Annotated in this window: 59 protein-coding genes, 1 tRNA gene and 1 pseudogene (1 of these 61 only partly in view); 21 read left to right on the plus strand and 40 right to left on the minus strand. The window is 61.6% G+C overall.

Annotated features, from left to right (window positions below; genetic code table 11):
* Window positions 1–513: 513 nt before the first annotated feature.
* The 4 genes from NKH98_RS23630 to NKH98_RS23645 all read right to left on the minus strand — a co-directional run bounded on the left by NKH98_RS23630 (window position 514) and on the right by NKH98_RS23645 (window position 2040).
* On the minus strand, window positions 514–759 hold the full coding sequence (locus NKH98_RS23630; RefSeq protein WP_352508454.1) for a hypothetical protein: 246 nt from the start codon (window positions 757–759) through the stop codon (window positions 514–516).
* 118 nt (window positions 760–877) lie between these two features.
* The gene (locus tag NKH98_RS23635; protein ID WP_352508453.1) at window positions 878–1189 is read right to left on the minus strand and encodes a hypothetical protein; all 312 of its coding nucleotides are present in this window, start codon (window positions 1187–1189) and stop codon (window positions 878–880) included.
* Between the two features lie 162 nt (window positions 1190–1351).
* Window positions 1352–1891, minus strand: coding sequence for a hypothetical protein (locus NKH98_RS23640; protein WP_352821601.1), 540 nt, complete (start codon window positions 1889–1891; stop codon window positions 1352–1354).
* Between the two features lie 73 nt (window positions 1892–1964).
* A tRNA-Lys gene (locus NKH98_RS23645) sits at window positions 1965–2040 on the minus strand.
* A gap of 308 nt (window positions 2041–2348) precedes the next feature.
* Between NKH98_RS23645 and NKH98_RS23650 the strand changes: the two genes are divergently transcribed.
* On the plus strand, window positions 2349–2828 hold the full coding sequence (locus tag NKH98_RS23650) for a BA14K family protein (protein WP_254817344.1): 480 nt from the start codon (window positions 2349–2351) through the stop codon (window positions 2826–2828).
* 75 nt (window positions 2829–2903) lie between these two features.
* Here the strand turns inward: NKH98_RS23650 and glpK are convergent, their stop codons facing one another.
* The 15 genes from glpK to NKH98_RS23725 form a co-directional block, all read right to left on the minus strand.
* Window positions 2904–4397 (minus strand): glycerol kinase GlpK, encoded by a 1494-nt coding sequence (gene glpK / locus NKH98_RS23655; protein ID WP_352902160.1) that lies wholly within the window; start codon window positions 4395–4397, stop codon window positions 2904–2906.
* 145 nt (window positions 4398–4542) lie between these two features.
* A complete protein-coding gene (locus NKH98_RS23660) occupies window positions 4543–6270 on the minus strand; it encodes an ABC transporter substrate-binding protein (RefSeq protein WP_352902163.1) in 1728 nt (575 codons plus the stop codon).
* Window positions 6271–6348: 78 nt separating this feature from the next.
* The gene (locus NKH98_RS23665; RefSeq protein ID WP_352508493.1) at window positions 6349–6615 is read right to left on the minus strand and encodes a DUF2160 domain-containing protein; all 267 of its coding nucleotides are present in this window, start codon (window positions 6613–6615) and stop codon (window positions 6349–6351) included.
* Between the two features lie 173 nt (window positions 6616–6788).
* On the minus strand, window positions 6789–7703 hold the full coding sequence (locus NKH98_RS23670; RefSeq protein ID WP_352478954.1) for a carbohydrate ABC transporter permease: 915 nt from the start codon (window positions 7701–7703) through the stop codon (window positions 6789–6791).
* A 1-nt stretch (window position 7704) separates the two neighbouring features.
* Entirely contained in the window at window positions 7705–8571 is an 867-nt protein-coding gene (locus NKH98_RS23675) for a carbohydrate ABC transporter permease (RefSeq protein WP_023674893.1), read from the minus strand.
* A gap of 1 nt (window position 8572) precedes the next feature.
* Entirely contained in the window at window positions 8573–9640 is a 1068-nt protein-coding gene (locus NKH98_RS23680) for an ABC transporter ATP-binding protein (protein WP_352902166.1), read from the minus strand.
* A 9-nt stretch (window positions 9641–9649) separates the two neighbouring features.
* Entirely contained in the window at window positions 9650–10729 is a 1080-nt protein-coding gene (locus tag NKH98_RS23685; RefSeq protein WP_352902169.1) for an ABC transporter ATP-binding protein, read from the minus strand.
* A gap of 39 nt (window positions 10730–10768) precedes the next feature.
* Window positions 10769–12295, minus strand: a complete 1527-nt coding sequence (gene glpD, locus NKH98_RS23690) for a glycerol-3-phosphate dehydrogenase (RefSeq protein ID WP_352902172.1) — start codon at window positions 12293–12295, stop codon at window positions 10769–10771.
* Window positions 12296–12420: 125 nt separating this feature from the next.
* Complete coding sequence (locus NKH98_RS23695; protein ID WP_352478957.1) at window positions 12421–13188, minus strand: DeoR/GlpR family DNA-binding transcription regulator; 768 nt, start codon at window positions 13186–13188, stop codon at window positions 12421–12423.
* Between the two features lie 110 nt (window positions 13189–13298).
* A complete protein-coding gene (locus NKH98_RS23700) occupies window positions 13299–14711 on the minus strand; it encodes a pyridoxal phosphate-dependent decarboxylase family protein (RefSeq protein WP_352902175.1) in 1413 nt (470 codons plus the stop codon).
* A 58-nt stretch (window positions 14712–14769) separates the two neighbouring features.
* Window positions 14770–15501, minus strand: coding sequence for a proteasome-type protease (locus tag NKH98_RS23705; protein WP_254817354.1), 732 nt, complete (start codon window positions 15499–15501; stop codon window positions 14770–14772).
* 31 nt (window positions 15502–15532) lie between these two features.
* Window positions 15533–16327, minus strand: coding sequence for a transglutaminase family protein (locus NKH98_RS23710; protein ID WP_352902178.1), 795 nt, complete (start codon window positions 16325–16327; stop codon window positions 15533–15535).
* Between the two features lie 61 nt (window positions 16328–16388).
* Entirely contained in the window at window positions 16389–17330 is a 942-nt protein-coding gene (locus NKH98_RS23715; protein WP_352902181.1) for an alpha-E domain-containing protein, read from the minus strand.
* A gap of 157 nt (window positions 17331–17487) precedes the next feature.
* The gene (locus NKH98_RS23720; RefSeq protein WP_352902183.1) at window positions 17488–18900 is read right to left on the minus strand and encodes a circularly permuted type 2 ATP-grasp protein; all 1413 of its coding nucleotides are present in this window, start codon (window positions 18898–18900) and stop codon (window positions 17488–17490) included.
* Window positions 18901–19072: 172 nt separating this feature from the next.
* Window positions 19073–19309, minus strand: a complete 237-nt coding sequence (locus tag NKH98_RS23725; protein WP_023674883.1) for an Lrp/AsnC ligand binding domain-containing protein — start codon at window positions 19307–19309, stop codon at window positions 19073–19075.
* A gap of 236 nt (window positions 19310–19545) precedes the next feature.
* On the opposite strand from NKH98_RS23725, the gene NKH98_RS23730 reads away from it, so the two are divergent.
* Window positions 19546–19965, plus strand: coding sequence for a DUF4864 domain-containing protein (locus tag NKH98_RS23730; protein WP_352736588.1), 420 nt, complete (start codon window positions 19546–19548; stop codon window positions 19963–19965).
* Between the two features lie 8 nt (window positions 19966–19973).
* Here the strand turns inward: NKH98_RS23730 and tgt are convergent, their stop codons facing one another.
* From tgt to coaD, 7 genes are all read right to left on the minus strand, one after another.
* A complete protein-coding gene (tgt, locus tag NKH98_RS23735) occupies window positions 19974–21104 on the minus strand; it encodes a tRNA guanosine(34) transglycosylase Tgt (RefSeq protein WP_352902186.1) in 1131 nt (376 codons plus the stop codon).
* Window positions 21105–21112: 8 nt separating this feature from the next.
* Window positions 21113–21382, minus strand: coding sequence for a hypothetical protein (locus tag NKH98_RS23740; RefSeq protein ID WP_352902189.1), 270 nt, complete (start codon window positions 21380–21382; stop codon window positions 21113–21115).
* The gene (queA, locus tag NKH98_RS23745) at window positions 21372–22457 is read right to left on the minus strand and encodes a tRNA preQ1(34) S-adenosylmethionine ribosyltransferase-isomerase QueA (protein WP_352902192.1); all 1086 of its coding nucleotides are present in this window, start codon (window positions 22455–22457) and stop codon (window positions 21372–21374) included. The genes NKH98_RS23740 and queA overlap by 11 nt, the downstream gene beginning before the upstream one ends.
* 12 nt (window positions 22458–22469) lie before the next feature.
* A complete protein-coding gene (locus NKH98_RS23750) occupies window positions 22470–22868 on the minus strand; it encodes a hypothetical protein (RefSeq protein WP_352876624.1) in 399 nt (132 codons plus the stop codon).
* Window positions 22865–23377, minus strand: coding sequence for a peptidylprolyl isomerase (locus NKH98_RS23755; protein WP_254817363.1), 513 nt, complete (start codon window positions 23375–23377; stop codon window positions 22865–22867). Before NKH98_RS23755 ends, NKH98_RS23750 begins: the two co-directional genes overlap by 4 nt.
* A 28-nt stretch (window positions 23378–23405) precedes the next feature.
* The gene (locus tag NKH98_RS23760) at window positions 23406–23996 is read right to left on the minus strand and encodes a peptidylprolyl isomerase (protein ID WP_352902195.1); all 591 of its coding nucleotides are present in this window, start codon (window positions 23994–23996) and stop codon (window positions 23406–23408) included.
* Window positions 23997–24071: 75 nt separating this feature from the next.
* Complete coding sequence (coaD, locus tag NKH98_RS23765; RefSeq protein ID WP_352902198.1) at window positions 24072–24572, minus strand: pantetheine-phosphate adenylyltransferase; 501 nt, start codon at window positions 24570–24572, stop codon at window positions 24072–24074.
* Between the two features lie 196 nt (window positions 24573–24768).
* On the opposite strand from coaD, the gene NKH98_RS23770 reads away from it, so the two are divergent.
* Window positions 24769–24921, plus strand: coding sequence for a hypothetical protein (locus tag NKH98_RS23770; protein ID WP_352478968.1), 153 nt, complete (start codon window positions 24769–24771; stop codon window positions 24919–24921).
* 54 nt (window positions 24922–24975) lie between these two features.
* Here the strand turns inward: NKH98_RS23770 and gyrA are convergent, their stop codons facing one another.
* Both gyrA and NKH98_RS23780 read right to left on the minus strand, forming a co-directional pair.
* Complete coding sequence (gyrA, locus tag NKH98_RS23775; protein WP_352902201.1) at window positions 24976–27783, minus strand: DNA gyrase subunit A; 2808 nt, start codon at window positions 27781–27783, stop codon at window positions 24976–24978.
* A 148-nt stretch (window positions 27784–27931) separates the two neighbouring features.
* Window positions 27932–28759, minus strand: a complete 828-nt coding sequence (locus NKH98_RS23780; RefSeq protein WP_352902269.1) for a helix-turn-helix transcriptional regulator — start codon at window positions 28757–28759, stop codon at window positions 27932–27934.
* 85 nt (window positions 28760–28844) lie between these two features.
* Between NKH98_RS23780 and NKH98_RS23785 the strand changes: the two genes are divergently transcribed.
* Window positions 28845–29375, plus strand: a complete 531-nt coding sequence (locus NKH98_RS23785; RefSeq protein WP_352902204.1) for a hypothetical protein — start codon at window positions 28845–28847, stop codon at window positions 29373–29375.
* 74 nt (window positions 29376–29449) lie between these two features.
* Window positions 29450–30079, plus strand: a complete 630-nt coding sequence (locus NKH98_RS23790) for a MarC family protein (protein WP_254817370.1) — start codon at window positions 29450–29452, stop codon at window positions 30077–30079.
* An 8-nt stretch (window positions 30080–30087) separates the two neighbouring features.
* Here NKH98_RS23790 and NKH98_RS23795 read toward each other — a convergent pair whose 3' ends face one another.
* Together NKH98_RS23795 and NKH98_RS23800 are read right to left on the minus strand one after the other, a co-directional pair.
* On the minus strand, window positions 30088–30513 hold the full coding sequence (locus NKH98_RS23795; protein ID WP_352455706.1) for an OsmC family protein: 426 nt from the start codon (window positions 30511–30513) through the stop codon (window positions 30088–30090).
* Between the two features lie 123 nt (window positions 30514–30636).
* On the minus strand, window positions 30637–31149 hold the full coding sequence (locus NKH98_RS23800; RefSeq protein ID WP_352448761.1) for a single-stranded DNA-binding protein: 513 nt from the start codon (window positions 31147–31149) through the stop codon (window positions 30637–30639).
* A gap of 273 nt (window positions 31150–31422) precedes the next feature.
* On the opposite strand from NKH98_RS23800, the gene NKH98_RS23805 reads away from it, so the two are divergent.
* The 9 genes from NKH98_RS23805 (at window position 31423) to NKH98_RS23845 (ending at window position 39030) form a co-directional block, all read left to right on the plus strand.
* On the plus strand, window positions 31423–31719 hold the full coding sequence (locus NKH98_RS23805; RefSeq protein ID WP_352902271.1) for a cupin domain-containing protein: 297 nt from the start codon (window positions 31423–31425) through the stop codon (window positions 31717–31719).
* A 107-nt stretch (window positions 31720–31826) separates the two neighbouring features.
* Window positions 31827–32141 (plus strand): ArsR/SmtB family transcription factor, encoded by a 315-nt coding sequence (locus tag NKH98_RS23810; RefSeq protein ID WP_352902207.1) that lies wholly within the window; start codon window positions 31827–31829, stop codon window positions 32139–32141.
* Window positions 32138–32662, plus strand: a complete 525-nt coding sequence (locus tag NKH98_RS23815) for an SRPBCC family protein (protein ID WP_352902210.1) — start codon at window positions 32138–32140, stop codon at window positions 32660–32662. Before NKH98_RS23810 ends, NKH98_RS23815 begins: the two co-directional genes overlap by 4 nt.
* A gap of 25 nt (window positions 32663–32687) precedes the next feature.
* Complete coding sequence (locus NKH98_RS23820; RefSeq protein ID WP_254817374.1) at window positions 32688–33293, plus strand: ATP-dependent Clp protease proteolytic subunit; 606 nt, start codon at window positions 32688–32690, stop codon at window positions 33291–33293.
* Between the two features lie 98 nt (window positions 33294–33391).
* A complete protein-coding gene (locus NKH98_RS23825; protein ID WP_352645843.1) occupies window positions 33392–33688 on the plus strand; it encodes a hypothetical protein in 297 nt (98 codons plus the stop codon).
* Between the two features lie 708 nt (window positions 33689–34396).
* Window positions 34397–37318, plus strand: a complete 2922-nt coding sequence (uvrA, locus tag NKH98_RS23830; protein WP_352645584.1) for an excinuclease ABC subunit UvrA — start codon at window positions 34397–34399, stop codon at window positions 37316–37318.
* Window positions 37318–37728 carry a DUF302 domain-containing protein gene (locus tag NKH98_RS23835; RefSeq protein WP_352645582.1) on the plus strand — a complete coding sequence of 137 codons (411 nt, stop codon included), beginning with the start codon at window positions 37318–37320 and terminating at the stop codon, window positions 37726–37728. The genes uvrA and NKH98_RS23835 overlap by 1 nt, the downstream gene beginning before the upstream one ends.
* Window positions 37725–38195 carry a GNAT family N-acetyltransferase gene (locus NKH98_RS23840; protein ID WP_352645580.1) on the plus strand — a complete coding sequence of 157 codons (471 nt, stop codon included), beginning with the start codon at window positions 37725–37727 and terminating at the stop codon, window positions 38193–38195. Before NKH98_RS23835 ends, NKH98_RS23840 begins: the two co-directional genes overlap by 4 nt.
* 28 nt (window positions 38196–38223) lie before the next feature.
* Entirely contained in the window at window positions 38224–39030 is an 807-nt protein-coding gene (locus NKH98_RS23845; RefSeq protein WP_352478977.1) for a DUF72 domain-containing protein, read from the plus strand.
* Between the two features lie 45 nt (window positions 39031–39075).
* On the opposite strand, the gene NKH98_RS23850 is transcribed toward NKH98_RS23845, so the two are convergent.
* The 6 genes and pseudogenes from NKH98_RS23850 to urtA all read right to left on the minus strand — a co-directional run bounded on the left by NKH98_RS23850 (window position 39076) and on the right by urtA (window position 45266).
* Window positions 39076–39276, minus strand: a complete 201-nt coding sequence (locus NKH98_RS23850; protein WP_352507871.1) for a hypothetical protein — start codon at window positions 39274–39276, stop codon at window positions 39076–39078.
* Window positions 39277–39492: 216 nt separating this feature from the next.
* Window positions 39493–40185 (minus strand): urea ABC transporter ATP-binding subunit UrtE, encoded by a 693-nt coding sequence (urtE, locus tag NKH98_RS23855; protein WP_352902214.1) that lies wholly within the window; start codon window positions 40183–40185, stop codon window positions 39493–39495.
* A 70-nt stretch (window positions 40186–40255) separates the two neighbouring features.
* Window positions 40256–41001, minus strand: a pseudogene (gene urtD, locus NKH98_RS23860) (urea ABC transporter ATP-binding protein UrtD).
* A gap of 7 nt (window positions 41002–41008) precedes the next feature.
* The gene (gene urtC, locus NKH98_RS23865) at window positions 41009–42241 is read right to left on the minus strand and encodes an urea ABC transporter permease subunit UrtC (protein WP_352902217.1); all 1233 of its coding nucleotides are present in this window, start codon (window positions 42239–42241) and stop codon (window positions 41009–41011) included.
* Window positions 42238–43854 (minus strand): urea ABC transporter permease subunit UrtB, encoded by a 1617-nt coding sequence (urtB, locus tag NKH98_RS23870; protein ID WP_352902220.1) that lies wholly within the window; start codon window positions 43852–43854, stop codon window positions 42238–42240. Before urtB ends, urtC begins: the two co-directional genes overlap by 4 nt.
* A 101-nt stretch (window positions 43855–43955) precedes the next feature.
* Window positions 43956–45266, minus strand: a complete 1311-nt coding sequence (gene urtA / locus NKH98_RS23875) for an urea ABC transporter substrate-binding protein (RefSeq protein WP_502894309.1) — start codon at window positions 45264–45266, stop codon at window positions 43956–43958.
* Between the two features lie 302 nt (window positions 45267–45568).
* Here urtA and NKH98_RS23880 point away from each other — a divergent pair, with 302 nt between their 5' ends.
* A complete protein-coding gene (locus tag NKH98_RS23880) occupies window positions 45569–45964 on the plus strand; it encodes a hypothetical protein (protein ID WP_023674851.1) in 396 nt (131 codons plus the stop codon).
* Window positions 45965–46014: 50 nt separating this feature from the next.
* Here NKH98_RS23880 and NKH98_RS23885 read toward each other — a convergent pair whose 3' ends face one another.
* Entirely contained in the window at window positions 46015–46725 is a 711-nt protein-coding gene (locus tag NKH98_RS23885) for a purine-nucleoside phosphorylase (RefSeq protein ID WP_254817383.1), read from the minus strand.
* A gap of 83 nt (window positions 46726–46808) precedes the next feature.
* The gene (gene cckA / locus NKH98_RS23890; protein ID WP_352902224.1) at window positions 46809–49382 is read right to left on the minus strand and encodes a cell cycle histidine kinase CckA; all 2574 of its coding nucleotides are present in this window, start codon (window positions 49380–49382) and stop codon (window positions 46809–46811) included.
* Between the two features lie 201 nt (window positions 49383–49583).
* Here cckA and NKH98_RS23895 point away from each other — a divergent pair, with 201 nt between their 5' ends.
* Window positions 49584–50342, plus strand: coding sequence for a hypothetical protein (locus NKH98_RS23895; protein ID WP_352902227.1), 759 nt, complete (start codon window positions 49584–49586; stop codon window positions 50340–50342).
* Window positions 50343–50422: 80 nt separating this feature from the next.
* On the opposite strand, the gene dksA is transcribed toward NKH98_RS23895, so the two are convergent.
* Window positions 50423–50839 carry an RNA polymerase-binding protein DksA gene (gene dksA, locus NKH98_RS23900; RefSeq protein ID WP_023674847.1) on the minus strand — a complete coding sequence of 139 codons (417 nt, stop codon included), beginning with the start codon at window positions 50837–50839 and terminating at the stop codon, window positions 50423–50425.
* Window positions 50840–51101: 262 nt separating this feature from the next.
* Here dksA and NKH98_RS23905 point away from each other — a divergent pair, with 262 nt between their 5' ends.
* From NKH98_RS23905 to NKH98_RS23920, 4 genes are all read left to right on the plus strand, one after another.
* Window positions 51102–51605 (plus strand): SixA phosphatase family protein, encoded by a 504-nt coding sequence (locus tag NKH98_RS23905; protein ID WP_352902230.1) that lies wholly within the window; start codon window positions 51102–51104, stop codon window positions 51603–51605.
* A 62-nt stretch (window positions 51606–51667) separates the two neighbouring features.
* Window positions 51668–53146, plus strand: coding sequence for a YcjX family GTP-binding protein (locus tag NKH98_RS23910; RefSeq protein WP_352899036.1), 1479 nt, complete (start codon window positions 51668–51670; stop codon window positions 53144–53146).
* On the plus strand, window positions 53143–54237 hold the full coding sequence (locus tag NKH98_RS23915; RefSeq protein ID WP_352478986.1) for a YcjF family protein: 1095 nt from the start codon (window positions 53143–53145) through the stop codon (window positions 54235–54237). Before NKH98_RS23910 ends, NKH98_RS23915 begins: the two co-directional genes overlap by 4 nt.
* Window positions 54238–54324: 87 nt before the next feature.
* On the plus strand, window positions 54325–54879 hold the full coding sequence (locus tag NKH98_RS23920) for a hypothetical protein (RefSeq protein WP_352902234.1): 555 nt from the start codon (window positions 54325–54327) through the stop codon (window positions 54877–54879).
* 62 nt (window positions 54880–54941) lie between these two features.
* Here NKH98_RS23920 and NKH98_RS23925 read toward each other — a convergent pair whose 3' ends face one another.
* Entirely contained in the window at window positions 54942–55208 is a 267-nt protein-coding gene (locus NKH98_RS23925; protein ID WP_352478988.1) for a hypothetical protein, read from the minus strand.
* 220 nt (window positions 55209–55428) lie between these two features.
* Between NKH98_RS23925 and NKH98_RS23930 the strand changes: the two genes are divergently transcribed.
* Window positions 55429–56445: the 5' portion of a monovalent cation:proton antiporter-2 (CPA2) family protein gene (locus NKH98_RS23930; protein ID WP_352902237.1), read on the plus strand. It continues 819 nt past the right edge of the window; only the first 1017 of its 1836 coding nucleotides appear in the window; the start codon lies at window positions 55429–55431; its stop codon lies beyond the right edge, outside the window.

Below are 56445 nucleotides of genomic sequence, written 5' to 3' on the forward strand. Positions count from 1 at the left end.
CCGGCCTAATACGATCGCGGCGGGAAGCCCCTGCGGCGATCTCAGAAACAGAGAACTGTTACTGATCTCTGTCTCACCCGAGGGGTGCACTACACCATGTCGTAGGTACAAACTGTTACCCATGTCTCCGGGCCGTACACAAAATCACCTATGATGACGACGTGAAGGGCTTTGGCATCCGCGTCAGCAAGGCCGGTGCCCGTGCCTTCATCCTGAACTACCGGACTCGCTCGTCGATACACGATCGGCTCTTTCCCTGACTGGAAGTGCGGCGCGGCCCGTGAGGAAGCGAAGCACCTCTAGAAGGACGCAAGGTCAGCGAGTATTCAACCCTCGCCGACGAATTTCTTCTCGGTATGTCTCTAGGACCCTATCAGCCCAAGAATTAGGGGGATCCAAAAGAACCGGGAATTTCTTCGCAAGGCCGCCGTATGTCGAAACTAATTCCGTGTCTGTCATAAGGGGGATTTTTTCCAGCACGTCGGCAAATTGGTCATCGAGTTCGGTCATTGTCTACCGCCGTTCCAGTTCACTAACTCTGGCCTCCAGCGAAGCGATTTGCTGCGCCAGTTCCCGGAGCAATTTCTGCTGATTGTTGTGGTTCTCGACCTCCCGGTCGTTGATAAAGTTGACGCAGGCCACCAAGCGCTCGCTTACGGCATTGATGTGATCGGCGAGATCGAAGCCGTACATCGTCGCGCCTCGTTTACACGTGCCTTCATCCATGAGGCCGCTTCCGGCTGGCAAAGCGGTCATCATCAGGATTATTCCCGAAAGTAGAAGCGTTAGCCGGCACATCTCAAATCTCCCCGCATTGAGCGCGCGAGCTTTGTCCCTTGTTGAGGAAAACGCAAGCTCGCCGGCCAGTGCAGTGACCTTAATCCACCATGTCACGCAACGGCTTTTTGCGCTTGGGCGGCCTGTACTTCTCGACCGGCTTGACCTTCCCGAGATCGACCGTCACCAGCGGTCCCAGGTCGATTGTCACCTTGCCGCCTTCCTCGTCTATGCGCGTGACCTCGCCCATCAGCTCGATCTGCTGACCCCGCTTGACCTTGGATTTGCTGTCCACGATCGAATGCGGGAAGTTGTAGGAGGGGATTGAGACGCTGATACGGTCGTCGGTGACCCGCCTGCGTACCGTGGCCGTGATCGCAACCACGTCACCGATGCCAATGCCCCGCGCCATGTACGGGAGTCTGGGGCGGCCGGTGCCTTAATCAAGATTTTGCTAATATAGACTCAGACTGCAAGCTTCGTGCGTTTCCTCCTCTCTACTGCCCCGATTTGGCGAATTTGGCCCGCTGCCTCACGGTGGCGGGCTTCTGACTTAGCCTGTTTGCTCACCCGTTTACACAACGGGCTCTGAACTGACTTCCGACGCTTTGAGGGCCAAGTCTGTCATTGCCCTTCCCCAGCGGATAGCGTCTTGCATTTCCTCGATCGAGGTGACTTCAACGGCCAAGCCGTCACCTTCCCTTTCGTAGCGCAGAAACACGATCCAGTTCGGTCTGCTGTTAAGGTGACCTGCACAATTCGAATGAGCGATTCGATTTCGCACCTTTGACCGCAATTCATACTGCCGCTTGTGTTTCTTCATGCTACGCGCCGCGGCCTCGCCGCCTGGTTGTGATCTTAGCTTTCGATAAATCTCATTAAACCGCTTTGGTGTAGAGAGCTGCTGAACAAAGTCGGCACCGTCCACCGGGTGCATATTGAGTATCTTCGCGACCATCAGGCCCATTGCGCCGTCTAACTTGGCCCAGACCAGGATGACATCCAACATGACCTCGCGGTGTCGAGCGGTCAGTTGATTTAGCGCTATGTCATTCAAGGCAATGTTGATGGGCGTCATAGTCTGGCCTTTCATTTGGCGCATCTGTTCGGACATAGTGCGGACACCAACTTCCGCGGACACAAAAACCCGCCCTCACCTCTCGCAACCTGTTGAAAAACTGTGGATTTGGTGAGCGCGATGGGATTCGAACCCATGACCTACTGATTAAAAGTCAGTTGCTCTACCGGCTGAGCTACGCGCTCCCGCGGGCTCAGAAAGGCCGCCCTCGAAATTGCGCGGAACATAGGGAGAGTGCCTCTGCCGGTCAACCGGAAAAAGACGGCTCCCAAACCGGACTTTCCTGTCGCGTCATCATGCCGTGCGGTGCGCTTCGGCGTTGACGGAATTGCCTCCGTCTCGCGCAAGTCCGAAGCTCGCGCTTTGCGGGACAAGCGCAAGCAGCGAATCGAGAGAACCTTTGCAGATCAGCAACTTGGGATTCTTAGCGGAACAATTTGCGCAGCCTGCCCGTTTTTCCGCGACAAGGGACACGCGTTTCAAGGAGAAGATCATGAATAGGATCATGTCGGGCCTGCTGGCGACCACCCTTTCGATCTCATTCGCTGCCGCGGAGATCGTGCCAGTCAACGCTCAGCCCAGCTATGCGCCCCCTGCCCAAGGGCTCACCTCGAATGTCCAGACCGTTCAGTACGAGCCGTGGCGGAGGCACCGGAATTTCAATCGCGATTTCTCGCGTCGCGATTTCTCCCGGCGCAGTTTTGCGCGTGACGACGGCATGTATTGGCGTGGCCATCGCGGCTATCGCGAATATCGTCGCGGCTATCGCCGCCATGGCGACTACTGGTTCCCGCTGGCCGCTTTCGCCACCGGTGCGCTGATTACCGGCGCTATCATCAACAACCAGAATCGAGTCTATCGCGGCGATGCCCATGTGCAGTGGTGCTATGACCATTACCGGAGCTATCGTGCCTCTGACAACACCTACCAGCCCAATTACGGTCCGCGCCGGCAGTGCCGGTCGCCTTACTGAGTCGTGATTAGAGACTGTAAGCCCGCGCCCGCAACGGCGCGGGTTTCATGGGTGCGAAGCCGGTGCCCTCCCTGCTTATTGCACGCTTAGCGTCCTGCGCACAGCGTGGCGCCAACCTGCCAGCTTGGCGGCACGTGTCGAAGCATCCATCTCCGGCTTGAACCGGCGCTCGAGCGCCCAACTCCTGGCGAATTCCCGCGCCTTCGGCCAGACACCGGCCTTCGAGCCGGCCAGCCATGCCGCACCAAGCGCGGTCGTCTCGAGAATTGTCGGCCGGTCGACCGGCGCATCGAGAATGTCGGCCAGCCGCTGCATGGTCCAGTCCGACGCCACCATGCCGCCATCGACCCTGAGCACAGTCTTGGCCGAAGCGCCCTTCCAGTCCTTGCGCATAGCGTCGAGCAGATCGCGCGTTTGGAACGCAACGGATTCCAGCGCCGCGCGGGCAAATTCCGCCGGCCCCGAATTGCGGGTCAGCCCGAAGATGGCGCCCCGCGCGTCGGCATCCCAGTGCGGTGCGCCGAGCCCGACGAAAGCCGGCACCAGATAGACGTTCTGCGTCGGATCGGCCTCCGCCGCCAATTTGCCGCTCTGCTCGGCCTTGCCGATCACCTTGATGCCGTCCCGCAGCCACTGCACGGCGGCGCCGGCGATAAAGATAGAGCCCTCCAAGGCATAGGTGGTGTTGCCGTTCAGCCTGTAGGCGATGGTGGTCAAAAGCCGGTTCTTCGAACGCACCAGATCGCTGCCGGTGTTGAGCAACGCGAAGCAACCGGTTCCGTAGGTGGATTTCATCATGCCCGGCTCGAAACAGGCCTGGCCGATCGCCGCCGCATGCTGGTCGCCGGCCACACCGAGGATTCTGATCTCTGCGCCGAACAGACTTTTGTCGGTCATTCCAAAATCATCGGCACAGTCTTTCACCTGCGGCAGCATTCTTGCAGGTATACCAAGAATGGCCAGCAACTCGTCATCCCAGGCGTTTTGTTCGATGTTGTAGACCAGCGTGCGCGAGGCATTGGTGGCGTCAGTGGCGTGGACCTTGCCGCCAGTCAGGCGCCAAATCAGGAAGCTGTCGATGGTGCCGGCCAGCAGTTCGCCCTTCTCGGCGCGTTTTCTGGCGCCCTTCACCTTGTCCAGCATCCAGGCGATCTTGGTGCCGGAGAAATAGGGATCGAGCAGCAGGCCGGTCTTTTTCGTGAATTTCTTCTCCAGCCCCAGCTTCTTCAGTTTCTGGCATAGCGGCGCGGTGCGGCGGTCCTGCCAGACAATCGCGTTGTGGATCGGCTCGCCGGTCTCCTTGTCCCAGATGACGACGGTTTCGCGCTGGTTGGTGATACCGATCGCGGCAACGTCCGCTGCGTTGCGGCCGGCTGTCTTCAGCGCGGCCCTCACCGTTTCCACGACGCTTGACCAGATTTCCTCGGGATCATGCTCGACCCAGCCGGAGGCCGGATAATACTGGGTGAATTCCTTTTGCCCGCTGCCGACGACCTTCATCTTGTCGTCGAACAGGATCGCCCGGCTCGATGTCGTGCCCTGGTCGATTGCGAGGATATATCCGGTCATTCTCTCTCCCGTCGAAGCGAATTCAAGGTGCTACGATGTCTCGACGCCCGATGGCGCGGAGCCGTTCACGCAAACAGGGGAGACGGCAACATGCCGCCTCCCCTGAGTATGGCGATGCGGGCGCGAACGCCCGCATCAAACAGCCCTATTGCTGCCAGCTCTTCACCAGCTCGTCATAGTTGATGGTGACCGGTTTTTCCTTCTCGCTCTCGATCTTGAGCTGAGGAGCGAGATTGCCCTTCTTGACCGCATCGGCGTTCCAGTAGGCGAGGTCATGCTCTTCGGCCATCTTCGGGCCGATATCGCCCTGGACGCCCGACTTCTCGATGCGGCTCATCACCTTTTCCTGCTCGGCGCAGAGCGAGTCCATTGCTTCTTGCGCGCTTTTGGCGCCCGACGAAGCATCGCCGATCGCCTGCCACCAGAGCTGTGCCAGCTTCGGATAATCCGGCACGTTGGTGCCGGTCGGGGACCATTGGACGCGTGCCGGCGAGCGGTAGAACTCGATCAAGCCGCCGAGCTTCGGCGCACGCTCGGTGAAGCTCTTGTCGTGGATCGTGCTCTCGCGGATGAAGGTCAGGCCGACATGGCTCTTCTTCACGTCGACCGTCTTCGAGGTGACGAACTGCGCGTAGAGCCAGGCGGCCTTGGCGCGGTCGGTCGGCGTCGACTTCATCAGCGTCCAGGAACCGACGTCCTGATAGCCAAGCTTCATGCCGTCCTTCCAGTAGACGCCATGCGGCGACGGCGCCATGCGCCACTTCGGCGTGCCGTCGTCGTTCAGCACCGCCTTGGCGCTGGCGTCGACCATGCTGGCGGTGAACGCGGTATACCAGAAGATCTGCTGGGCAACCGCGCCCTGCGCCGGCACCGGCCCTGACTCGGAGAAGGTCATGCCCTGGGCTTCCGCCGGTGCATAGGCCTTCAGCCAATCGAGGTACTTCTGGATGGCATAGACGGAAGCCGGACCATTGGTGTCGCCGCCGCGCGCCGTGCAGGAACCGACCGGTCGCGAATTCTCGTCGACCTTGATGCCCCATTCGTCGACGGGCAGACCGTTCGGAATGCCCTTGTCGCCATTGCCGGCCATCGACAGCCATGCGTCGGTGAACCGCCAGCCGAGCGACGGGTCCTTCTTGCCATAGTCCATATGGCCGTAGACCTTCTTGCCGTCGATCTCGCGGCCGGTGAAGAACTCGGCGATGTCCTCATAGGCCGACCAATTGACCGGCACGCCGAGGTCGTAGCCGTATTTGGCCTTGAAGTCCGCCTTGTTCTTCTCGTCATTGAACCAGTCGTAACGGAACCAGTAGAGGTTCGCGAACTGCTGGTCGGGAAGCTGGTAGAGCTTCTTGTCGGGCGCGGTGGTGAACGAGGTGCCGATGAAATCCTTCAGGTCGAGATTCGGGTTGGTGACATCCTTGCCGTCGCCTGCCATCCAGTCGGTCAGGTTGCGCACCTGCTGGTAGCGCCAGTGCGTGCCGATCAGATCGGAATCGTTGACCCAGCCGTCATAGAGGTTCTGGCCGGTCTGCATCTGGGTCTGGATCTTCTCGACAACGTCGCCTTCCTGGATGACGTCATGCGTGACCTTGATGCCGGTGATGGCCGTAAAGGCCGGCGCAAGCACCTGCGATTCATACTGATGCGTGGCGATGGTTTCGGAGACCACCTTGATATCCATGCCGGCGAAAGGTTTCGCGGCATCGATGAACCATTGCATTTCGGCTTCCTGGCCGGCACGGTCGAGCGTCGAGAGGTCGCCAATTTCCTTGTCCAGGAAGGCCTTGGCCTCGTCCATTCCGGCATAGGCATTGCTGGCCCCGAGCAACAGGACAAGCGCAGTTGTTGATGTCAAGAATTGCCGTCGCATGTATTTCCTCCACTGTTAAAGTTCAAAGTGCGATCTGGATCGGCGGCCGGCACGCCGCCGTTCCAACAGTTTCCCCCTCTATACGTAGCGGAACACGCCGACGGCGAAGACCACGGAGAGAGCGAGAGCCCACCACAGATTGGGTCCGACTAGACCCAGCCAAGCGAGATGGATAAAGGCGCTGCCCAGCAGCGACAGGAACAGGCGGTCGCCGCGCGTCGTTTCGAAGCGCAGTACGCCGACGCGCGGATTGCCGCCCGGCGAGACGTATTCCCACACCGCCATGCCGCAAAGCAGCAGAAAGATGGTTCCAAAGAAGGCCGCGGTCGGCCACGTCCAGGCCATCCACGAAAAATCGAGGTTGGACGAGAGGTTAAATCCCCACAGGCGGATATTGGCCGGGTCGCTGAAGCCCACCGTTATCGCCACGAAATCGATTTGAAGTGCCACCCAGGCCACGACGACCAGGGCAAGAAACAGCACGGCCCACCACCATGGGCTTCTGTCGACCTGTTCCATCATACCCTCCCCAGGGCAAAGCCCTTGGCGATGTAGTTGCGCACAAACCAGATGACGAGCGCGCCCGGAATCAGCGTCAGCACGCCGGCGGCGGCGAGCAGCCCCCAATCCATACCGGCGGCCGAAACGGTGCGGGTCATGGTCGCGGCAATCGGCTTGGCATCCGTGGTCGTCAGCGTGCGGGCGATCAAGAGCTCCACCCACGAGAACATGAAGCAGAAGAAGCACGCCACGCCGATGCCGCTCGCAATCAGCGGCATGAAGATCTTGATGAAGAAGCGCGGGAACGAATAGCCGTCGATATAGGCGGTCTCGTCGATCTCCTTGGGCACGCCCGACATGAAGCCTTCGAGGATCCACACCGCCAGCGGCACGTTGAACAGGCAATGCGCCAGAGCCACGGCGATATGGGTGTCGATAAGGCCGAAGGCCGAATAAAGCTGGAAGAATGGCAGCGCGAACACCGCCGGCGGCGCCATGCGGTTGGTCAGCAGCCAGAAGAACAGATGCTTGTCGCCGAGGAAGCGATAGCGCGAAAAAGCATAGGCAGCAGGCAGTGCCGCAGCCACCGAAATCACCATGTTCATAACCACATAGGTGATCGAGTTGATGTAGCCCGAATACCAGGACGCGTCGGTGAAGATGGTGCGGTAATTCGCCAATGTCGGCGCGTGCGGGTAGAGAGTCAGCGACGAGACGATCTCGCCATTGGTCTTGAAGCTCATATTGATGAGCCAGTAGATCGGCAAAAGCAGAACGACGATGTAGAGCGTCGGCACGATCCACCACCAGCGCGACTCCTCGCCGCGACGGCGCATCAGCCGTGCGATCTCGTCCTGTCGTAGCGTGCTGGCGAGCCCTTCCGAAGCTGTCGTCTCGCTCACCCTATCGGCTCTCTCTTCGGTGCGGCTCATCTCAACGCTCCGCGTCATAATTGGTCATCACGGTGTAGAACACCCACGACAACAGCAGGACGATAAGGAAGTAGACCAGCGACATCGCCGCCGCCGGGCCGAGGTCGAATTGGCCGAGCGCGGTCTTGACGAGGTCGATCGAAAGAAAGGTCGTCGAGTTGCCGGGGCCGCCACCGGTGACCACGAACGGCTCCGTGTAGATCATGAAGCTATCCATGAAGCGCAGCAGCACGGCGATCAGCAGCACGCGGTTCATCTTCGGCAGCTGGATGTAGCGGAACACCGCCCAGCGCGAGGCACCGTCGATCTTGGCTGCCTGATAAAAGGCATCCGGGATCGAGACCAGGCCGGCATAGCAGAGCAGGACGACGAGGCTGGTCCAATGCCAGACGTCCATGATGATGACCGTGACCCAGGCGTCATATGGGTCTTGCACATAATTATAGTCGATGCCGAGCGCGTTGACGTAATAGCCGAGCAGGCCAATGTCGTTGCGCCCGAACACCTGCCAGATGGTGCCGACGACGTTCCACGGGATCAGCAGCGGCAACGCCATCAAAACAAGGCACACAGGCACGCCCCAACCCTTCTTCGGCATATTGAGCGCAATGAAGATGCCGAGCGGCACTTCGATCGCGAGGATGATAAAGGAGAAGACAAGGTTGCGGATCATCGCCTGCCAGAAGCGGCTCGAGGAAAGCAGTTCCTCGAACCATTCCGTGCCGGCCCAGAAGAAGACGTTATTGCCGAAAGTGTCCTGCACCGAATAATTGACGACCGTCATCAGTGGTATGACCGCCGAGAACGCCACCAGCAGCAGCACCGGCAGCACCAGGAACCAGGCTCTATTGTTCCAGGTCTTTTCCACTTCAGGCCCCCATCTCGACGCGCCAGGAATCGGCATAGATGTTGATACCGGCTGGGTCGAACCGCACCTTCGGATCAGCCGGAACCGTCTCGTCCTCGCCGATGACGGCGGCGATCTCGCGCCCTTCGAGATTGGCACGGACCACCTTGTGGCGGCCGACGTCCTCGACCTTGCTGATCCGGACGGCCATGCCCTGGCTGCCCAGGCGCACATATTCGGGACGGATGCCGAGCTCGATGGCACCGCCACCCGCATTGGGCACGCCCGGCAGTTCGATCTGCTGCGAGCCCAGCCGCGCAGTCTTGCCGTCGATCGCCACTGGCATAACGTTCATGCCGGGCGAGCCGATGAAATAGCCAACAAAGGTGTGGCGCGGGCGCTCGAACAGCTCTGCCGGTGTGCCGATCTGCACGATTTCGCCGTCATACATGACGACCACCCTGTCGGCGAAGGTCAAGGCCTCGGTCTGGTCGTGCGTGACATAGACCATGGTGTAGCCGAAGCGGCGGTGAAGCTGCTTCAACTGGGAGCGCAGCATCCATTTCATATGCGGGTCGATGACGGTCAAAGGCTCGTCGAACAGGATGGCATTTACGTCGGAGCGCACCAGCCCGCGTCCGAGCGAAATTTTCTGCTTCTGGTCGGCGGTCAGTCCGCGCGCCTTTCGTTTGGCCATATCGGCCAGCCCGGTCATCTCCAGCGTTTCGCGCACCTTACGGTCGACGTCGGCCTCCGGCACGCCGCGATTGCGCAGCGGGAACGCCAGATTGTCGTAGACCGTCATCGTGTCGTAGATCACCGGGAACTGGAAGACCTGGGCGATGTTGCGCTCTTGGGTCGACAGATTGGTCACGTTCCTGCCGTTGAACAGCAACTGGCCGTGCGAGGGATGCAGCAATCCCGAAATGATGTTGAGCAGCGTAGTCTTGCCGCAGCCGGACGGGCCGAGCAGCGCATAAGCGCCGCCATCCTCGAAGGTGTGGTGCACTTCCTTCAACGCGAAATCGGCATCCGTGCGCGGGTTCTGCAGATAGGAGTGGCGGATATGATTGACATCGATGCGCGCCATGGCTTCCTCCTAAGCCGCCAGCTTCGGCGCGGCCACGGCGCGGCCGTGCTCGTCGAAGACCATGATGTGGCGCGGGTCGATAAACACCTCGACCTCCTCGTCCGGCTCGAAGTCGCGAATGCCGTGGGTCAGCATGACCCAGCGCGCATCGGCAAAATCGAGATGGATGAAGCTTTCCGATCCGGTGATCTCAGTGATCGTCACCTTTGCGCGCACCGGCACTGCGGCGGCGTTGGGCCGATCGAGGGACAGATGATGCGGCTGGAAGCCGATCGTATAGATCGCATCGGCAATGCCGAAGAGTTCCGCCGGCACCGGCAATTTCACGCCGCCCTCAAGCAGGAAATCCAGGCCCTTCTTGGCAAGCACGATGGTGTTGAGCGGCGGATCGGCGAAGGTCCTCGCCGTCACCAGATCGACCGGTTTGCGGAACACTTCGATGGTCGGCCCGAACTGGGTGATGCTGCCCTCGGAAAGCGTTGCCGTGTTGCCGCCGAGCAGCAAGGCCTCGTGCGGCTCGGTCGTGGCATAAACAAAGATTGTGCCGGCGGCCGCGAAGACTTTCGGCAGTTCCGCGCGTAATTCTTCACGCAGCTTGTAGTCGAGATTGGCGAGCGGCTCGTCGAGCAGCACGAGGCTGGCATTCTTGACGATGGCGCGGGCCAGCGCGGTGCGCTGCTGCTGGCCGCCCGACAGACTGAGAGGCGTCCGGTCGAGATAGGGCGTGAGTTTGAGAACGGCGGCCGCATTGCGCACCTCCCTGTCGATCGTTGCCTGATCCGCGCCGGCTACCCGCAGCGGTGAGGCGATGTTTTCGTAGACCGTCATCGCCGGATAATTGATGAATTGCTGGTAGACCATGGCGACGTTGCGCTTTTGCACCGGCATGCCGGTGACATCCTTGCCATCGAACCAGACCGAGCCCGAGGTCGGCACGTCGAGGCCCGCCATCAGCCGCATCAGGCTGGTCTTGCCGGAGAGCGTCGGCCCGAGCAGGACGTTGAGCGAGCCGTGCTGAAGCGTCAGCGAGACATCGCGGATATGGTCCGCCGCACCCACCGTCTTCGTCACGTTTCTCAGTTCAAGCATGATGCCTCCTCCCAGGCTTTCTGCATCAGTCGGCCGTCCCTATTCGGCAGCCGCTACGTGCTGCCGGCTTATTCCGCGCATGAACTCGTCGAGCACTGCCGCCTGCTCACGGCTGAGACGCAGGCCGCGCTTGGTCCGGCGCCACAATACATCCTCGGCAGTCATCGCCCATTCGTTTTCGGCGAGGTAGCGCACCTCGGCTTCGTAGAGATCGGCGCCGAAGTTGCGGCCAAGATCGACGTTCGATTTGGCGAGGCCCAGCAGCTTCCTTGCGCGGGTGCCGTAGAGCCGGGTCAACCGGCGGGCCAGCCGCGCGTCGAGGAACGGGTACGCCGTTTTCAGTTTCGCCACTTCGGCATCGAAGCCGGTAACGGGAAAGTCACCGCCGGGCAGCGGCGCGTTTGCCGTCCATGGCTTGCCGCGCTTGCCGAGAAAACCCTCGATCTTCTCGATCATCGATTCCGACAATCGGCGGTAGGTGGTGATCTTGCCGCCAAAGGCATTGACGATCGGGGCGGCACCCTCGCCTCCATCGGCCTTCAGCACATAGTCGCGGGTGGCTTCCTGCGCCTTTGAGGCGCCATCGTCGTAGAGCGGGCGCACCGCGGAATAGGTCCAGACGATATCCGACGGCTTGACCGGCTGCGCGAAATATTCGCTTGCCGCAGCGCAGAGATAGTCGATCTCGGCATCACTGATCCTGACGTCGTGCGGATCGCCGGGATAGTCCCGGTCGGTGGTGCCGATGAGCGTGAACTCGTCTTCATAGGGGATGGCGAAAATGATGCGCCCGTCCTTGTTCTGAAAGAAATAGGCGCGTGGGTCGTCGAATTTCTTGCCAACGACGATGTGGCTGCCTTGCACGAGGCGGACATTGTGCACGTCGTTCAAGCCGACGGTGGCCGACAGCACCTGATCGACCCACGGGCCGGCGGCATTGACCAGCAGCCGCGCCTTGACCTCCTCGGTATCGCCGGTCCGCACGTTTTCAAGCCTGACCGTCCAGAGATTGCCTTCGCGGCGTGCGCTGACGACCTTTGTTCGGGTTCGAATGGTTGCGCCGCGCTCGGCAGCGTCGCGGGCGTTCAACACAACCAGCCGGGCATCGTTGACCCAACCGTCCGAATATTCGAACGCCTTTCGAAACAGCGGCTTCAGCGGCTTGCCGGCCGGATCCTTGGCCATGTCCAGCGTTTTCGTCGGCGGCAGCAATTTGCGCCCGCCAATATGATCGTAGAGGAAAAGCCCGAGCCGGATCAGCCAGGCCGGACGCAGCCCCTTGGCGTATGGCAGCACGAAGCGCATCGGCCAGATGATATGCGGCGCGTTCCTCCACAGGACCTCGCGTTCCATCAGCGCTTCGCGCACCAGGCGGAACTCGTAGAATTCGAGATAGCGCAAGCCGCCATGGATCAGTTTGGTCGAACCGGAAGAGGTTCCGCTGGCCAGATCGTTCATCTCGGCAAGAAATACCGAAAACCCACGCCCAACGGCATCGCGGGCGATGCCGCAGCCATTGATGCCGCCACCGATGACGAAAATGTCATGGATCGGTGATGCGCCCAAACAGTCCTCCCTCGATTTCGCATTGCGACATTTTTGGGTTCTTGCGAAACCGTACGGGAATTATTTCGAAATGATAACGAATGTCAAACGAAATATGATTGGCCACAGATGCCGCAACGGCATCTCTAGGAGAGCGACGTTTCGATCAGCTGAACTTCTGCCTCCTGGCAGATCCTACGCACCGATGGGATGTCGCAACGATCGGTGATAAAGGTGTTGACCTGCGACAGATGGCCGATGCGGACGGGCGCGGTGCGCTCGAATTTGGTCTGGTCCGACACGAGGATCACATGCCGCGCGTTGGCGATGATCGCCTGAGCCACCTTCACCTCGCGAAAATCAAAGTCGAGCAGTGCGCCGTCATGATCGATGGCCGAGGCGCCGATCACCGCAAAATCGACCTTGAACTGCCGGATGAAATCGACCGCTGCCTCGCCGACCACACCGCCGTCGGAACCGCGTACGACACCGCCGGCGATCACCACCTCGATCGAAGGATATACGCGCATCCTGTTGGCAACATTGATGTTATTGGTGATGACCATCAAGCCGCTGTGATCGAGCAGCGACTTGCTGACAGCTTCCGTCGTTGTCCCGATATTGATGAAAAGAGACGCGTTGTCGGGGATCAGCCGGGCTGCTGCGCGGCCGATCGCCTCCTTCTCCTCGGCGGCGATCTTGCGCCGAGCCTCATATTCCATGTTCTCGATGCCGGACGGGAACAATGCCCCGCCATGAATGCGAGACAAAAGCCGCTGGTCGCAGAGATCGTTGAGATCCTTGCGGATCGTCTGCGGCGTCACGTTGAAATGCGTCGCCAACTCCTCGACCAGTACGCGGCCATGGTCCTTGGCCATCTGGATGATTTCGGAATGACGCGGCGACAGATACATCTAGCAACCTCTCGTTTTCGTTTTACTTGTCTATAACGGAAAACGAAAGCCATGAACAGGAAGATCAAGTGACTGCAAGAAGAGCCCCGGCGCAACCTCGATGATGCCGGTCAACCCAGGCCACGCGCAATTTCAGTAATGACCTCGAAAGCAGTATCGACATCCGCCGCTGTCGTTTCGAACTGCCCGACCTGAAAGCGGATCGCCACCTTCCCGTCCACCCGGGTTTGCGTCAGGTAGATGCGGCCGTCATCGTTGATCGCGCTGACCAACCGCAAATTGTGCTCGTCAGAGTCGGTGCCCGCAGCCGCGAGACGCCGGAACGAGAACAGCGACAGCATCGGCTCCGTGACGATCTCGAAATCCGGTTCCTTTGCCAGCCTTGCGGCGAGGCTCTCGCTCCAGGCGACATGGTTGCGGACCATGGTCCGCAGATTTTCCAAGCCATGTGCACGCAGCAGGAACCAAAGTTTCAGCGCGCGGAACCTCCGGCCAAGCGGCACCGACCATTCGGAGTAGTTGATGACTCCGTCGCGGCCATGCGTTTTCAGGAATTCGGGCTTGATCGCCAGCGTGCGCACGAGGTCTTCCGGCTGACGGATGAACTGCATCGAGCAATCGAACTGTGCGCCCAGCCATTTATGCGGGTTGAAGACAATGGAATCCGCATGTTCGGCGCCTGCCCAGAAATGCCGGAACTCGGGGCAGATCATGGCGGAGCCAGCCCATGCGGCATCGACATGCAGGTAGAGCCCGTGCCGCTTAGCCACCGCGGCAACAGCCGCCACATCGTCGGTGCCGCCGGTACTTGTGCCGCCGACACTGGCGATGATGCCCGCCGGCAGCATGCCGTTTTCGCGGTCGGTGACGATCGCGGCTTCCAGAGCCGCCGTCTGCATGGCACGGAAGCGTCCGGCGACCGGAATGCGCACGAGGTTCGCCTCGCCGATGCCCGACACCCAGATCGCCCGGTCGATGGAAGTATGGACTTGGCCGGAAGAATAGACCCGCACGACCGGCTGGCCTTGCAAGCCGTTCTTGTTGCCTTGCCAGTCGAGCGCGCGCTCGCGCATGGTCAGCACGGCGGCAAGCGTCGCTGACGAAGCCGAATCCTGCATGACGCCGGAAAATCCCTCCGGCAGACCAAGCGCTTGCCGCATCCAGTCGACGACACGCGTCTCGAGTTCGGTTGCCGCCGGCGAGGTCTGCCAAAGCATGCATTGCGCAGCCATGGCGGAAACCAGATACTCGGCCACGACCGAGGCCGGTGCCGCATTGGCCGGGAAATAGGCGAAGAAACGCGGATGCTGCCAGTGCGTCATGCCCGGCAGAATCTTTTGCTCGAAATCGGCGAAGATTGCGTGCATCGTTTCGCCGTTTTCCGGCGGCGCAACATCGATGCTTTTGAAGATTTCGCCCGGCTCGACAAACGGCCGCACCGGTCTTTCGCGAAGGCTGTCTCTGTAGTCGGCGCCCCATTCGGCCGCTCGCAGCGACCATTCGCGGAATTCGTTGCTATTCATCTTCGCCTCCGTAGCGCCTCGTCGAGCCGCCATCAAAGAGCACGAAAAACGAAGGTTTTCATTCGGGAAAATCAGGCAAGCTGGCAAAGGCAGTCTTCAGCGCGTTCGACCAGCTATCCGAGATCGTGCGATAATATTGATCATCCTGGGTTATTCGCTTTTTGAGGCCAACCTTGAAGGTGTCCTTTTCATAGAACAGCAGGTCGAGCGGCAGGCCGACCGACAGGTTCGACTTCAGCGTCGAGTCGAACGACACAAGCAGCAACTTCACCGTCTCGGCGAAACTCATCGTCCTTTCATAAGCGCGGATGATGATCGGCTTGCCGTATTTGGTCTCACCGATCTGGAAGAACGGCGTGTCGTCGGTGGATTCGATGAAATTGCCTTCCGGATAGATCATGAACAGGCGCGGCGCGCTGCCCTTGATCTGACCGCCGAGGATGAAGGAGGCGTTGAAATAGGAATCCGCCTTTTCGCCCGCCGGCGACGAACTGGCGATGACCTCCTTGACGGTGTCTCCGACCAGCCGCACTGTCTGGTACATGGAAGGCGTTTCGAGCAGCGTGGCACGGCGCTCCGCCACTGCCTTGGTGCGTTCGTCGAGCAGGCTGACTACGGCCTGCGTCGTCGCCAGATTGCCGGCCGACATCAAAACGATGACGCGCTCGCCCGGCTCTTCCCAGACATGCATCTTCCTGAAGGTCGAGATCGAATCCATGCCGGCGTTGGTGCGCGTGTCCGACATGAACACGAGCCCGCGATCGATCTTCAGGCCGACGCAATAGGTCATCGAATCTCTTTGGCAACAATCTTGGCGGAGATTACTGCTCCACGGTGACGGTGACGGCAAGCTGTTCTTCCGCCTGTCCCAGCCGAATTCCCGATACCGGTGTGGCGTCGCGATAATCGCGGCCAGTCGCCACCTTTACATAACGCTCGTCGGGAGAAATGCCGTTGGCGACGTCGAAGGCGACCCAGCCGAGGCCCGAGGCATGCGCCTCGGCCCAGGCGTGGCTTGCCGCCTGCTCGATCGCTGCATTCATCATCAGGTAGCCACTGACATAGCGCGCCGGAAAATCCATGGCGCGCGCCGCCGCAACGAAGATGTGGCTGTGGTCCTGGCAAACGCCGGTCTTGAGCGCCAGGGCCTCTTCGGCCGGCGTCGTCGCGTTGGTGGTGCCCGGCGTATAAGCGACGCGCTCGCCGATCATCGCCATCAACCGGTGCAGCCTTTCGATGTCGGTGCCCTTGCCGACCGAGGCAGCAAGCTCGCGAATGCCGCTGCCGATCGTCGTCAGCGGCGTTTCGTGGCCGAACAGCCAGAGCGGCACGAAACCCTGGTGCGGCCCGCAGACGCCGGCAGTGTCGCGCGTCACCACTTCGCCGGCTGCTTCGACGGTGATGAAGTCGCGCTCACCCTCGACGCTCAACAGCCGGGTATCATTGCCGAAATGGTCGGTGAAGCGCACTTCCTCGCGTGCGCCTTCGATCTTCAGCGCCCAGGACAGTACCGTCTGGGTCCGCCCGTTCACCGGGAGCAGCCGCAAACGCTGCAACAAATAATGCACCGGCGCATCGTAGCGGTATTCGGTCCGGTGGGTGATCTTCAGCCGCATCGCACTCGTCCCTGGAGCATGAGCTTTTCTGAAAACCGGTCTCCGCTTTTTGGGGTCATGCTCAATAGAACCTGTAATCCTGCGCGATCTCGTCGCCGAGCCTGGTGTTGTCGCGGATGAAATTGGCCAGGAATTCATGCAGACCGGCGTCGAAAATATCCTTGATCGAGCCGGCCGTCAGCATGGCCTGGGTCTTGGCAGCCGTCGCATGGCAGGCGTGGCACTCACTATAGTCGTCACCCAGGAATTTGAGATGCTCCGTCAGGAAGCGGTAGCAAAAGGTCAGCGAGCGCGGCATGCGGACGTTGAGGATCAGATAGTCGGCGATGTTGCTCGGCTTGTAGTCGGCGTCATAAACCCAGCGGTAGGAGCGGTGCGCCGATACAGAGCGCAGGATCGATTCCCACTGGTAGTTGTCGAGCGTCGAGCCGACCCAGGAAATCGACGGCAACAGCACGTAGTATTTCACATCCAGGATGCGCGCGGTGTTGTCGGCGCGTTCGACATAAGTGCCGAGCTGCGAAAAATCGAAAATCTCATTGCGCAGCATCGTGCCGTAGAACGAGCCGCGGATCAGCGCCGTCTCGCGTTTGATTGCGTCGAGCGCGTTGGGCAGGTCGCGCTCGTCGATCGGCTTGGCCAGCATCCGCTTCAGCGACATCCAGGCTTCGTTGATGCTTTCCCAGGTTTCACGCGTCAACGCGGTACGCACCATGCGGGCATTGTTACGGGCCGTTTCGATAGACGACATCGTGCTCGACGGGTTCGATGTGTCGCGCAGCAGATAGTCGGCGACATTGGCGGCGGTGTAGTCGGAATATTTCTGCGTGAAGCTGGCGTCCGAACCGGCGCTGAGCAGCACCGAATTCCACTCCTCCGAAGCGTTCTGAGTACGGGTTAGCGCCATGCGCAAGCCGGCGTCCACCAGCCGCGCCATGTTTTCCGCCCGCTCGATATAGCGGTTCATCCAATAGAGCCCGTTGGCGGTGCGGCCGAGAAGCATGTCAGGCGGTCCTGTGGCGAACGGTAAACGGTGGACGGTGAATGGTGACTATCCAGAACCTAAGCCACGATGCCGCGTGCTTCACTTCAGGGCATTTCACCAACATCAACAACATATATCCTTATCTATTCACTATTCACTATTCACTACTTCCACTCTAATCATCCAATATCCAGGTATCCTTTGTGCCCCCGCCTTGCGAGGAATTGACGACCAGCGAGCCTTCCTTGAGCGCTACTCGGGTCAGCCCGCCGGGCACGATCTGGATACGGTCGGAAACCAGCACATAGGGGCGCAGATCGACATGGCGCGGCGACAGCCCCTTGTCCGTCAGGATCGGACAGGTCGACAGCGCCAGCGTCGGCTGAGCAATGTAGTTCGATGGTTTTGCCGCGAGCTTTTTCGAAAAATCCTCGCATTCCTTCTTGGTCGCCGCCGGACCGACCAGCATGCCGTAGCCGCCGGACCCGTGGACCTCCTTGATGACCAGTTCATCGATGTGCTCGAGCACGTATTTCAGGCTGTCCGGCTCCGAGCAGCGCCAGGTCGGGATGTTGCCGAGCATCGCCTTGCGGCCGGTGTAGAATTCGACGATCTCGGGCATGTACGAATAGATCGCCTTGTCGTCAGCGATGCCGGTTCCCGGCGCATTGGCGATCGTGATGTTGCCGGCGCGGTAGACGTCCATAATGCCCGGCACGCCAAGTGCCGAGTCGGGGCGAAAGGTCAGCGGATCGAGGAACGAGTCGTCGACACGCCGGTATAGCACGTCGATCTGCTTGTAGCCCTCGGTCGTGCGCATCGCGACATGGCCATCGACGACGCGCAGATCCTGCCCTTCGACGAGTTGCACGCCCATCTGGTCGGCAAGGAAAGCATGTTCGAAATAGGCTGAGTTGAAGCTGCCCGGCGTCAGCACGGCAATCGTCGGCGTGCCCTTGGTGCTTTGCGGCCGTACCGCCGCCAGCGACTGGCGCAGGAGCTGCGGGTAATTCTCCACCGGCCGCACCTTGATCTGCTGGAACAACTCGGGAAACAGCTGCATCATCGTCTCGCGGTTCTCCAGCATGTAGGAGACGCCGGACGGCGTGCGCGCATTGTCCTCCAGTACGTAGAACTCGTTCTCGCTAATGCGTACGATGTCGACGCCGATGATGTGGGTATAGACGCCGGCCGGCGGCCGCACCCCGATCATCTCGGGCAGGAACGCCTCGTTCTTGGCGATCAACTCCTTCGGCACCCGGCCGGCGCGCAAGATCTCCTGGCGATGGTAGATGTCGTCGAGAAAGGCGTTCAGCGCCTGGACGCGCTGCTCGATGCCTTGCGTCAGCCGTCGCCATTCATTGCCCGAAATGATGCGCGGAACGATGTCGAAGGGTATCAGCCGCTCCGATGCTTCCTGCTCGCCATAGACGGCGAAAGTGATGCCTGTCTTGCGAAAGACGCGTTCGGCGTCCTGCATCTTCTCGGTAAGTCTGGCCGGGTCCTGTTCCTTCAGCCAGCGATCGTAAGCCGAATACGGTTTTCTCAGCCCGGAAACTTCCGGAAGCATTTCGTCGAACGCTGCCAATCGCATACTCCCCTGTGACGCCATTTCACTGGCCTCGCTGGAGAAAATCAAGCGCAATCGGCGATTTGGCGGGCGCCGGCGATCAGTATATCGCGGTTGCCTAAAATTAAGGCAGCACCAATAGGGCCTTGATCAGGCTTTGCCTGGTGTCCGGGCAAATGTCGGATGGAGATCAAAACGCGCGAAAGGTGACGACCGTAAACGTATCCTTGATGCCCGGGAGAATCTGCACTTTCTCGTTGACGAAGTGGCCGATGTCTTCCTCGTCGTCGACATAGAATTTGGCGAGCAGGTCGTAGTTGCCGGCTGTCGAGTAGATTTCCGAAGCAATCTCGGCATCGGCCAGGGCGCTGGCAACGTCGTAGGCCTTGCCCAGATCGCACTTTATCTGCACGAAAAATGCCTTCATTGCCTGGTCCTGTCCAACATCGCACGCTCTAATCGAGCGGCCCTTGTGGCAGACTGCCGCCCGGCTTTCAAGCATCGCCAATCGCTCAGGCTGTCTCGCCTCGACAATGCTTTCTCGGCTCGGACGCGGACTGCTACGCCGAATGTTTACGCTCGGCTGAAACCCTGAAGCATGGCAAAGCGTATGGTATCATGTACCTTCAGGCAGCGATTTCTCGGGGACAACGGAGACAGGCCATGCGCCGCGCGTTTTTCGCATTCGCAGTCGTTCCATTCATTTTCGCATCCCAGGCCTTTGCTGGCGACGCCGAAGTCAAAGCGGCGCAGACGGTCATCGATGGTCAGTTGAGGGCCTTCATCGCCAATGACGGAATGACGGCCTACAGCTTTGCCGCACCGAATGTGAAGCGCCTCTTTCCGACCGTCGATACCTTCATGAACATGGTGACCAACGGCTATCCGCCGGTGCGCCAGCCGCAGACCTACTCTTTCGGCAAGGTTCGTGAGACGAGCCCGACCTCGATCATCCAGCAGGTGCTGATCGTCGGACCGGACGGCAAGGACTATGAAGCGGTCTATACGCTCGAGCAGCAGCCCGACGGCAGCTTTCGGATCACCGGCTGCAGCCTGCGCGCGTCCGTGTCGCTCAGCACTTGAGCCTTCGATCACCTCACTGGGAGATCGCCCCGCCTCCAGCCTTCGGAAATCTCAGCTGAGCGTGCTTCCAACCTGCCAGCTTCGATCGCTTCACGAATGTCGCGCATCAGCTGCTGGTAATAGGACAGATTGTTCCAGGTCAGGAGCATCGCCCCAAGCGCCTCTTGCGAGCGCACCAGATGGTGCAGATAGGCGCGCGAATAGTCGCGTGCGGCCGGGCAGTCGCTTTCCTCATCGAGCGGACGCGGATCGTCGGCATGGCGGGCGTTGCGCAGATTGACCTTGCCGCGCCGTGTATATGCAAGGCCGTGGCGCCCTGCCCGCGTCGGCATCACGCAGTCGAACATGTCGATGCCGCGCGCTACCGACTTCAAGATGTCGTCCGGCGTACCGACACCCATCAGGTAGCGCGGCCGCTCAACCGGCAGCTCCGGGCAAGTGATGTCGAGCATCTCCAGCATCACCGCTTGCGGCTCGCCCACAGCCAGCCCGCCGATCGCGTAGCCCTTCAGCTCCATTGCCTTCAGTGCCTGCGCCGAGCGCAGCCGCAGATCCGGCACGTCGCCGCCTTGCACAATGCCGAACATCGCCTTGCCGGGCTGCTCGCCGAATGCCGTCTTGCAGCGCTCGGCCCAGCGCAACGACAACTCCATGGCACGCTCGATCTCGTTCTGCTTGGCCGGCAGAGCCGTGCATTCGTCGAGCTGCATCTGGATGTCAGAATCGAGCAGCCCCTGGATCTCAATCGAACGCTCCGGCGACATCTCGAAGGCGCCGCCGTCGATATGCGAACGGAAGGTCACGCCGTTCTCGGTCAGTTTCCTCAGCTTCGATAGCGACATCACCTGGAAGCCGCCGCTGTCGGTCAGGATCGGATGCGGCCAGCGGGCGAACTCATGCAGGCCGCCGAGCCGCGCCACGCGCTCGGCGCCGGGTCTCAGCATCAGGTGGTAGGTATTACCAAGGATGATGTCCGAGCCGACGCCGCGCACCTGATCCATATACATGGCCTTCACCGTGCCGCCGGTACCGACCGGCATGAAGGCAGGCGTGCGGATTTCCCCGCGCGGCATGGTGATTGCACCACGCCGCGCCCTGCCGTCGGTCGCCAGCACCTTGAAGGTGAATTCGTCAGTCATTGAATTCCCTAGCCATCGAACTCCTTGTCGAATACCGGCGCGTCCGGAGCTTGCCTATCGAGCGATTGACGGTAGCGGATGCAGCCGCGCATGAATTTCGGCCACGGCGGCACGGCAATCGCCGGCTCGGTCTTTTCGGGCAAAAGCGACCACAGGTCGGGATGATGCCAGCACAGATCATGGCCGGTGGCGTCGCGGTGTTGGCGGATGCCGGCGCGTAATTTCCTGACCTCGCCGATCAATGCTTCGCGGTCGAAGGTTTCCAGGTCATCGTCCATTACTATCCTCCCTGAACAGAAGACTTGCGTCTCCATAGGAATAAAACCTGTAGCGATTCTCGATGGCATGCGCATAGGCCGCCCGCATCGTCTGCAAACCGCAGAAGGCCGAAACCAGCATGAACAGCGTCGAACGCGGCAGATGGAAATTGGTCATCAGCATGTCGGCGGTCCTGAAGCGATAGCCGGGGGTGATGAAGATGTCGGTCGGGCCTGACCATGCGGCCAGCCTGCCCTCCTCGCCAGCCGCGCTCTCCAACAAACGCAGCGATGTCGTGCCGACGGCGATAATGCGCCCTCCTTTTGCTTTCGCCGCATTCAGCGCCTCGGCGGTTTCCGGGCTGACCGAACCGGTTTCGGCGTGCATCTTGTGGTCGGCGGTGTCGTCCGCCTTCACCGGCAGGAACGTACCGGCGCCGACATGCAGCGTGACGAAACGGCGCTCTATGCCCTTGGCGTCGAGCGTCGCAAACAGCTCCGGCGTGAAATGCAGCCCTGCCGTCGGCGCGGCGACCGCGCCCTCCTCCCTGGCATAAATGGTCTGGTAATCGCTGCGGTCGCGTTCGTCGTCGTCACGTTTGGAGGCGATGTAGGGCGGCAGCGGGATGTGGCCGACAGCGTGCAGCGCCTCGTCGAGGAACGGACCTGACAGGTCGAAGCCGAGCAGTACCTCGCCGCCTTCCCCCTTCTCGATCACGGTTGCATCGAGTTGGCCGAGAAAGCAGGAATTGGCATCATGACCGAAATGGATGCGGTCACCGGCTGCGATGCGCTTGCCCGGACGCATGAAGGCGAGCCAGCGGTCGGGCGCCGTCCGCATATGCAGCGTGGCTTCGACCTGCGCTGCTGCTTCGCCGCGCCGCCTGATGCCCTTCAATTGTGCCGGAATGACCTTGGTGTCGTTGAAGACCAGCACATCACCAGCCTTGAGCAGGGCCGGCAGGTCGCGCACCGTCCGGTCTTCGAGCCCCTCACCCGGCCTGACCACCAGCATCCTGGCGCTGTCGCGCGGCTCGGCTGGGCGAAGCGCAATGCGTTCTTCCGGCAGATCGAAGTCGAAAAGGTCGACGCGCAAGAAAACCCCGCCTCAAGGTTCCGGGCAGGTCACCGCCCAGGCACCGACACTGTCTATGCTCAGCGTACCGCCCATCGCGAAACTGGACTGCTCGCTGGCCTTGACCAGCCGCAATTTGGCGACGATCGAGCTGAGGCCCTCATCAGTGAGATCGATCAGCATGCGCTCGTCGTCTTCGAATGCCTGTCCAACGATGACTTTCGCTGAGCCTGGCTGGCCGTCCGTGGTCCATGTCTTGCCGCCGGCATCCAGCCACACCCGCGCCACCGCAATGACGGCCGTGTGTCCCATCAAAACATCAATCGATGCCGCGCCGCCGTCGGCGCTGCAAACGATCGATTCCGTCGCCAGCGCCGGAGTGGCCGCCGCGACGAGCACAAGTGCGATGGCCGCGACAGCCCGGCTGGTCATTTCACGTCGGCCGCAACCTTGAGCGATACGATCTTGTCGGGGTCCTGCACCGGTTCGCCGCGCTTGATCTTGTCGACATTGTCCATGCCTTCGATGACCTGGCCCCATACAGTGTACTGGCGGTTGAGGAAGGCGGCGTCGTCGAAGCAGATGAAGAACTGCGAATTGGCCGAGTTCGGGTTTTGCGAGCGCGCCATCGAACAGGTGCCGCGGCCATGGTTGGCGTTGGAGAACTCGGCCTTCAGATCGGGCTTGTCGGAACCGCCAGTGCCGGCGCGCGACGGCGCGAAAGACGGCTTGTTGGAATTGCCGAACTTCACGTCGCCGGTCTGCGCCATGAAGCCGTCGATGACGCGGTGGAAGACCACGCCGTCATAGGCGCCTTCGCGTGCTAGCTCCTTGATACGGCCGACATGGCCGGGCGCCAGATCTGGAAACAATTCGATGACCACCTTGCCCTTGGTCGTGTCCATGATAAGCGCGTTCTCGCGGTCCTTGATTTCGGCCATGTCAGAAATATCCTTTTGAAACTTGGGTTTACTTGCCGTCGGCGGCGATGCGCACCTTGATCATGCGATCGGGATCGGTCACCGTCCCGTTCTGCGCCTCGTCGCCTTTCTTGATGTGGTCCACCAGCTCCATGCCGCTGACGACATTGCCAACGATGGTGTACTGGCCATCGAGCGGCGGTGCCGGCGCGAACATGATGAAGAATTGCGAATTGGCGGAATTCGGATCGTCGGAGCGGGCCATGCCGACCACGCCGCGCTGGTAGTGCTCGGTACTGGAGAATTCGGCCGGCAGGTCAGGAAGATCGGAGCCGCCGGTGCCGACAGCGTCGGCATTGAAGCCGCTCTTCATGTTGCCGAACTTGACGTCGCCGGTCTGCGCCATGAAGCCGTCGATGACGCGGTGAAAGGCGACGTTGTCGTAGGCGCCCTGGCGCACCAGCTTTTTGATCTGCGCGACGTGTTTCGGCGCAAGGTCGGGCCTCAGCGCGATGGTCACGTCGCCGTCCTTCAGCGTTACGATCATGGTGTTTTCCGGATCAGCGGCAAAGGCCGACACGGATGCGGTCAAAAGACCGGCAAACACGGCAAGCAAGAAGGCAAGCTTTTTCAGCTGCATGGGATCTTTCTCCGAATATCTTCGTTCATGCATGTCGTTACCCAAAGCCGGGTTCCACTTTTGGGTGACATGCATTTATTTCGCGAATTTGGCGGCGAGTGCGCCGGCCACGGCCGCCGGCACGAAGGGGCGGATGTCGCCTCCCATCGAAGCTATCTGGCGCACAAGTGTGGCGGTAATGGTGCGCACCGAGGGGCTGGCGGGCAGGAACACCGTCTGCAGCTCCGGCGCCATGGTCTCGTTCATGCCGGCCATCTGCATCTCATAGTCAAGATCGGCGCCGTCGCGCAGGCCGCGGATCATGATCGAGGCGCCATGCTTCCTGGCCGCATCGATGACCAGCCCGTCGAAGGCGACCACTTTGATACGCGCACCGTCGCTGCCGAATTCCGCCTTTGCGGCCGTTTCGATCAGGCCAACCCGTTCTTCCAAGGAAAACAACGGCTTCTTGCCGGGATGGGTGCCGATCGCCGCATAGATTGTATCCGCCACGGCCAGCGATGCCTTCAGCACGTCGAGATGCCCGTTGGTCAGCGGGTCGAAAGAGCCAGCATAAAGGGCGATGCGTTCGGTCATGGCAGGTGCTTCTAGCGAGCCTCTCCCCTAAAGGCAAATCCGATCGACAGGCCCGCCCCATGAACCTTTTGGCCGACGTGAACGACAGATGAATGTGCCGCTCACAACGGCTTCACGCAGTGTTCACTAAGTTGCAGCTGCAAAAGATGAAACCAAACACCCACCTGATCGTTGTTAGGCGCAGGAGAACACGCACATGCTGATCTACATGCTTGCCACCGCAATGACCGTCGCCATGCTGATTGCTACCGTATTCGGGTTACATCAGGAAGCACAGCGCGTCCGCGCCAAGGCCAATACCAAGCAGTTCGAAGGCTTCGGCATCCGTAGGCCTTATCGGCATTTCTAGAGTGTTTGTTGACAACACCGGACCGACCTATCGGGCTGGCGGCGTCGTGGCAACTCACTCGACGTTGTTGTTGTCAGGCTCCCCACCTTCGGTAGCAGCGCCGCTTTCAGCCTCGACACTCTCTTCGATCTCTTCGTCCGCCTGCGGCTCCGAAATCCGCTCCACCGAAACGACCTTCTCGCCCTCTGCGGTATTGAAGATCGTAACGCCCTTGGTGGCGCGGCTGGCGAAACGAATGCCGTTGACCGGGACCCGAATGACGGTTCCGCCATCCGAAACCAGCATGATCTGATCATCATTGCCGACCGGGAAGGTCGCAACCAGGCGGCCGATTTCGGCCGTTTTCGAAACGTCGGTGGCGCGGATACCCTTGCCGCCACGGCCGGTCAGGCGGAAATCGTACGACGACGAACGTTTGCCGTAGCCATATTCCGTCACCGTCAGCACGAACTGCTCATGTGCCTTGAGGAATTCGTACCGCTCGTCCGAAAGCTCCGCCTCTTCGCCGACCTCTTCGTTGGTAAGCTGGATTTCTTCCTCCTCACCGGCCGCGATGTCGGCGGCGAGCCGGCGTTCAGCCACCACCCGCTTGAGGTAGGCGGCACGCTCCGCCGGCGGCGCATCGACGTGCTCGATCACCGCCATCGAGATCACCCGGTCGCCATCGGCCATCGCAATGCCGCGCACGCCGACCGAATTGCGGCTCTGGAAGACGCGTACGTGGCTGACCGGAAAGCGGATGCACTGGCCGGAACTTGCCGTCAAAAGCACGTCGTCATTGTCGGTGCAGGTCTCGACGCCGAGGATCTCATCGCCTTCCTCGTCCAGCTTCATGGCGATCTTGCCGTTGCGGTTGACCTGGACGAAGTCCGACAGCTTGTTGCGACGCACGGTGCCGCGCGTGGTGGCAAACATGACGTCGAGCTCGCCCCAACTCGTCTCATCCTCCGGCAGCGGCATGATCGTGGTGATGCGCTCGCCCTGTTCGAGCGGCAGCATATTGATCAACGCCTTGCCGCGCGATTGCGGGTTGCCGATCGGCAGGCGCCAGACCTTTTCCTTGTAGACGATGCCACGCGAGGAGAAGAACAGCACCGGCGTGTGGGTGTTGGCGACGAACAGCCGGGTGACGAAATCCTCTTCCTTGGTCGACATGCCGGAGCGGCCCTTGCCGCCGCGGCGCTGCGCCCGGTAGAGCGACAGCGGCACGCGCTTGATATAGCCGGAATGGCTGACCGTGACGACCATGTCCTCGCGCTGGATCAGGTCCTCGTCTTCCATGCCCGCCCCGCCCTCGGCGAGCTCGGTGCGGCGCGGCGTGCCGAACTCGTCGCGCACGGCGATGAGCTCGTCCTTGACGATCTGCTGGACGCGGGCGCGGGACGACAGGATGTCCAGGTAGTCCTTGATCTCGTCGCCGATCGTGTTCAGCTCGTCGGCGATCTCGTCGCGGCCGAGCGCGGTCAGGCGCTGCAGGCGCAGTTCGAGGATGGCGCGCGCCTGCTCCTCGGAGAGATTGTAGGTACCGTCCTCGTTGATGCGATGGCGCGGGTCGTCGATCAGAAGAATCAGCGATTCCACGTCGCCCGAAGGCCAGCGTCGCTCCATCAACTGCTCGCGCGCCGTCTGCGGGTCCGGAGCGCTGCGGATCAGCTTGATGACTTCATCGATATTGGCAACCGCGATAGCAAGGCCGACCAGCACATGGGCGCGGTCGCGCGCCTTGCGCAGCAGGAATTTCGTGCGCCGGCTGATCACCTCCTCGCGGAAGGCGACGAACGCCTTCAGCATGTCGGTCAGCGTCAGCAATTCCGGCTTGCCGCCGTTCAGCGCCACCATATTGGCACCGAAGGACGTCTGCAGCGGAGTGAAGCGGTAAAGCTGGTTGAGGATGACGTCGGCGACGGCGTCGCGCTTCAGTTCGATGACGACGCGGTAACCCTGGCGGTCGCTCTCGTCGCGAATGTCGGAAATGCCCTCGATGCGCTTGTCGCGCACCAGTTCGGCCATCTTCTCGATCATCGATGCTTTGTTCACCTGATAGGGAACCTCGGTGATGACGATCGATTCACGGTCGTTGCCGCGCGCCTCGATGTTGACGCGGCCGCGCATGACGATGGAGCCGCGGCCGGTCGAATAGGCGCTGTAGATGCCGGAACGGCCAAGCACGATGCCGCCGGTCGGGAAATCCGGTCCCGGAATGATCTCCATCAGCGCCGGAAGGTCGATCGCTGGATTGTCGATGAGGGCAATGGCGCCGTTACAAACCTCGCCCAGATTGTGCGGCGGGATGTTGGTGGCCATGCCGACGGCGATGCCGCCGGAGCCGTTGACCAACAGGTTCGGAAAGCGCGCCGGCAGGACTTTCGGTTCGCTGCCGGACGCATCGTAAGTGTCCTGGAAATCGACGGTGTCCTTGTCGATGTCTTCCAGCAACTCATGCGCGACCTTGGTCAGCCGCGATTCCGTGTAGCGCATCGCCGCCGGCGGATCGCCGTCGATCGAGCCGAAATTGCCCTGCCCGTCGATCAGCGGCACGCGCAGCGACCAGTCCTGCGCCATGCGCACCAAAGCGTCGTAGATAGAGGCGTCGCCATGCGGATGGTATTTACCCATCACGTCGGCGACGGGGCGTGCCGATTTCACATATTTGCGGTTCCAGTGATAGCCGCTCTCATAGGCGGCGTAGAGGATGCGGCGATGCACCGGCTTGAGGCCGTCGCGCACGTCCGGCAGCGCGCGACTGACGATCACGCTCATGGCGTAATCGAGATAGGAGCGCTGCATCTCCTCGATGATGGATATCGGCTCGATGCCGGTGGGGCCGCCGTCGGCGCCGCGCGGTGTCTTCTGGTCGGTCAAATCGGATCACAATCTAATCAGGAATCACTTGGTGCTTATATAGGAAGCCGGCCCGAAACTCCAACAATCGCGGCAGTTTTCCAATGTGGTTTTTAGCGGCAAATTCAAAAGGATACACCAATTGCGACGATATGGCCGTGGCACCCTTTCACGGGCGTCGCCGGCGGGCGCGATAATTACCCGGCGCCTCGCCTATCAGCCGCCGGAAACGGCGGTTGAAGGTTGATAGGTCGTTGAATCCCGCCGCAAAGGCGATCGCCGAAATTGTGTTATCTGACGTCCGCAGCCGCACGGCTGCCCTGTGCAGCCGCGTTCTCAGCAGGAATTGGTAGGGCGTCATGCCGGCAACGTGCCGGAAGGTGCGCAGGAAATGGTAAGGGCTGGTGGCGGTCTCGTCGGCGAGTTCGGCAAGCGAGATCGGCCGGTCGGCATCGACTTCAATGCGCCGCACCGCTTCGGCAATACGCTTCTGGTCACGGCGGCTCGGCGTCCGTCCCCGATCCGTGGCGTTGCAAGCCGCTGTTACCGCGGCACCGGCAACGCGCAGGGCGAGTTCCTCGAACGCGCCGGTGTCGGCCATCTCGCGCGCCGCCTCCGCTTCGGCGAGCAGCGGCACCAGCGCCGGCAAGGGCGGCAGGCGCGGCGTGCTGAAATCGAGCGTCTTGGCGCCCGGCACGTCGGCGACGATCCGCTCCATACAGGCCGGTCCGAAATGGAAGGAGAGGCAACGGTCGCCGGCGCCATGCTCGTGCCCGCACTCATAGCATGTGCCGGGATTGCCGAGCAGGAGCGCGCCCGGCGCCAGCATCGCCGTGCCCTGGCGGGCACGATAGCGGAAGGTGCCGCTGGTTACGGCAGCAACGCAGAAATGCCGATGCTCCTCCTCGAATGGCCTGTCGGCGGCGCTGGCGGTGCAGATGACATCCGACACCTGCCAGCCTCGGCCCGACGCCAGCCTATGCGCGCTCGTCGTCATCGCCCAAACATAGCAATTTTTCCCAAGCGCAGAACCCCTGTCGGCCTCATGCTTGCCGGTCTCCTGACAAGATGAGAGCGAAGCCATGTCCAATTCCTTTGCCAAGGCCCTGCACAGCGATGGGCCCACACCGGCCCTTGCCGAGAAACTGAACCTTTACGGCCGCTTCGTCGGCGCCTGGACGTTCGACGCCACGCGCCATCTCGAAGACGGTCAGGTGCTGACCGGGCGCGGCGAGGTGCATTTCGGCTGGGTGCTTGAAGGCCGCGCGATCCAGGACGTATGGATCCTGCCAGCTCGTGACGCTGGTTCCTCCCCTTCGCTCGGGAAATGGACCTTCTATGGTACGACGTTGCGCGTCTATGACCCAGGCGTCGACGCCTGGCACATCTTCTGGAGCGACCCGCGCAACCAGTATTACAGCCGCCAGCTGGGCCGCGTCGAAGGCGACACGATCGTCCAATTAGGCGCAGACGGCACCGGCCCTTCGGTACGCTGGAGCTTTTCCCGGATCACCGGAGATTCCTTCCGCTGGCTGGGCGAGCGTTCGTTTGACGACGGCGCCACCTGGCGTCTCGAAGTCGAGTTTCTGGCGCGCCGCACCGCCAGCCCCTGATCCGCACGGTTTCCACTGGCTTCGCTTTGCTCTACCAATCCCGCTAACCGGCATTGCCGGCGGGGAGGGTCAGCATGCCGAGCTTCGACAGCCTGTTCAACGCCTTCGTCACCATACTGGTGACGATCGATCCGCCCGGCCTGGCGCCGCTCTTCCTTGCCGTGACCCGCGGCATGAACCGCGAGGAGCGCAACCAGGTCTCCGTGCGCGCCTCGATCATCGCTTTCCTGGTGATGGCATTGTTCGCAATCGCCGGCGCGTCGATCCTGTCGGTCTTCGGCATCACCCTGCCGGCCTTCCGCGTCGCCGGCGGCTTTCTGCTGTTCTTCATCGCCTTCGAAATGGTGTTCGAGCGCCGGCAGGACCGTAAGGAGAAGATCGGCGACGTCGCCATCACCAGGGACATGATCCACAACATCGCCGCCTTTCCGCTGGCGATCCCGCTGATTGCCGGTCCCGGCGCGATTTCGGCGACCGTCCTGCTCTCAAGCTCGTTTCAGGGTTTTGGCGCGCAGACAGCCCTTGTCGGCATCATCGCCATCTGCCTCGTCATCACCTACCTGGTGTTCGTGCTGTCAGAGCGCATCGACCGTATCCTCGGCCAAACCGGCCGTTCGATCCTGACACGGCTGCTCGGCGTCATCCTGGCGGCGCTCGCCATACAGTTCGTCGCCGACGGCATCAAGGCGCTGATGGCGACTTAGGAACTGCCCTACTTCGCTGTCGTTTCAATGACTTCGAAGTCGTGGGTAATCTCGGCAGTCTTGGCCATCATTGCCGAGGCCGAGCAGTATTTCTCGATCGAAAGCCCGATCGCCCGCTTCACCTTGTCGTGTGACAGCGCGCGGCCCTTGACGACAAAATGCATGTGAATGCGGGTGAACACCCTGGGATCGGCTTCTGCACGGTCGGCATCGAGTTCGACCACGCAATCTTCGACCGCCTCGCGCCCCTTTTCGAGGATATGGACCACGTCATAGGCCGAGCAGCCTCCGGTGCCGATCAGCACCAGTTCCATTGGGCTCGGCCCCGGCGTCTTGCCCTCCGGCCCGAACGCAGTGCCTAGCACCAACTTGTGCCCACTGGCGGACTCGCCAACGAAAGTGCGCTCCTCGACCCATTTGACCCTTGCTTTCACTTGATACGTCCTTTCACCGCTCAAACGCACAACGTCCCGAAAATCCAAGACCGATTTTCGGGACGCCATTTCGTGGCCAAGGTGCTGGCGCTTTTCGCCGCAAGGGCAGTCCGCCCCGAGAAATCAGAACGGGATTTCGTCGTCCAGCTCGCGCGATGAACCACCGCCGCCGCCCTTGTTGGCGCCACCCCGATTGAAACTTTCGCCCGGGCCGGACTGGCCGAAATCGGAACCGCGGCTCGCACCACCACCGGCATAGTTGCCGACCTGGCCGCCGCCCTCGCCCCGCGCATCAAGCATCTGCAGCTCGCCGCGGAATTTCTGCAACACGATTTCGGTCGTATAGCGGTCGTTGCCGGTCTGGTCCTGCCATTTGCGCGTCTGCAGCTGGCCCTCGACATAGACCTTCATGCCTTTCTTCAGATACTGCTCGGCCACCTTGGCGATCTGGTCGTTGAAAATCACGACATTGTGCCACTCGGTCTTCTCCTTGCGCTCTCCGGATGTCTTGTCGCGCCAGCTTTCCGACGTCGCGATGCGGATATTGACGACCGGGTCACCCGAATTCAGGCGGCGGATTTCAGGGTCCGCCCCGAGGTTGCCCACCAGAATGACCTTGTTGACGCTACCCGCCATGACACTTCTCCGCGCTCATCCGAAACCAAATTCTTGTCGCTGCACCTTACAGGCTATGGACAATCCCTGCCTGCCGTGGCTGCCTTTTCCCACAAGGTTTTTGTTCTCTTTTCGTTCTAGGTTAAAGGTCCTGCACTGTCAATAGATGTCAGTAACAAGTAGTGTCTTGGCGCCGAATTTTCCACGAACCCTGAGATCGAGGCGAACTCAATGAAGATGGTCGAGCATGACGATCAGCCGCAAGAAGAATGGCGGACGGGAGTAAAGACCCGCATGCATGTCTCGGTCTGCAACGGCGCAACTCAACTTTGCATATTTGAACAATGGGTCGAACCCGCGGTTGGCGCCCCGACACATTGGCACCCGGTCGAGGAAGTGCTTACCGTCATCGCTGGCAGGGCCGAGATGTGGATCGATGACGAGCATCTCGTCTTGACTGCCGGACAGTCGCTTGTTGTTGCCGCGCACAGGCAACATGGCTTCCGAAACGTCGGCTCCGAACTGCTTCATATCCATGCCGTGCGTCACCAGTTTTTGAGGCAACGTTTAACGGATCTCCAGACATGGTGAGACGCTGGCTTCCGACGCGTTTGTAAAATCTCGCCGGTCGTAAAAAACACTGCTTGTCTTAAAAACGCGACTTGCCAAACCTATAAGTATTGACTTATGCTTCTGGAATGATCGAAGCAGAGATTTTTCGGGCACTGGCCGATCCAACGCGTCGCGCCGTCTATGAGCGGCTCGCCGACGGCGAGATGACGGTATCGGAACTCCGCAATGGCATGCCAGTTTCGCAGCCGGCGGTATCGCAGCACCTCGCGGTGCTGCGAGGTGCCGGCCTCGTGGTCGAACGCCGGGCCGGCCGCAATGCCTATTACCGCGCCGATCCGAACGGGCTTGTGCCGCTGCTCGGCTGGATCGAACGCTACCGCGCGTTCTGGCCAGAGCGCATCGAAAGGCTCAAGACGGTTTTGAAGGACATGGACCAATGACCAGCCGAGGCAAAGAACGCGCGGAAATGGCGGCAGACAAGATCGAGTTCGAGTGCGAGCTGCCCGAGCCGCCGGAAAAAGTGTGGCGGGCGCTGACAGTGCCGGACCTGCTCGCGGCCTGGATGATGCCAAACGACATTGAACCAAAGGTCGGCAACCGCTTTGCCTTTAAAGCGCCGGATGCGCCGATCGAGTGCGAAATCCTCGACGCGGATCCCGGACGGCTGCTGCGCTATTCCTGGCGGGAGCGGCCGGCGCCCGACGATACGCAGGTGCCGCCCGACAGCCCGGTGGACAGCCCAATGAACGATAGCCCAGTGGACAGCATCGTCACCTTTACGCTCGACCGCACCGTTTCCGGCGGCACACATCTGCGCATCGTCCATGATGGTTTTGCTCGGGCAGCAGTGCCGGAGATCGCGATGGCAGGCGCCGGTTGCCGACTTTCGTTTGAAGCGCGTACTCCCAAGTACAAGCAGATCGCCGCAAACACCCCGCGCCTCTTTATGCGCGCGGCCTGAACGACGACAGTCAAAGGAGATAACGATGAGCGGCCTTGCCAATTTGGTGCCGATGGTGATCGAGCAATCGAGTCGCGGCGAACGTGCCTTCGATATATTTTCGCGGCTGCTGCGCGAGCGCATCGTCTTCATCAACGGGCCGATCGACGACGGCACCTCGGCGCTGGTCTGCGCCCAGCTTCTGTCGCTGGAATCCGACAATCCCGACAAGGAGGTCTCGCTCTACATCAACTCGCCGGGTGGCGTGGTGACCAGCGGTTTCGCCATCTACGATACGATGCAGTATATCAGCTGCCCGGTCTCCACCGTTTGTATGGGCTTCGCCGCCTCGATGGCCTCGTTTCTCCTGATGGCGGGCACGCCAGGGCGGCGTATCGCGCTACCCAACACCAGCATCGTGCTGCATCAGCCTCTCGGCGGTTTCCAGGGCCAAGCCTCCGATATCCAGCGCCATGCCGAGGGCATCCTTCGCACCAAGCGGCGCATGACCGATCTCTACGCCCACCATTGCGGCCGCACCTACGAAGAAGTGGAACGCACGCTCGACCGCGACTTTTTCATGACCGCCCAGGAGGCCAAGGATTGGGGACTCGTCGACCATGTTTTCGACACTCGCAAGCAGGCCGCATGAACGAGCCGGGCCGGCGGACGGAACCGAGGCGGTTGATCGCCCGCAATTTCAGCGCCATCGATCTGGTCTTGCCGCCATCACGGCACTATAGTGCGGCGATGACCGCCAGCCGTTCATCCAGCCTGTTATGCCTTGCTATCGCTACTGTGGCCGGCACCAACATGCTGGTGGACATGGCATTTGCCCAAGATAATTCGACGTCTTCGCAAAAGGGCGCCCTGCCCGGCGTGACCAGCGACTATCGCATCGCCGAGCCAGCGCCGCAGCCTGAGCCCGACGACGCGGTTCCAAGCAGCGGCAACGGCACGTTCAAGATCGGCGATACCGACGTTCGCATTTCCGGCAGCATAACCATCGATGTCGCTACCGGCGGGATCAGGCCCCCCAGCCGGTAAGTTCGCCTGGCATGCACCACAAATGTGCGCTTCAAACGAATAGCCCCGTCATTGCTTGTGCAATTGACGGGGCTTCTTGGATCTAAAATCCAAATTGCCGGGAGTGTACTGCCGGCTTTTTATTTCGGATGCTTCGCGGCGTTCAGCCGACGATCCGACTAGCAGTCTCTGATTGTTGTGGGGATCGGCAGGTCAACGTTGGCAGGTAGCGCAAAACGCCTGGCCTAGCCACTTATACCTGCCGCGGCTCCAGCGACACGTGGAGCCTCAAGGAACTGTCCGGTGGAGTCATGCCTCTGCTCTCCTTCTGTTCGTTGCGACTGTCGTCGTCGAAGCGCTCATCGCATAACCCGCGGCGTCTCGCAGGCTAGCCCCAGGCCGCGAGGCCATCGAAAGACGGCCGGCTTCGTTGACGTTTGGACTCTGCCCCCGTGACAGGTGGACGTCAACCTTGAATGGCCGATTACCGAAAAATGTGATCGCGAGACGCTTTGTGAACCCCGGGTGAACCCAGCCGCACGGGCAGCTTTTGTCAGGAGCGTGTTCGGCCTTTGTTCTTTCCGCTTGCCCGTTCGCGCGAAAGGCGGTTAAACGCTTTGGTCGAGAGTTGTGGCGTCTCTCGAAAAGGCGGCGAAATTACCTACATAGGGGATGGTCGGGAAAACCCGCCCATCCCACGAATTCCAGATTCTGAGGCGGCGACCGGCGATGGCCGACCATAAATATCTCTCCATTCGCGGGGCACGCGAACACAATCTGAAGAATGTCGATCTCGACCTGCCGCGTGACAGCCTGATCGTCATGACCGGCCTGTCGGGGTCAGGCAAGTCGTCGCTTGCCTTCGATACCATCTATGCCGAGGGCCAGCGCCGCTATGTCGAGAGCCTTTCGGCCTATGCACGACAATTCCTCGAAATGATGCAGAAGCCGGACGTCGACCAGATCGACGGCCTGTCGCCAGCCATCTCCATCGAGCAGAAGACCACCTCGAAGAATCCACGTTCGACTGTCGGCACCGTCACCGAGATCTACGATTATATGCGGCTTTTGTTCGCCCGCGTCGGTGTACCCTATTCGCCGGCCACCGGCCTGCCGATCGAGAGCCAGACGGTCTCGCAGATGGTCGACCGGGTGCTTGCAGTCGAGGAAGGCACCCGGCTGTTCATCCTGGCGCCGATGGTGCGCGGCCGCAAAGGCGAGTACCGCAAGGAACTGCTGGAGCTGCAGAAGAAGGGTTTTCAGCGCGTCAAGGTCGATGGCGTCTTCTACGAGATCGCCGACGTGCCGGCGCTGGACAAGAAGTACAAGCATGACATCGACGTTGTCGTCGACCGCATCGTCGTGCGCGGCGATCTGGCGACGCGGCTCGCCGATTCCATCGAGACCGCGCTGAAACTTGCAGACGGACTGGCGGTAGCGGAATTTGCCGACAGGCCGCTCGACGCCAGCCAGACCGGCGAGGATTCGGTCAACAAATCGAAGAACGAGACGCATGAACGCATGCTGTTCTCGGAAAAGTTCGCCTGCCCGGTATCCGGTTTCACCATTCCCGAGATCGAGCCCAGGCTATTCTCCTTCAACAATCCGTTCGGCGCCTGCCCGACCTGCGATGGGCTCGGCAGCCAACGCGCCATCGACGCCAGCCTGGTCGTGCCCGACGAGAATGTCTCGCTGCGCGCCGGCGCCGTCAGCCCTTGGGCGAAATCGACGTCGCCCTATTATGCGCAAACGCTGGAAGCGCTGGGCGTTGCCTACGGCTTCAAGCTCGGCGACAAGTTCAAGGATCTGAGCGAAGAGGCAAAGCAAGCCATCCTGCACGGCACCGGCGAGCGCGAAATCACCTTCCACTACGATGACGGCCTGCGCTCCTACAAGACGACCAAGACCTTCGAGGGCGTCATCCCCAACCTCGAGCGCCGCTGGAAGGAAACCGAATCCGCCTGGATGCGCGAGGAGATCGAGCGCTTCATGTCGGCCACGCCCTGCCCGGCCTGCCGCGGCTATCGGCTGAAGCCCGAGGCGCTCGCGGTCAAGATCGCCGGCAAGCACATTGGCGAGGTCACCGAGCTGTCGATCCGCAAGGCCGACCAGTGGTTCACCGATCTGCCCGCTTCGCTCAACGACAAGCAGAACGAGATTGCGGTGCGCGTGCTCAAGGAAATCCGCGAGCGGCTGCGCTTCCTCAACGATGTCGGGCTCGATTATCTGACGCTGTCGCGCAACTCCGGCACGCTGTCAGGCGGCGAGAGCCAGCGCATCCGTCTTGCCTCGCAGATCGGCTCCGGCCTGACCGGCGTACTTTACGTGCTGGACGAGCCGTCGATCGGTCTGCACCAGCGCGACAATGCCCGCCTGCTCGATACGCTGAAGCATCTGCGCGACATCGGCAACACAGTGATTGTCGTCGAGCATGACGAGGACGCCATCCTGCACGCCGACTATGTCGTCGATATCGGCCCGGCCGCCGGCATTCATGGCGGCCACATCATCGCTCAGGGCACGCCGCAGCAGATCATGGCGACGCCCGCTTCGATCACCGGCAAATATCTGTCGGGCGAGCTCGAAGTGGCGACGCCGGCAGTGCGGCGCGAGGCCAAGAAGAACCGCCGGCTGAAGGTCGTCGGCGCGCGCGGCAACAATCTGAAGAACGTCACCGCCGAAATCCCGCTCGGCACGTTTACCGCCGTCACCGGCGTGTCCGGCGGCGGCAAGTCGACCTTCCTGATCGAGACCCTGTTCAAGGCGGCGTCGCGCCGCATCATGGGCTCGCGCGAGCATCCGGCCGAGCACGACCGCATCGAGGGGCTGGAATTCCTCGACAAGGTCATCGACATCGACCAGTCGCCGATCGGGCGCACCCCGCGCTCCAACCCCGCCACCTATACCGGCGCCTTCACGCCGATCCGCGACTGGTTCGCCGGCTTGCCGGAGGCCAAGGCGCGCGGCTACCAGCCGGGCCGCTTCTCGTTCAACGTCAAGGGCGGCCGCTGCGAGGCCTGCCAGGGCGACGGCGTCATCAAAATCGAGATGCACTTCCTGCCCGACGTCTACGTCACCTGCGACGTCTGCCACGGCAAGCGTTACAACCGCGAAACACTGGACGTCCTTTTCAAGGGCAAGTCGATCGCCGACGTTCTCGACATGACGGTCGAGGAAGGCGTCGATTTCTTCGCCGCCGTGCCAGGCGTGCGCGACAAGCTGGAGACGCTGAAACGGGTCGGCCTCGGCTACATCCATGTTGGCCAGCAGGCAACGACCTTGTCGGGCGGCGAGGCGCAGCGCATCAAGCTTGCCAAGGAACTGTCGCGCAAGGCGACTGGCAAGACGCTCTACATTCTCGATGAGCCAACCACCGGCCTGCATTTCCACGACGTCGCCAAGTTGCTTGAAGTGCTGCACGAGCTGGTCGACCAGGGCAACACGGTCGTCGTCATCGAGCACAATCTAGAGGTGATCAAGACCGCTGACTGGGTTCTCGATCTTGGCCCCGAAGGTGGTGACGGCGGCGGCGAGCTGGTGGCGTCCGGCACGCCGGAGGACATCGTCCGCGAAAAACGCAGCTATACCGGGCAGTTCCTGAGGGAATTGCTGGAGCGGCGCCCCGGAGGCAAGCGCGAAGCGGCGGAGTGATGGCAAAGAACGGTCTCATCACGGTCCAAAGCCGCTTCGGCGTGACCGAAACCATCGATCGCCTGGTCGAAACTGTCGAACGTGCAGGATTGCTGGTCTTCGCCCGCATTGATCACGCCGCTGGTGCGCGCAGCGTCGAAACATCACTGCGTCCAACCCAGCTCCTGATTTTCGGCAATCCGAAAGGCGGTACGCCACTGATGCAGGACCGGCAGCTTGCCGGCATCGATCTGCCGGTCAAGGCACTGGCTTGGGAGGACGAGCAAGGCGAGGTCTGGCTCTCCTACAATGACGCGCACTGGCTCGCTGAGCGCCACGGCTTGGGCGACGCCAGTCGCAATGCCGTCGCTGCGATCGCCGACGGCATGGACAAGGTGATTGCGGCCGCTGCCGGCGCGGGCCAGTTTTGATGATGAGAGCCGCTCGGGCCGATGATCTCCCCACGGTGATTTCGCTCACCACCGACGCCTACGCGCCCTACACTGCCCTGTTCGGAGCGCCGCCGATCCCAGTCACCGAGGACTATGCGCCGCGCATCCAACGCGGCGAGGTCTGGCTTTTGGAGCAGAACGGACAGCCGGCCGGCTTGATCGTTCTCGAACGACATGCGGACCATACAATGATCTTCAGCGTTGCCGTTGCGCCAGCCTTTCAGGGCAAGGGTTTCGGCATCGGGCTGCTCGACTGGGCCGAGCAACAGACGCGCTTGTGGAGCTTGCCTGAGATCCGACTCTACACCAATGCCAGAATGGAACGGAACGTTTCGTTGTATAAGGCCTACGGCTTTCGCGAAACGGGTCGCCGGCCCAATCCATATCGGCCAGGATGGACGGTCGTCGACATGGCGAAAGCCGTCGAGACGACCGCCATCGCGTGATCCTTTTCTGCAAACCGGGAGGACGACCATGACTCAATCAGGAACAATCCGCGCCGGCATGGGCGGCTGGACCTTCGAGCCGTGGGACACGTCCTTCTACCCGGACAAATTGTCGAAGGCCAAGCAACTGCATTATGCCAGCCGGCAGGTGCCCACTATAGAGGTCAACGGCACCTATTATTCGAGCTTCAAGGAGCCGACCTTCGTCAAATGGGCCAACGAGGCGCCGGATGGTTTCGTCTATTCGCTGAAGGGCAACCGCTTCGTCACCAACCGCCGCGTGCTCGGCGAGGCCGGGGAATCGATCATGCGCTTCCTCGGGTCGGGCGTCGCGGCACTTGGCGACAAGCTCGGGCCGATCCTGTGGCAGTTCGCGCCGACCAAGAAATTCGACCCGGACGATTTCGAGGCCTTCCTCAAGCTGTTGCCGGAAAAGCAGGACGGCGTTGCGCTGCGCCACGCGGTCGAGGTGCGTAACGACAGCTTCGTCGTGCCGGAGTTCGCCGCCTTGGCGCGAAAGCACAAGGCCGCCATCGTCTATGCCGACCACGCCAAATATCCTGGGATTGCCGACGTTACCGGCGATTTCATCTATGCGCGGCTGCAGACCGGCAGCGACGACAATCCCGATTGCTACACGCCAAAGGCGCTCGACGAATGGGCGGCGCGCGCAAAAACCTGGGCGGAAGGCAAGGTGCCGGCCGACCTGTCGCGTGCCGATCCTTCAACCGACGCGCCGGTCAAGCCACGCGATGTGTTCGTCTACTTCATCACAGAGGGCAAGGTCCGCGCTCCATTCGGCGCCATCGCGCTGATGAAGCGGGTCGCAGGCTGACGCCCCGCTGTCGGTGGTCCGCGTGGCTTGGTCCTAAACTACCGGCTATGCGGCGCGTTCGTCCGGACGCCGATCAACCCTGACGATCTCGTTAAAGGCATCGAGATCGACATAGAAGACCTTGGTGATCTCCGCGATGAGTTCGTCGTGGTCATACCCCTGCGATTTCAGAATGTTGATGGCTGTCAGGATGTCGACGCGCTCCGTGAGCCGTCGTTTCTGGTAGTCCTCGACATAGCACTCCATTGACTGGCCCTGGCTCCCAAGCACCCGAAATGTTGGACGACAACAGATCGCTCGAAGGGAAGGGCTTGCGCGCAAGCGTGCCGACGCATCCGCGCCTTCCCCTGATCTGCCAAGTTGAAACTGGTACGGAAAGCGGCCGACTCACCAAGGCCAAGCAAAATCTAGCACGCAATCTGCAGCGCGCCAGAGTTGCAAAGTAATAGAATCAATAAGAATTCAGACGGTCAGGAATTTGCGGACGTCCGCCCGGTCGAGATCCTCGGCCGAGCCGGTATGAACGATCTGGCCACGGTCCATGATGTTGACCTCGTCGGCCAATTCCCGGCAGAAGTCGAGATACTGTTCGACCAGGAGCACGGCGATGCCGGCCTGGTCGCGCAGATAGCGGATGGCGCGGCCGATATCCTTGATCGACGGCTGGATGCCTTCGGTCGGCTCGTCGAGCACCAGCAGTTTAGGCCGCATCACCAGTGCCCTACCGATGGCAAGCTGCTGCTGCTGGCCGCCGGAAAGATCACCGCCTCGGCGCGCGAGCATCTGCTTCAGCACCGGAAACAATTCGAAGACGTGACCGGGAATGTTGCGGTCGGCGCGCTTCAGCGGCGCGAAGCCAGATTCGAGGTTTTCCCGCACCGTAAGCAGCGGAAATATCTCCCTGCCCTGCGGCACGAATGCGATGCCCGACCGGGCGCGATCATACGCCGCGCTCCGGTCGAGCGCCTTCCCCTCGAAGGCAACGCTTCCGCTCGTCAGCCGATGATGGCCGACGATCGATCTCATCAAACTGGTCTTGCCGACGCCGTTGCGACCGAGCACGCAGGTGATCTTGCCGGCGCGGGCTGTCAGCGAGACACCGCGCAGCGCCTGAGCGGCGCCGTAATGCAGCGTGGCATTGGAGACTTCGAGCATGGTCAGCGCTTTCTCCAACGCGTGAAGAACGAAAGGTCGAAATGATGGAACGGAACGCGCCAGACCATGATCATCTCCCCAGGTAGACTTCGACGACGCGCTCGTCGGCCGAAACGAAGTCGAGGCTGCCCTCGGAAAGCACCGAGCCTTCGTGCAGGCAGGTAACCTTGACGCCGAGCTCGCGCACGAAATGCATGTCGTGCTCGACGACGATGACCGAATGGTCGCGCGCGATATCCCTGAGCAGCCGCGCGGTTTCTTCGGTCTCGGCGTCGGTCATGCCGGCAACCGGTTCGTCGACCAGCAGCAGCAGCGGATCCTGCGCCAGAAGCATGCCGATCTCGAGCCATTGCTTTTGGCCGTGACTCAGATTGGCGGCGAGTTCGTCGCGCTTGTCGCCAAGCCGGATGATGCCGAGGATGTCGTCGATCTGCCGCACTTCCGCGGCCGAGCGACGATGGAACAGTGCCGGGAAGATCGAGCGCGGGCCATCAGCGCCAGCATCAGATTGTCCTCGATCGTGTGGCTTTCGAAGACGGTCGGCTTCTGGAATTTACGGCCGATGCCCATCATGGCGATTTCGGCCTCGTCGTGTTTGGTCAGGTCGATCTCACCGTTGAAGAAAACCTCGCCCGCATCGGGCCGCGTCTTGCCGGTGACGATGTCCATCATCGTCGTCTTTCCGGCGCCGTTGGGGCCGATGATCGCCCGCATCTCGCCTTTGTCGAGCACCAGCGAAAGGTTGTTGATGGCGCGAAAGCCGTCAAAGGAAACCGAAACGCCGTCGAGATAGAGGATGGTGTTGCTCTTCGACATCAGACCATCACTCCGCCGGCTGCGGTTCGGCGCTGGAGGCCGACCAGTCGCCCGGCCTTCTCGCCGCCGAACGGTCGGTTTTCGGCGGCACCGGCGCATCGGGATCGATCCCGGCTTCCTCGGCAACCGAGGCCGCCCGCAACGCCTTGGCGTTGCCGCGCCAGGAATCCCACATGCCGATGATGCCGTTGGGCAGGAACAGCGTGACGGCGACAAACAGTCCGCCCAGCGCGAACAACCAGAATTCAGGCAGCACGCCGGTGAACCAGGATTTACCGGCATTGACCAAAAGCGCGCCGATGATCGGCCCGACGATGGTGCCGCGCCCGCCGACGGCCGCCCACACCACCACCTCGATCGAATTGGACGGCTCGAATTCGCCAGGGTTGATGATGCCGACCTGCGGTACGTAAAGCGCACCGGCGATGCCGGCCATCACCGCCGACACGGTGAAGGCGAACAGTTTGACGTTCTCCGCCCGCCAGCCGAGAAAGCGCGTGCGGCTTTCAGCGTCGCGCACCGCCATCAAAAGCTTGCCGTATTTGGAACCGACGATTGCCCAGGTGACGAAGACGGCAGACGCCAGCATGACGGCGCTAGCCGCGAACAGCGCCGAGCGTGTCATGTCGGCCTGCACGTTGAAGCCTAGAATATCCTTGAAGTCGGTCAGGCCGTTATTGCCGCCGAAACCCATGTCGTTTCGGAAAAAGGCAAGCAGCAGCGCATAGGTCATCGCTTGGGTGATGATCGACAGATAGACGCCGGTGACGCGACTGCGGAAGGCAAACCAGCCGAAGACGAAGGCGAGCAGGCCGGGTACTGCAAGCACCATGATTGCGGCAAACCAGAAATGGTCGAAACCGTACCAGAACCACGGCAGTTCCTTGTAGTTCAGGAACACCATGAAGTCCGGCAGCAGCGGATTGCCGTAGACGCCGCGCGAGCCGATCTGGCGCATCAGATACATGCCCATCGCATAGCCGCCGAGTGCGAAGAAGGCGCCGTGGCCGAGCGAGAGGATGCCGCAATAGCCCCAGACGAGATCGAGGGCCAAGGCGAGCAGCGCATAGCAGAGATATTTGCCGGTGAGCGCGACGATATAGGACGGCACGTAAAACGCGCTTGTCGGCGAGACCGCAAGATTGAGCAGCGGCACGACGATTGCAACCGCCAGCAGGATGAAGATGGTGATGGCGACGCGGCGGTCGGCGCCGGCGGCAAAGAAGCGTCCCGTGATCATGCTTCCACCGACCTGCCCTTGAGCGCGAACAGACCGCGCGGGCGTTTCTGGATGAACAGGATGATCAGCACCAGGACGACGATCTTGCCGAGCACCGCTCCGGCATAGGGTTCGAGGAATTTGTTGACAATGCCGAGCGAGAAGGCGCCGACCAGCGTGCCCCAGAGATTGCCGACGCCGCCGAAGACGACGACCATGAAGCTGTCGATGATGTAGCCGCGGCCGAGATTGGGCGAGACATTGTCGATCTGGCTGAGCGCGACACCGGCGATGCCGGCAATGCCGGACCCCAATGCAAAGGTCAGGGCATCGACCCACGGCGTCCTGATGCCCATAGAGGCGGCCATCCGGCGATTGGCGGTGACGGCACGCATCTGCAGCCCCCAGGGCGTGCGTTTCATCACGTAAAGCAACACCGCGAAGACGCCGAGCGCAAAAGCCAGGATCCAGAGCCGGTTCCAGGTGACCGAAAGCTGGCCGATCGCGAACGAACCTGACATCCAGGATGGGTTGCCAACCTCCTGGTTGGTCGGCCCGAAGATGGTGCGCACGGCCTGCTGCAGGATCAGCGAGACACCCCATGTCGCCAGCAGGGTCTCCAGCGGCCGGCCATAGAGGAAGCGGATCAGCCCGCGCTCGATGACAAGGCCGACGAGCGCCGCCACCAGGAAGGCCAGCGGCAGGGCGATGACCAGCGACCAGTCGAACAGGCCGGGAAAGGAATTGCGGATAACCTCCTGCACGACGAAGGTCGTGTAGGCGCCCAGCATGACCATCTCGCCATGCGCCATGTTGATGACGCCCATGACGCCGAAAGTGATGGCAAGGCCGATCGCCGCCAGCAGCAGCACCGACCCTAGCGATATGCCGTACCAGATGTTCTGGCCGGCATCCCACAGCGCCAGCATCGAATTGATGTTGGATATCGCCGCAGTCGCCGCGTCCTTCACAGCACCTTCGGAACTGGCCTCCACCGACGTGAGCAGCGACACCGCATCGCGGTCGCCGCGCGCACCGATGAGCGCTATCGCCACCAGTTTGTCGGCCTCCGGCCTGTCGGAAACGAGAACCGATGCGGCACGGGCCTGTTCGAGCAGCGCCTTGACGCTTGCCGCGCTCTCATTGGCGATCGCGGTGTCGAGCGGCTCGATGTTTGCCGCGTCCGGCGTCTTGAACATGGTGTCGGCGGCGGCAATGCGCACCGCCGGATCCTTGGAGCCCAGCGTCAGCGTGCCCAGCGCGTCGCGGATGACGCGGCGCAGCGTGTTGTTGACCTTGATCTTGGTGATGTCGGCCTTGGCTGCTTCGCCAGACTTTTCGCCGGTGAGCGCATCGAGCAGTTCGATGCTGTCGCCGCTCTCCTTGCCGACAAAGACTACTGAATCGGCCTTGCGGACGTAAAGGCTGCCCTCCGCAAGCGCGGCAAGCGGCCGTTCGACGGCTGTGTCGCCGGTTGCCGCAAGCTCGCGCACGACGGCTTCGATCGCTGAAAAATTGGAGGCGGTGGCGAGTTTGGCGACGACCGCGCGCAGATCGGATTCGCTGGCGTTCGACGGCAGCAGCATTCCCAGAAGGAGGAGCAGCATCAGGCCAATCGCGCGGATCAGGATCATCGGTTTCTGGTGGCTCTTGGAGGTTGAATGTCGCCTCCGGGCAGGCTGGAGGACGAGCCCGCCCGGAGGCTTTTGCGGTCTGGGAGGACAGACCGGGAGGATCAGTTGGTTCCCTTGCCGCCGCATTTGCCTGTGGCGACATTGAAGTTGCCGCAGGACAGAGGCGCGCGCCAATCGGAGATCAGGTCCTTGGAGTCAGGCAGGTAGTCGGACCACTCGTCGCCCATTACCAGGCCCGGCGTCTGCGAGACGGTTTCGAACTGGCCGTCGGCCTGGATTTCGCCGATCAGCACCGGCTTGGTGATGTGATGGTTCGGCATCATGGTTGAATAACCGCCGGTCAGGTTCGGCACCGAGACGCCGACCATGGCGTCGATGACCTTGTCCGGATCGGTGGTGCCGGCCTTCTCGACCGCCTTCACCCACATGTTGAAGCCGATATAGTGGGCTTCCATCGGATCGTTGGTGGTGCGCTTGTCGTTCTTGATGAACTTGTGCCAGTCGGCGATGAACTTCGCGTTCTCGGGCGTATCGACGCTTTCGAAATAGTTCCAGGCGGCGAGATGGCCGACCAGAGGCGCAGTGTCCAGACCGGCAAGCTCTTCCTCGCCGACCGAGAAGGCCATGACCGGGATGTCCTCAGCCTTGATGCCCTGGTTGCCGAGCTCCTTGTAGAACGGCACGTTGGCGTCGCCATTGACGGTCGAGACGACGGCGGTCTTCTTACCGGCCGAGCCGAATTTCTTGATCGCCGAGACTTCGGTCTGCCAGTCGGAGAAGCCGAACGGCGTGTAGTTGACCATGATGTCTTCGGCGGCAACGCCCTTCGCCTTCAGATAGGCCTCGAGGATCTTGTTGGTGGTGCGCGGGTAGACGTAGTCGGTGCCTTCGAGCACCCAGCGCTTCACCGAACCGCCATCCTCGCTCATCAGATAATCGACGGCCGGAATGGCCTGCTGGTTCGGCGCCGCACCGGTGTAGAACACGTTGCGCTCGCTTTCCTCACCCTCATACTGGACCGGGTAGAACAGGATGTTGTCGAGCTCACTGAACACCGGCAGCACCGATTTGCGCGACACCGAGGTCCAGCAGCCGAACACCGCGGCGACCTTGTCCTTCGAGATCAGCTCGCGCGCCTTTTCGGCGAACAGCGGCCAGTTGGAAGCCGGATCGACGACCACTGCCTCGAGCTTCTTGCCGAGCAGGCCGCCCTTGGCATTCTGCTCTTCGATGAGCATCAGCATGGCGTCCTTCAGCGTTGTCTCCGAGATCGCCATGGTTCCCGACAGCGAATGGAGGATGCCGACCTTGATGGTGTCGTCGGCCGCCTTGGCGGGAACGCTCATCAGCAGGCCGGCGGTGACCACGCCGGCCGAAAACATTTTTGCTATTGTCGAGAAACTGCCCCTCATACTTTTAAACTCCCAAGCTGGTTAACTGCATCGGAACAGACCATGCAACGGCTGTGCCAATCACCGGAGCAAGGTCGGAGGATTTGAGATTTCCCAGCTCTGTCAGTCGGTTAATGTATTAGCTGCAGGAGATGAACCTCGCCTGCTATGTTCGAAACGAGAAAGGATCACCCATATCAGCCTAAGTTTTGCTCACATATAGGCCAATGCCTGAATTTTGAGCAGCATCATATGAGCGCTGGCGAGGATTGCAGCGCCGCGGCGAAATGGGCAAGTTTGAACCCCCTTTAACGAGCGATCAAATGGCTTTCAGAGCTTCTTGCATTTTCACCGCCATGCTTCTGCTGGCGGCGACGACCGTAGCGCGCGCCGGCTTCAGCGACGGCAAGCTGCCGGACGGCTCCTATCATTGCGAAGTCTATCTGCTTGGCATGTTCCTCAGCCTCGGCGACATCACCATCAAGGGAAACGTCTATAGCGGTCCTGTGAGCTTCGGCATCGCGCCGCAGAGCTACAACTACCAGATGGATGCAGACGGCGTGATCACCTGGCTAGGTCCGCTGGGTGGCTATACCAGTGGCGGCAACTCGATCTCGCTTACGCAGGCGACGCTGGAAAGCGGAACCACCCCGTCCTTCGACATCATCATGAAGCAGCCAGACGGCGCCTTTACCGCCTCGACCTGCACGAAGCGTTGAAAAAAAGTATGGAACCTGGCGAGGTTCCGTACTCCGAAGCACAAAGCCGCCTAGCTCTCCGCCGCCAGATCGAGCGCCAGCCGGGTCATATCGGTGAAAAGCCCCTGGCGTTCGGAATAGTCGGTCTGCTCGCCGGTTGCCACGTTGTCGACGACGGTCAGGATCGACAGCGCCCGAGCGCCGAAATCGGCCGCAATGCGGTAGAGTGCGCTGGTTTCCATGTCCACGGCGAGCGCGCCCTGTGCCTGTGCTTCGGCAAAGCGTTCGCGCCCCAGCGGATGATAGAAAATATCGCTGCAAATGGTCAGCCCGGCCCGATGGTCGATGCCGAGTTCCGAAGCTCGGGCCAATGCTTGGGTCAACAATGCCGGATCGGGGCCGGCATCGGCACGATAGAGCCCAAAAACCTGGCCGCTCTCCGCATTTTCGCCACGCACCGATTGCGCGATCACCAGGCTGCGCAGCGCCATCTCGGCGGTCAGGCCACCGCAGGTACCGGTGCGGATCAGTGTTTTCGCACCATAGAAGTCCAACAGCTCATGCACATAGACCAGGAACGAAGAGACGCCGATGCCGGTGGATTGGATGCTGACAGGTTTGCCGCGAAACAGCCCGGTAAAGCCGAGCGCGCCGCGGCGGCGGTTGACGCAGCGCGGCGCTTCCAGAAAGGTCTCCGCCATCCATTCAGCGCGCTGCGGGTCGCCCGGCAGCAGCACCGTGCTTGCGTAATCGCCTTTGCTAGCTTCGTTGTGTGGCGTCACGGCATGCTTTCCAAAACCCGTCGCCCGTTTCGCCTGCAATCATGGCAGTCTCACGACATTGCGCAAGCGGAGCGTTGGAAGGGTCAGGATTCCAGCATGTCCTTTACGATCGTGGCCAATTGCTTGAGCGAAAACGGCTTCGGCAAGAAGCCGAAATGCGCGTCGGCCGGCAAGTTCTTGGCGAACGCGTCTTCGGCATAGCCGGACACGAAGATGAACTTGATGTCGGGCTGCCGTTTGCGCAATTCGCCAAGCAGCGTCGGGCCGTCCATTTCCGGCATCACCACGTCCGACACCACGACGTCGACCTTGCCGCCGAGCGCTTCATAGACCTCAAGCGCCTCGACGCCGGACGACGCCTCGTGGACAGTGTAGCCGCGCGATTTCAGCGCCCGCATGCCGCCCATGCGCACGGCGTCCTCGTCCTCGACCAGCAGCACCGTGGCCGAGCCCGACAGGTCCTTTGCTGAGTCGGCGATCTTGGCAGGTGCGGCCGGCGCCTCTCCAGCCTCGCCCGCCTTCCTTGCCTCCGCAATGTGCCGCGGCAGGAAGATGCGGAACACGGATCCCTTGCCGACTTCGGAATCGCAGAAGATGAAGCCGCCTGTCTGCTTGATGATGCCATAGACCATGGACAGGCCGAGGCCAGTTCCCTTGCCAACCTCCTTTGTCGTGAAGAAGGGCTCGAAGATCTTTTTCAGCACATCAGGCGCGATGCCGCTGCCGCTGTCCTCGACCTCGACCAGCACATAGTCGGCCGGAGCAAGTTCGCGATAGGAAAAGGTCTTGCATTCCCCGGCGCTGACGTTGCGGGTACGTACGGTGAGTTCGCCGCCGGCCGGCATCGCATCGCGCGCATTGACCGCCAGATTGACCACCACTTGCTCGAACTGCCCGATATCAACCCTGACCGGCCACAGGTCGCGGCCATGGTCGATCTTGAGCTTGACGTCGTTGCCGACCAGCCGGGCAAGCAGCATCCTTAGGTCGGCGAGCACGTCGGTCAGGTTGAGCACCTCCGGCCGCAGCGTCTGCTTGCGCGAGAAGGCCAGCAACTGCCGCACCAGCGAGGCCGCCCGGTTGGCGTTCTGCTTGATGTTCATGATGTCTGGGAATGACGGATCGGACGGCCGGTGGTTGGTCAGCAGCAGGTCCGAGGCCATGATGATGGCGGTCAGCACATTGTTGAAATCATGCGCGATGCCGCCGGCGAGTTGGCCGACCGCCTGCATTTTCTGGCTCTGCGCCATCTGGCCCTCGAGGGCCTTTTGCTCGGTGGTCTCCACGGCATAGACGATGGCCGATTCCTCGGCGCCCTCGCCGCCGGTGCCGTCAGCGACCGCATTGACGTAGAAGCGTATGTGGCGCTCCTCATTGCCGGGCAGCACCGTATCGATCGGCTCGATGTCAGCCTGTTGCTGGCGTGCCTTTTCAAAGGCCGCGGCGAAAGCCGGCCGGTCGCGCTCGTGGATCACCGTATCCAGCCGCACACGTCGATCGACCGCGTCGCGCTCGACGACCGAGGAAAACAGCGACAGGAACGGCGCATTGGTGCGCAGGATGCGGCCGGCATGGTCGACGCCGGCTATCGCCATCGGCGTCGAGTTGAAGAACCGCGTGAAGCGTATTTCCGATGCACGGAGGTCGGCCGAAGCGTCCTCGCCTTGCGTCCGGTTGAGCACGATGGTGCGAGTCGGGCCGTTGAGCCCCTCTCGGCTGGCCGAGACACGATGCATGAAGCGCACCGGCAGCGCCTCGCCGGTCATCGTCGTCAGATCGAGGTCGATAACGGCATTGCGCGTGGTACCAGCGTCGGCCTTGACCGAACGGACCAGCGCCATGCCGTCGCCGGCGACGATCTCCGGCAGCGTGATGGCGCCGGGAGTGAAGCTGGCCAGGTCGATGCCCAGCCACTCCGCAAGGGTCGCGTTGATATAGGTGACGCGGCCTTCCTGGTCGGCCGAAAAGAAACCGGCCGGCGCGTGGTCGAGGTGATCGATCGCCTTTTGCAGGTCGAGAAAGAACCGCTCCTGCTCAGCCCGTTCCTGCGAGATATCGGCAAGCTGCCAAGCAAGCATCGGCAGCCGCTGGCCTGGAACGCTGAACGCGCGAGCCCGGACGCGGTACCAGCGCGCGCCCGGTTCGGCGCCTGGCCGAATGGACTGCGCAAGCCGAAACTCGCCGTCGCCCGGCTGGCCGTCGCGCAGGCCCGACGCCAGCCGGTATATGGTCACCGAGGCCTCGGGAACGTCTGAAAGCAAACCTTCGACCGTCTTGATGTCGGCGGCCGACTCGGCACCCGTCATATCGGCATAGGTCCGGTTGGCGTAGATGATACGGCCTTTGGTGTCGGTGACCAGGAGACCTTGTGACATCGAATCGACGAAAGCTTTCGACAGTTCGTCGCTTGTCGAGCGCGGCGTGATATGCACGAAGCCGATCGCAGTGGCGAATAGAAAGCCGACACCGATCATCGCCAGCACGCCAAGCATGCCGAGCAGGAATGGATCGCCAAGTCGCTCGCGGAAAACGCCGAAGACGATCGCTGCCCCTGTCAGGACGACGATGAAAACGATGAGTCGGGTGACCGCGCCCGGTCGCGTGTTCTGGTCGACGATAGGTACCGGATAGAAATCGCCGCGCGCTTCCTTGGCCATGTGCCCCCTGCTCGTGAATTCCGGTGTCGGTTGAATCATATTCTCAGGGTCGGGAAAAGGCCCGGCGGCAGATGTCCGCTAAAAATGACGCCGTTCGGCTCCCGGTTTCGAGCTGTTCACGAAGCGTGAAAGGCAACTTGCGGTGGCCTGCCGCAACAGTCTAGTGTCGCCTCTCTTCGAAAGCTGATTTTGGGAGAACCAATGCTGCAATGGCTGGATGGCGTGGCGGGGCCTGGTTATGCCGCAGCAATCCTATGGACGTTTGCAGTACTTGTCCTGCTGCTCATCATTCTTCTTATCATCAGGCTGGTCCGCAGCCTGACATTCGGAACATTCGTCGCCGGGGGCAGGAACCGCAAGACGCGGCTGGCTGTCATGGATGCCACAGCGGTCGACAGTCACCGGCGGCTGGTGCTGGTGCGCCGCGACGATATCGAGCACCTGCTCTTGATCGGTGGTCCGACCGACGTCGTCGTCGAGCGCGACATCAGGCTCTCGGCGCTGCGGCGCCCGGCTTTGACCGGAGACAACAGCCACCAGCCGGCAGCAAGGCCAGCTCAGACCACAGCCGCGCCGGCGAGGCAAGCGCCGCCGCAGCCGGCAAGCGCGGCGGCACCCCCTGTCCGAGCTCGCCAGACGGCGACGATGCCGGCAACAATGCCGGCGCCTACGCCGGCGCCGAAACCGGCATCGAACGTTACACCGTTGCCAAGTTATGGATCCGTCAATGCCAATGCCTCGCGGCATGCGCCGCAGCCGGCAAGACAGGACTCCCCGGCAAGATACGAGCCGCCGGCACAGCATGAGTCGATCGACGATGCGCTAATGAAGGAGCTGGAGGTTTCCCTCGACGAGCCACGCTTCAGCCAAACGGCGAGCAAGCCGGTGGCGAAGGCATCGCCCTCTCTCGACGACGAGATGACGAAGCTCCTCGGCGAATTGTCCAATCAGAAAAGATAGGGCGATAGCGAACGGCCAAGGAAAATGGCCGGAAAACCGGCCATTTTGAACGCTTTACCGATGCCATGTTTCCCGCCGGCTCAGTCGTCGCGGTAGACCTTCTCGCGCCGCTCATGGCGCTCCTGTGCCTCGATCGACAAGGTGGCGATCGGGCGCGCGTCGAGCCGCTTCAGCGCGATCGGCTCGCCCGTCTCCTCGCAGTAACCGTAAGTGCCTTCGTCAAGGCGCTGGAGGGCCGAATCGATCTTGGAGATCAGTTTTCGCTGGCGATCGCGGGCGCGAAGTTCGATGGCGCGGTCGGTTTCGGAGGAGGCGCGATCGGCGAGGTCGGGGTGGTTGGCGTTTTCCTGCTGCAGGATTTCGAGAGTTTCGCGCGCTTCGCGCAAGATGTCGTTCTTCCAGGTGACGAGCTTCATGCGAAAGTAGGATTTCTGCCGCTCGTTCATGAACGGCTCGTCTTCGGAGGGTACGTAATCGGCGGTAACGATGTCGTTCATTCGACTCACCCAACAAACCCCAAATTTGGCGCCTATATATTCGCGGACCGAAAACTGCACAAGCGCAATCGACGACAGTTTCACGCATTTGTTTATGTGGGACAAACCGACATTGGCGACATCATTCGCATGAACGGCACGCCCGAATTCGCGCATGATTCATTATGCTTGAGGGGGCATCGGCATTGCGCGCGAAGCGCTTCTGATGGCTAATTCCTGCGGCCGCATTTGACCGGTCGGTACCCGACATATCGGGGGTTCCGTGACCAGACTTTACCTGCTGAGGCATGCGAAGGCCGGCTGGGCGCTGCCTGGCGTGACTGACTTCGACCGCCCGCTCGATGCATCCGGCTTGGCCGACGCCGAAGCGATGGGCGTGCTGATGCGTTCCCGCAAATACGCACCGGCCCTCACCCTTTGCTCAAGCGCCAAGCGCGCCCGCCAGACGCTGGAAAGCTTGGCTGGCCATACCGACGCGGGCCGGGTGCTGTTCTGTGACACCTTCTACAGCGACGATGCCGCCGCATACCTCACTGCCATCCGGCAGAATGGCGGGCTGGATGCCTTGCTCGCCATCGGCCACAATCCGATGATTGAGGATCTCGCTATGGCGCTGTCGGGCGACGGCAACGAGACCGCGCGGGCCATGCTGAACCACGGCTTCCCGACCTCCGCACTTGCGGTGGTCCGGTTCAAGGGCAGACTTGCCGAGGCTGCGCCAGGCACCGGCTATCTCGAAGCCTTCCTGACGCCTGCCGATATCTGAGGCCATTTCAAAGCCGCGCATCAAAGCCTATATCGGAGCCTGACCGGCCCGCGAGAACAGATTTGGCATCATCGCTGACGACTTTTACCGACGAGGCCAAGATTGCCTTGGATACGTTGTCAGGCCGCGCTGCCGGGCTTTTCGCTCCGTCGCTGCGGCTTGGCGTGACCGGGCTGTCCCGCGCCGGCAAGACGGTGTTCATCTCGGCCCTTGTGCACAATCTGGTCCATGGTGGACGCTTGCCGCTGTTTGAGGCACAAAAATCGGGGCGCATCGCCCGGGCTTTTCTCGAAGAGCAGCCGGACGACGCCGTACCACGCTTCCAGTACGAGGATCACATCGCGGCTCTTGTCGACGAGCGCGTCTGGCCGGATTCGACGCGTGCGATTTCCGAACTGAGGCTCACCATCGAATACGAATCGGCCTCTGGCTGGAGCCGCATGTTTTCCGCCGGCAAATTGTCGGTCGACATCGTCGATTATCCCGGCGAATGGCTGCTCGACCTGCCGCTGCTCGGCAAGTCCTACGCCGATTTTTCGCGTGAGGCCTTCGAGATGGCCGTGTTGCCGGTGCGTGTCGATCTTTCGCGGGAATGGCGGGCGCTCTCCAATCCGGTCGACCCCAACGCCGACGCCGACGAGATGACGGCGCGCCGTCTCGCCGAGAGCTTCGCCGCCTATCTCAAGGCCTGCAAGCTCGACGAGCGGGCGCTTTCGACCTTGCCGCCCGGCCGCTTTCTGATGCCCGGCGATCTTGAAGGCTCGCCCGCTCTCACCTTCGCGCCGCTGCCGAATCTGGGCGGCCGGCGCTCCCGCTCGGGATCGCTGCAGGCTATGATGGAACGGCGCTACGAGGCTTACAAGACGCATGTCGTTAAACCGTTCTTTCGCGAACACATCACGCGTCTCGACCGCCAGATCGTGCTCATCGACGCATTGCAGGCATTGAATGCCGGCCCCGGCGCGATGGCCGATCTGGAACGCGCGGTCACCGAAATCCTGTCCTGTTTCCGGCCCGGCCGGGGCAACTTCCTGACCGACCTGTTTTCGAGGCGCATCGACCGCATATTGGTGGCCGCGACCAAGGCCGACCACCTGCACCACGAAAGCCACGACCGCCTGCAGGCCATCGTGCGGCGGCTAGCCGACCGCGCCGTGGCGCGGGCGAATTTCACCGGCGCCGACGTCGACGTCGTCGCCATGGCGGCCATGCGCGCGACCCGTGAAGGCACGGTCAAGCAGGGCCGCGAGACTTTGCCGGTCATTATCGGCATGCCATTGCGTGGCGAAAAAATCAACGGCGAAACCTTTGACGGAAAGACCGAAACAGCCATATTTCCCGGTGACTTGCCGGAGAAAATTGATGCGTTGTTCGACGTTTCCGAATCGATCCGCCGGCAGAACAATGACGACCCCACGATCCGCTTCGTGCGCTTTCGCCCGCCGAAACTCGAGCGCACCGCCGAGGGCGTCACGCTGTCGCTGCCACATATCCGGCTCGACCGCGCGCTGCAGTTCCTGATCGGAGATCATCTCGCATGAGTGCGCCCCGCAGACCGGCGGCCTTTCGCATCGAGCCGGAGCCCCAGCAGAAGGAAGATTCCACGGCTCGCCATGCTGGGTCCGAGGCCGCGCCGGCGCGAAAGCCGCGTACCGTCAGGGCGGATCTGGCCGTGGTCACACCGGCGGAGATCGACGTCTTCGACGAGCCTGATATCGTCGCTGCCGAGCCGCCGCCGGCGATTGCGCCGCGAAAACGTTCGCTGCTTGGCAGCCTGTTCTTCGGCGCGCTGGGCGTTCTGGTTTCGCTCGCCGTCGGCCTCTGGACCGACCAGCTGATTCGCGACCTGTTCGAGCGCGCCGAGTGGCTGGGCTGGCTGGCCGCCGGCATGGCCGCGATCGCCATCCTGGCGCTTCTGATCATCCTCGTGCGCGAGTTCATGGCGATTGCCCGGCTTGCCGAGGTCGAAAAGTTGCAGAAGCGGGCGCTCGATGCGATTGCCCGTGACGATCCGAAGACCGCCCGAGCCGTGGTCGACGAGTTGTCGGTCTTTGTCTCGGCCAAGCCCGAAACCGCGGCCGGCAGGCGCTCGCTGGCCGAATTGCGCGGCGAGATCATTGACGGCGGCAATCTGGTGCGCCTGGCCGAGACCGAGATCCTCGGCCCGCTCGACGCCCGCGCGAAGGTGATGATCCTCGAGGCGGCAAAGCGTGTGTCCCTGGTGACCGCGGTCAGCCCGCGCGCGCTGGTCGACGTCGCCTATGTCGTATTCGAAGCCGGCCGGCTGATTCGGCGGCTGTCGGAGCTCTATGGCGGCCGCCCGGGCACGCTCGGCTTCTTTCGCCTGGCGCGCAGCGTTCTCGCCCATCTCGCGGTCACCGGGTCGATCGCCGTCGGCGACAGTTTCGTCCAACAGATCGTCGGCCACGGCCTTGCGGCCCGGCTGTCGGCAAAGCTCGGCGAAGGCGTCGTCAACGGCATGATGACGGCGCGCATCGGCATTGCAGCGATGGAAACCGCAAGGCCCCTGCCCTTTTACGCGGTCAGGCGGCCTGGATTAGGCGATTTCCTCTCCGCGCTGACGTCCTTTGCAGCAAAAAAAGAAAAAGAAACATCCGTTTCCCGAACGTGACTATTGCCTTGGGGTGACAAAGCATTAACCAATCTTGTTCATGGTCGGAAGCGTCCAAACCAGTCTCTTTGTTGCCGGGTGTCGTCGATGAAAAGCGTTATTCTGTCCAGCGGGCTACCCGTGGCGCTCGCGCTTGTCGCAACCGTCGGCATTGCCGGAAAGGCTACGGGGGCGGAACCGGACAAGCAGTTCTTTCGATCGGTCGAAGGCAAATGGGTCGGCCCCGGAGAAATCGTCGCCGGCAAATACAAGGGCACGAAATTCACCTGCAGCTTCACCGGCTCGACGCCTGACGGCAAAGTCGGCATGTCGCTCGACGGCGGCTGCCGGGTCGGCATGTTCACACAGCAGATGTCGGCAACGATCGAGCACAAGGGCCGCCAGGGCTACGAGGGCAGCTTCATGGGCGGCGCCGCCGGGTCCGGCCTCGACATTATCGGTGGCAATGTCGTCGATGCGCACAAGGTGGTTTTCACCATCAATCGCAATCAGTTGCGCGGCGTAATGCAGGCGCTTGTCCCAGACGACAATTCGATGACGGTGACCGTTGCCGTGCGCGTCGACCAGCAACTAGTCCCGGTCATCGGGATGAAGTTGAAGCGGGTCGATGGGGTAGAAGTTGGCTCCATCGCTCCGAACTGAGTCTCGGGCATGAAAAAGGCGGCAGCCAAACGGCGCCGCCCTCTTTGACATGCAATGGGCGCTCAGCCTTTGATCGCCGCAGTCAGCTCGTCATAAGCCTTGCAGGCGTCAGCCGCTGTTGTGCCACCCGGATACTTGGTTGTGACCGCCTGGACCTTGGCTGTGAGATCGGCAGCCTTGGCCGGATCCTTGGTAATCGCAGCCTGAAGCGCTGCAGTCATGTCCTGAGCCTTCTTGGTCAGCATCTCGGTCGTGCACTCCGGTGCCTTGGAACAGGCGGAGCCGGCAAGTGCCGCGATACCAACGGCAACCAGCAAAAACGTCTTCATGTCAGTCATCTCCTCAAAAAGGGCCGCGACGTGATCGTCGCTCACCCTCCACTGGCCGAAGCCGGGCGTCCTTAGCCGGATCGCTGGAACAAGCAACGCCCGGAGGCCCATTATCCTGTGCAGTGCAATATCGCTTCCACGACGCACCGGATTCGCACTGTTCGATCCGCCCCGAAGCCCCTATCTTGGCCGCTTGTTGCAAGAGAGCGGAACGGCAGGCATGGCGGCAGAGGCATCGAACAGCGATCTGATCCAGGTGGTGGCGCTGCTTGCCGCCGGCGTCGTTGCGGTGCCGATCTTCAGGCGCATGGGACTTGGCTCCATCCTCGGCTATTTGACGGCCGGCGTCGTGATCGGCCCGTTTGGGCTGCGCATCTTTTCCGAATCGGAAGCCATTCTTCATGTCGCCGAACTCGGCGTCGTCATGTTCCTGTTCATCATCGGACTGGAGATGCAGCCGTCACGCCTGTGGGGCCTGCGCCGCGAGATCTTCGGGCTTGGCGCGCTGCAGGTCGGCGTCTGCGCGGTCCTGCTGACCGGCGTCGGGCTGGCGGGAGGTTTTCCGATCGCGCAATCCTTCGTCGCCGGCGCCGGTTTCGTGCTCACCTCGACGGCCATCGTCATGCAATTGCTGGAAGAACGCGGCGAACTGGCCACGCCAAAGGGCCAGCGCATCGTTTCGGTCCTGCTTTTGGAAGACCTGGCCATCGTGCCGCTGCTGGCGCTGATCGCCTTCCTCGCGCCGGGCGGCGCCGATATGAGCCTGTCGGATCGGTTGACGGAGGTCGGTATCGGCCTTGCCGCGATCGTCGGGCTGGTGCTTGCAGGACGCTATCTGCTCAATCCGTTCTTCCGTATCCTGGCGGATGCGCGCGCCCGCGAGGTGATGACCGCAGCCGCCCTTCTGGTCGTTCTCGGATCGGCGCTCGCCATGCAGCTTTCCGGCCTGTCGATGGCGATGGGCGCCTTCCTGGCCGGTGTACTCTTGTCGGAATCGACCTTCCGCCACCAGTTGGAGGCCGATATCGAACCGTTCCGCGGCATTCTGCTCGGGCTGTTCTTCCTCGCTGTCGGCATGTCACTCGACCTGCATGTGGTCGTCGTCAACTGGCAGCTCATTGCCATCTATGTCGTCGCCTACATGATAATGAAGGCGATCGGCATCTATATCGTTGCCCGCGTCCTCAAAACCGGCCACCGGGAAGCGCTCGAGCGCGCGGTCTTCATGGCGCAAGGC

Origin of the sequence: Mesorhizobium sp. M0833 (assembly GCF_040319905.1) — a bacterium.
Classification (GTDB): Bacteria; Pseudomonadota; Alphaproteobacteria; order Rhizobiales; family Rhizobiaceae; genus Mesorhizobium.

Coding starts and splice junctions, on each gene's coding strand:
- cckA (WP_352902224.1), bottom strand. CDS start 49,382: ATGGCCAAGGAAGCGCGCGGCGATTTCTATCCGGTACCTATCGTCGAC.
- NKH98_RS23705 (WP_254817354.1), bottom strand. CDS start 15,501: ATGACCTATTGCGTCGGCCTGAAGATCGATCGCGGGCTCGTGTTCATG.
- NKH98_RS23665 (WP_352508493.1), bottom strand. CDS start 6,615: ATGGCCTGGACGTGGCCGACCGCGGCCTTCTTTGGAACCATCTTTCTG.
- NKH98_RS23785 (WP_352902204.1), top strand. CDS start 28,845: ATGTCCAATTCCTTTGCCAAGGCCCTGCACAGCGATGGGCCCACACCG.
- NKH98_RS23750 (WP_352876624.1), bottom strand. CDS start 22,868: ATGACCAGCCGGGCTGTCGCGGCCATCGCACTTGTGCTCGTCGCGGCG.
- NKH98_RS23790 (WP_254817370.1), top strand. CDS start 29,450: ATGCCGAGCTTCGACAGCCTGTTCAACGCCTTCGTCACCATACTGGTG.
- NKH98_RS23715 (WP_352902181.1), bottom strand. CDS start 17,330: ATGCTTCTCGGCCGCACCGCCAACGGGCTCTATTGGATGAACCGCTAT.
- NKH98_RS23640 (WP_352821601.1), bottom strand. CDS start 1,891: ATGTCCGAACAGATGCGCCAAATGAAAGGCCAGACTATGACGCCCATC.
- NKH98_RS23880 (WP_023674851.1), top strand. CDS start 45,569: ATGGCTTTCAGAGCTTCTTGCATTTTCACCGCCATGCTTCTGCTGGCG.
- NKH98_RS23825 (WP_352645843.1), top strand. CDS start 33,392: ATGACCGCCAGCCGTTCATCCAGCCTGTTATGCCTTGCTATCGCTACT.
- NKH98_RS23800 (WP_352448761.1), bottom strand. CDS start 31,149: ATGGCGGGTAGCGTCAACAAGGTCATTCTGGTGGGCAACCTCGGGGCG.
- NKH98_RS23695 (WP_352478957.1), bottom strand. CDS start 13,188: ATGTATCTGTCGCCGCGTCATTCCGAAATCATCCAGATGGCCAAGGAC.
- NKH98_RS23925 (WP_352478988.1), bottom strand. CDS start 55,208: ATGAAGACGTTTTTGCTGGTTGCCGTTGGTATCGCGGCACTTGCCGGC.
- NKH98_RS23920 (WP_352902234.1), top strand. CDS start 54,325: ATGAAAAGCGTTATTCTGTCCAGCGGGCTACCCGTGGCGCTCGCGCTT.
- urtC (WP_352902217.1), bottom strand. CDS start 42,241: ATGATCACGGGACGCTTCTTTGCCGCCGGCGCCGACCGCCGCGTCGCC.
- NKH98_RS23780 (WP_352902269.1), bottom strand. CDS start 28,759: ATGACGACGAGCGCGCATAGGCTGGCGTCGGGCCGAGGCTGGCAGGTG.
- glpK (WP_352902160.1), bottom strand. CDS start 4,397: ATGACCGGATATATCCTCGCAATCGACCAGGGCACGACATCGAGCCGG.
- urtE (WP_352902214.1), bottom strand. CDS start 40,185: ATGCTCGAAGTCTCCAATGCCACGCTGCATTACGGCGCCGCTCAGGCG.
- NKH98_RS23650 (WP_254817344.1), top strand. CDS start 2,349: ATGAATAGGATCATGTCGGGCCTGCTGGCGACCACCCTTTCGATCTCA.
- tgt (WP_352902186.1), bottom strand. CDS start 21,104: ATGACTGACGAATTCACCTTCAAGGTGCTGGCGACCGACGGCAGGGCG.
- NKH98_RS23710 (WP_352902178.1), bottom strand. CDS start 16,327: ATGCGGCTGAAGATCACCCACCGGACCGAATACCGCTACGATGCGCCG.
- NKH98_RS23630 (WP_352508454.1), bottom strand. CDS start 759: ATGATGACCGCTTTGCCAGCCGGAAGCGGCCTCATGGATGAAGGCACG.
- coaD (WP_352902198.1), bottom strand. CDS start 24,572: ATGACCGAACGCATCGCCCTTTATGCTGGCTCTTTCGACCCGCTGACC.
- NKH98_RS23635 (WP_352508453.1), bottom strand. CDS start 1,189: ATGGCGCGGGGCATTGGCATCGGTGACGTGGTTGCGATCACGGCCACG.
- NKH98_RS23820 (WP_254817374.1), top strand. CDS start 32,688: ATGAGCGGCCTTGCCAATTTGGTGCCGATGGTGATCGAGCAATCGAGT.
- urtB (WP_352902220.1), bottom strand. CDS start 43,854: ATGATCCTGATCCGCGCGATTGGCCTGATGCTGCTCCTCCTTCTGGGA.
- NKH98_RS23770 (WP_352478968.1), top strand. CDS start 24,769: ATGCTGATCTACATGCTTGCCACCGCAATGACCGTCGCCATGCTGATT.
- NKH98_RS23740 (WP_352902189.1), bottom strand. CDS start 21,382: ATGGACGATGACCTGGAAACCTTCGACCGCGAAGCATTGATCGGCGAG.
- NKH98_RS23895 (WP_352902227.1), top strand. CDS start 49,584: ATGCTGCAATGGCTGGATGGCGTGGCGGGGCCTGGTTATGCCGCAGCA.
- NKH98_RS23730 (WP_352736588.1), top strand. CDS start 19,546: ATGCGCCGCGCGTTTTTCGCATTCGCAGTCGTTCCATTCATTTTCGCA.
- NKH98_RS23680 (WP_352902166.1), bottom strand. CDS start 9,640: ATGGCGCGCATCGATGTCAATCATATCCGCCACTCCTATCTGCAGAAC.
- NKH98_RS23760 (WP_352902195.1), bottom strand. CDS start 23,996: ATGCAGCTGAAAAAGCTTGCCTTCTTGCTTGCCGTGTTTGCCGGTCTT.
- NKH98_RS23805 (WP_352902271.1), top strand. CDS start 31,423: ATGCATGTCTCGGTCTGCAACGGCGCAACTCAACTTTGCATATTTGAA.
- NKH98_RS23660 (WP_352902163.1), bottom strand. CDS start 6,270: ATGCGACGGCAATTCTTGACATCAACAACTGCGCTTGTCCTGTTGCTC.
- NKH98_RS23670 (WP_352478954.1), bottom strand. CDS start 7,703: ATGAGCCGCACCGAAGAGAGAGCCGATAGGGTGAGCGAGACGACAGCT.
- NKH98_RS23810 (WP_352902207.1), top strand. CDS start 31,827: ATGATCGAAGCAGAGATTTTTCGGGCACTGGCCGATCCAACGCGTCGC.
- NKH98_RS23815 (WP_352902210.1), top strand. CDS start 32,138: ATGACCAGCCGAGGCAAAGAACGCGCGGAAATGGCGGCAGACAAGATC.
- NKH98_RS23845 (WP_352478977.1), top strand. CDS start 38,224: ATGACTCAATCAGGAACAATCCGCGCCGGCATGGGCGGCTGGACCTTC.
- uvrA (WP_352645584.1), top strand. CDS start 34,397: ATGGCCGACCATAAATATCTCTCCATTCGCGGGGCACGCGAACACAAT.
- urtA (WP_502894309.1), bottom strand. CDS start 45,266: ATGAGGGGCAGTTTCTCGACAATAGCAAAAATGTTTTCGGCCGGCGTG.
- NKH98_RS23915 (WP_352478986.1), top strand. CDS start 53,143: ATGAGTGCGCCCCGCAGACCGGCGGCCTTTCGCATCGAGCCGGAGCCC.
- NKH98_RS23685 (WP_352902169.1), bottom strand. CDS start 10,729: ATGCTTGAACTGAGAAACGTGACGAAGACGGTGGGTGCGGCGGACCAT.
- NKH98_RS23700 (WP_352902175.1), bottom strand. CDS start 14,711: ATGAATAGCAACGAATTCCGCGAATGGTCGCTGCGAGCGGCCGAATGG.
- dksA (WP_023674847.1), bottom strand. CDS start 50,839: ATGAACGACATCGTTACCGCCGATTACGTACCCTCCGAAGACGAGCCG.
- NKH98_RS23755 (WP_254817363.1), bottom strand. CDS start 23,377: ATGGCCGAAATCAAGGACCGCGAGAACGCGCTTATCATGGACACGACC.
- NKH98_RS23850 (WP_352507871.1), bottom strand. CDS start 39,276: ATGGAGTGCTATGTCGAGGACTACCAGAAACGACGGCTCACGGAGCGC.
- NKH98_RS23725 (WP_023674883.1), bottom strand. CDS start 19,309: ATGAAGGCATTTTTCGTGCAGATAAAGTGCGATCTGGGCAAGGCCTAC.
- NKH98_RS23835 (WP_352645582.1), top strand. CDS start 37,318: ATGGCAAAGAACGGTCTCATCACGGTCCAAAGCCGCTTCGGCGTGACC.